Origin of the sequence: Streptomyces sp. NPDC056222 (assembly GCF_042264065.1) — a bacterium.
In the GTDB taxonomy this organism is placed as follows: domain Bacteria; phylum Actinomycetota; class Actinomycetes; order Streptomycetales; family Streptomycetaceae; genus Streptomyces.
The window spans coordinates 1-57,113 of sequence record NZ_JBHJTL010000036.1 but is presented as its reverse complement, the minus strand read 5'-3'; the positions used below and the strand labels follow the sequence as shown (position 1 = coordinate 57,113).

47 protein-coding genes and 2 pseudogenes are annotated in these 57,113 nt (G+C 70.3%); 27 read left to right on the top strand and 22 right to left on the bottom strand.

Features of this window, described 5'->3' with window-relative positions; all coding sequences use genetic code 11:
- The first annotated feature begins 370 nt into the window (after positions 1-370).
- Positions 371-2,602, top strand: coding sequence for a SpoIIE family protein phosphatase (locus ACFC0D_RS18925; protein WP_376436899.1), 2,232 nt, complete (start codon positions 371-373; stop codon positions 2,600-2,602).
- A gap of 621 nt (positions 2,603-3,223) precedes the next feature.
- On the opposite strand, the gene ACFC0D_RS18920 is transcribed toward ACFC0D_RS18925, so the two are convergent.
- The 3 genes and pseudogenes from ACFC0D_RS18920 to ACFC0D_RS18910 all read right to left on the bottom strand — a co-directional run.
- Complete coding sequence (locus ACFC0D_RS18920; RefSeq protein ID WP_376436944.1) at positions 3,224-5,086, bottom strand: RICIN domain-containing protein; 1,863 nt, start codon at positions 5,084-5,086, stop codon at positions 3,224-3,226.
- A 396-nt stretch (positions 5,087-5,482) separates the two neighbouring features.
- The gene (locus ACFC0D_RS18915; protein ID WP_376436896.1) at positions 5,483-5,842 is read right to left on the bottom strand and encodes a hypothetical protein; all 360 of its coding nucleotides are present in this window, start codon (positions 5,840-5,842) and stop codon (positions 5,483-5,485) included.
- A gap of 60 nt (positions 5,843-5,902) precedes the next feature.
- Positions 5,903-6,091: pseudogene (locus ACFC0D_RS18910) on the bottom strand (CorA family divalent cation transporter); the annotation flags it as partial.
- Positions 6,092-6,402: 311 nt separating this feature from the next.
- Here ACFC0D_RS18910 and ACFC0D_RS18905 point away from each other — a divergent pair.
- The 6 genes and pseudogenes from ACFC0D_RS18905 to ACFC0D_RS18880 all read left to right on the top strand — a co-directional run bounded on the left by ACFC0D_RS18905 (position 6,403) and on the right by ACFC0D_RS18880 (position 14,685).
- Entirely contained in the window at positions 6,403-6,741 is a 339-nt protein-coding gene (locus ACFC0D_RS18905; protein WP_376436893.1) for a hypothetical protein, read from the top strand.
- Positions 6,742-6,949: 208 nt separating this feature from the next.
- Positions 6,950-7,402: pseudogene (locus ACFC0D_RS18900) on the top strand (transposase); the annotation flags it as partial.
- 214 nt (positions 7,403-7,616) lie between these two features.
- Positions 7,617-8,225: a hypothetical protein gene (locus ACFC0D_RS18895; RefSeq protein ID WP_376436890.1), complete on the top strand. Its 609-nt coding sequence runs from the start codon at positions 7,617-7,619 to the stop codon at positions 8,223-8,225.
- Positions 8,219-9,634, top strand: coding sequence for a hypothetical protein (locus ACFC0D_RS18890; protein WP_376436888.1), 1,416 nt, complete (start codon positions 8,219-8,221; stop codon positions 9,632-9,634). The genes ACFC0D_RS18895 and ACFC0D_RS18890 overlap by 7 nt, the downstream gene beginning before the upstream one ends.
- A gap of 351 nt (positions 9,635-9,985) precedes the next feature.
- Positions 9,986-13,990 (top strand): CHAT domain-containing protein, encoded by a 4,005-nt coding sequence (locus tag ACFC0D_RS18885; protein WP_376436885.1) that lies wholly within the window; start codon positions 9,986-9,988, stop codon positions 13,988-13,990.
- The gene (locus tag ACFC0D_RS18880; RefSeq protein ID WP_376436882.1) at positions 13,987-14,685 is read left to right on the top strand and encodes a hypothetical protein; all 699 of its coding nucleotides are present in this window, start codon (positions 13,987-13,989) and stop codon (positions 14,683-14,685) included. The genes ACFC0D_RS18885 and ACFC0D_RS18880 overlap by 4 nt, the downstream gene beginning before the upstream one ends.
- A gap of 68 nt (positions 14,686-14,753) precedes the next feature.
- Here the strand turns inward: ACFC0D_RS18880 and ACFC0D_RS18875 are convergent, their stop codons facing one another.
- The 3 genes from ACFC0D_RS18875 to ACFC0D_RS18865 all read right to left on the bottom strand — a co-directional run bounded on the left by ACFC0D_RS18875 (position 14,754) and on the right by ACFC0D_RS18865 (position 17,496).
- Positions 14,754-15,422, bottom strand: coding sequence for a nucleotidyl transferase AbiEii/AbiGii toxin family protein (locus tag ACFC0D_RS18875; protein WP_376436879.1), 669 nt, complete (start codon positions 15,420-15,422; stop codon positions 14,754-14,756).
- Positions 15,423-15,427: 5 nt separating this feature from the next.
- Entirely contained in the window at positions 15,428-15,820 is a 393-nt protein-coding gene (locus ACFC0D_RS18870; protein WP_376436877.1) for a hypothetical protein, read from the bottom strand.
- Positions 15,821-16,371: 551 nt separating this feature from the next.
- Positions 16,372-17,496, bottom strand: a complete 1,125-nt coding sequence (locus tag ACFC0D_RS18865; RefSeq protein ID WP_376436941.1) for a magnesium and cobalt transport protein CorA — start codon at positions 17,494-17,496, stop codon at positions 16,372-16,374.
- A gap of 146 nt (positions 17,497-17,642) precedes the next feature.
- Here ACFC0D_RS18865 and ACFC0D_RS18860 point away from each other — a divergent pair, with 146 nt between their 5' ends.
- Positions 17,643-18,833: a winged helix DNA-binding domain-containing protein gene (locus ACFC0D_RS18860; RefSeq protein ID WP_376436874.1), complete on the top strand. Its 1,191-nt coding sequence runs from the start codon at positions 17,643-17,645 to the stop codon at positions 18,831-18,833.
- A 47-nt stretch (positions 18,834-18,880) separates the two neighbouring features.
- Here the strand turns inward: ACFC0D_RS18860 and ACFC0D_RS18855 are convergent, their stop codons facing one another.
- Positions 18,881-19,720 carry a response regulator transcription factor gene (locus ACFC0D_RS18855; protein ID WP_376436871.1) on the bottom strand — a complete coding sequence of 280 codons (840 nt, stop codon included), beginning with the start codon at positions 19,718-19,720 and terminating at the stop codon, positions 18,881-18,883.
- 91 nt (positions 19,721-19,811) lie between these two features.
- On the opposite strand from ACFC0D_RS18855, the gene ACFC0D_RS18850 reads away from it, so the two are divergent.
- On the top strand, positions 19,812-21,488 hold the full coding sequence (locus ACFC0D_RS18850) for an AMP-binding protein (RefSeq protein WP_376436868.1): 1,677 nt from the start codon (positions 19,812-19,814) through the stop codon (positions 21,486-21,488).
- Entirely contained in the window at positions 21,485-23,068 is a 1,584-nt protein-coding gene (locus tag ACFC0D_RS18845; protein ID WP_376436865.1) for an AMP-binding protein, read from the top strand. Before ACFC0D_RS18850 ends, ACFC0D_RS18845 begins: the two co-directional genes overlap by 4 nt.
- 27 nt (positions 23,069-23,095) lie before the next feature.
- Here ACFC0D_RS18845 and ACFC0D_RS18840 read toward each other — a convergent pair whose 3' ends face one another.
- The 3 genes from ACFC0D_RS18840 to ACFC0D_RS18830 all read right to left on the bottom strand — a co-directional run bounded on the left by ACFC0D_RS18840 (position 23,096) and on the right by ACFC0D_RS18830 (position 25,325).
- Positions 23,096-23,647 (bottom strand): GNAT family N-acetyltransferase, encoded by a 552-nt coding sequence (locus ACFC0D_RS18840; protein ID WP_376436862.1) that lies wholly within the window; start codon positions 23,645-23,647, stop codon positions 23,096-23,098.
- 19 nt (positions 23,648-23,666) lie between these two features.
- The gene (locus tag ACFC0D_RS18835; protein WP_376436859.1) at positions 23,667-24,488 is read right to left on the bottom strand and encodes a TIGR04222 domain-containing membrane protein; all 822 of its coding nucleotides are present in this window, start codon (positions 24,486-24,488) and stop codon (positions 23,667-23,669) included.
- A gap of 114 nt (positions 24,489-24,602) precedes the next feature.
- Complete coding sequence (locus tag ACFC0D_RS18830) at positions 24,603-25,325, bottom strand: hypothetical protein (RefSeq protein WP_376436939.1); 723 nt, start codon at positions 25,323-25,325, stop codon at positions 24,603-24,605.
- 679 nt (positions 25,326-26,004) lie between these two features.
- On the opposite strand from ACFC0D_RS18830, the gene gcl reads away from it, so the two are divergent.
- Complete coding sequence (gene gcl, locus ACFC0D_RS18825; RefSeq protein WP_376436936.1) at positions 26,005-27,783, top strand: glyoxylate carboligase; 1,779 nt, start codon at positions 26,005-26,007, stop codon at positions 27,781-27,783.
- On the opposite strand, the gene ACFC0D_RS18820 is transcribed toward gcl, so the two are convergent.
- Positions 27,784-28,818: a transcriptional regulator gene (locus tag ACFC0D_RS18820; RefSeq protein WP_376436856.1), complete on the bottom strand. Its 1,035-nt coding sequence runs from the start codon at positions 28,816-28,818 to the stop codon at positions 27,784-27,786.
- Positions 28,819-28,878: 60 nt separating this feature from the next.
- Here ACFC0D_RS18820 and ACFC0D_RS18815 point away from each other — a divergent pair, with 60 nt between their 5' ends.
- A complete protein-coding gene (locus ACFC0D_RS18815) occupies positions 28,879-30,081 on the top strand; it encodes an MFS transporter (protein WP_376436854.1) in 1,203 nt (400 codons plus the stop codon).
- On the opposite strand, the gene ACFC0D_RS18810 is transcribed toward ACFC0D_RS18815, so the two are convergent.
- The 4 genes from ACFC0D_RS18810 to ACFC0D_RS18795 form a co-directional block, all read right to left on the bottom strand.
- A complete protein-coding gene (locus ACFC0D_RS18810) occupies positions 30,017-30,682 on the bottom strand; it encodes a DUF1524 domain-containing protein (RefSeq protein WP_376436852.1) in 666 nt (221 codons plus the stop codon). The genes ACFC0D_RS18815 and ACFC0D_RS18810 overlap by 65 nt on opposite strands.
- 500 nt (positions 30,683-31,182) lie before the next feature.
- Positions 31,183-32,640 (bottom strand): catalase, encoded by a 1,458-nt coding sequence (locus ACFC0D_RS18805; RefSeq protein ID WP_376436849.1) that lies wholly within the window; start codon positions 32,638-32,640, stop codon positions 31,183-31,185.
- Positions 32,641-32,824: 184 nt separating this feature from the next.
- On the bottom strand, positions 32,825-33,715 hold the full coding sequence (locus tag ACFC0D_RS18800; RefSeq protein WP_376436847.1) for a 2-hydroxy-3-oxopropionate reductase: 891 nt from the start codon (positions 33,713-33,715) through the stop codon (positions 32,825-32,827).
- Positions 33,716-33,799: 84 nt separating this feature from the next.
- Positions 33,800-34,633 (bottom strand): TIM barrel protein, encoded by an 834-nt coding sequence (locus ACFC0D_RS18795; RefSeq protein ID WP_376436844.1) that lies wholly within the window; start codon positions 34,631-34,633, stop codon positions 33,800-33,802.
- Between the two features lie 141 nt (positions 34,634-34,774).
- Here ACFC0D_RS18795 and ACFC0D_RS18790 point away from each other — a divergent pair, with 141 nt between their 5' ends.
- From ACFC0D_RS18790 to ACFC0D_RS18750, 9 genes are all read left to right on the top strand, one after another.
- Positions 34,775-35,023 (top strand): thiamine-binding protein, encoded by a 249-nt coding sequence (locus ACFC0D_RS18790; RefSeq protein ID WP_362359105.1) that lies wholly within the window; start codon positions 34,775-34,777, stop codon positions 35,021-35,023.
- Between the two features lie 44 nt (positions 35,024-35,067).
- Positions 35,068-35,406: a helix-turn-helix domain-containing protein gene (locus ACFC0D_RS18785; RefSeq protein ID WP_362359103.1), complete on the top strand. Its 339-nt coding sequence runs from the start codon at positions 35,068-35,070 to the stop codon at positions 35,404-35,406.
- 156 nt (positions 35,407-35,562) lie between these two features.
- Complete coding sequence (uraD, locus tag ACFC0D_RS18780) at positions 35,563-36,090, top strand: 2-oxo-4-hydroxy-4-carboxy-5-ureidoimidazoline decarboxylase (RefSeq protein WP_376436841.1); 528 nt, start codon at positions 35,563-35,565, stop codon at positions 36,088-36,090.
- On the top strand, positions 36,087-36,476 hold the full coding sequence (uraH, locus tag ACFC0D_RS18775; RefSeq protein ID WP_355106814.1) for a hydroxyisourate hydrolase: 390 nt from the start codon (positions 36,087-36,089) through the stop codon (positions 36,474-36,476). Before uraD ends, uraH begins: the two co-directional genes overlap by 4 nt.
- Positions 36,477-36,481: 5 nt before the next feature.
- Positions 36,482-37,405: a factor-independent urate hydroxylase gene (gene pucL, locus ACFC0D_RS18770; protein ID WP_376436837.1), complete on the top strand. Its 924-nt coding sequence runs from the start codon at positions 36,482-36,484 to the stop codon at positions 37,403-37,405.
- A 70-nt stretch (positions 37,406-37,475) separates the two neighbouring features.
- Positions 37,476-38,894 (top strand): nucleobase:cation symporter-2 family protein, encoded by a 1,419-nt coding sequence (locus ACFC0D_RS18765; protein ID WP_376436834.1) that lies wholly within the window; start codon positions 37,476-37,478, stop codon positions 38,892-38,894.
- Positions 38,895-38,942: 48 nt separating this feature from the next.
- Positions 38,943-40,331, top strand: a complete 1,389-nt coding sequence (locus tag ACFC0D_RS18760; protein ID WP_376436831.1) for an 8-oxoguanine deaminase — start codon at positions 38,943-38,945, stop codon at positions 40,329-40,331.
- Between the two features lie 301 nt (positions 40,332-40,632).
- Positions 40,633-42,081, top strand: a complete 1,449-nt coding sequence (locus tag ACFC0D_RS18755) for a nucleobase:cation symporter-2 family protein (protein ID WP_376436828.1) — start codon at positions 40,633-40,635, stop codon at positions 42,079-42,081.
- A gap of 56 nt (positions 42,082-42,137) precedes the next feature.
- A complete protein-coding gene (locus tag ACFC0D_RS18750) occupies positions 42,138-42,887 on the top strand; it encodes an aspartate/glutamate racemase family protein (RefSeq protein WP_376436825.1) in 750 nt (249 codons plus the stop codon).
- Between the two features lie 240 nt (positions 42,888-43,127).
- On the opposite strand, the gene ACFC0D_RS18745 is transcribed toward ACFC0D_RS18750, so the two are convergent.
- Positions 43,128-43,724 (bottom strand): TIGR03086 family metal-binding protein, encoded by a 597-nt coding sequence (locus ACFC0D_RS18745; protein ID WP_376436823.1) that lies wholly within the window; start codon positions 43,722-43,724, stop codon positions 43,128-43,130.
- Positions 43,725-43,754: 30 nt separating this feature from the next.
- Positions 43,755-44,333: a hypothetical protein gene (locus tag ACFC0D_RS18740; RefSeq protein WP_376436820.1), complete on the bottom strand. Its 579-nt coding sequence runs from the start codon at positions 44,331-44,333 to the stop codon at positions 43,755-43,757.
- 143 nt (positions 44,334-44,476) lie between these two features.
- Between ACFC0D_RS18740 and ACFC0D_RS18735 the strand changes: the two genes are divergently transcribed.
- The gene (locus ACFC0D_RS18735; protein ID WP_376436817.1) at positions 44,477-45,427 is read left to right on the top strand and encodes a fibronectin type III domain-containing protein; all 951 of its coding nucleotides are present in this window, start codon (positions 44,477-44,479) and stop codon (positions 45,425-45,427) included.
- A 54-nt stretch (positions 45,428-45,481) separates the two neighbouring features.
- Positions 45,482-47,350 (top strand): hypothetical protein, encoded by a 1,869-nt coding sequence (locus ACFC0D_RS18730; protein ID WP_376436814.1) that lies wholly within the window; start codon positions 45,482-45,484, stop codon positions 47,348-47,350.
- A gap of 31 nt (positions 47,351-47,381) precedes the next feature.
- Here the strand turns inward: ACFC0D_RS18730 and ACFC0D_RS18725 are convergent, their stop codons facing one another.
- The 3 genes from ACFC0D_RS18725 to ACFC0D_RS18715 all read right to left on the bottom strand — a co-directional run bounded on the left by ACFC0D_RS18725 (position 47,382) and on the right by ACFC0D_RS18715 (position 51,269).
- Complete coding sequence (locus ACFC0D_RS18725) at positions 47,382-48,548, bottom strand: GDSL-type esterase/lipase family protein (protein WP_376436811.1); 1,167 nt, start codon at positions 48,546-48,548, stop codon at positions 47,382-47,384.
- Positions 48,549-48,797: 249 nt separating this feature from the next.
- Positions 48,798-50,429 carry a malate synthase A gene (aceB, locus tag ACFC0D_RS18720; RefSeq protein WP_376436809.1) on the bottom strand — a complete coding sequence of 544 codons (1,632 nt, stop codon included), beginning with the start codon at positions 50,427-50,429 and terminating at the stop codon, positions 48,798-48,800.
- 225 nt (positions 50,430-50,654) lie between these two features.
- Positions 50,655-51,269 carry an NTP transferase domain-containing protein gene (locus ACFC0D_RS18715; RefSeq protein WP_376436806.1) on the bottom strand — a complete coding sequence of 205 codons (615 nt, stop codon included), beginning with the start codon at positions 51,267-51,269 and terminating at the stop codon, positions 50,655-50,657.
- 188 nt (positions 51,270-51,457) lie between these two features.
- Between ACFC0D_RS18715 and ACFC0D_RS18710 the strand changes: the two genes are divergently transcribed.
- Positions 51,458-51,781 (top strand): DUF5955 family protein, encoded by a 324-nt coding sequence (locus ACFC0D_RS18710; RefSeq protein ID WP_376436803.1) that lies wholly within the window; start codon positions 51,458-51,460, stop codon positions 51,779-51,781.
- A gap of 67 nt (positions 51,782-51,848) precedes the next feature.
- A complete protein-coding gene (locus ACFC0D_RS18705; protein WP_376436800.1) occupies positions 51,849-53,216 on the top strand; it encodes a pyridoxal phosphate-dependent decarboxylase family protein in 1,368 nt (455 codons plus the stop codon).
- 66 nt (positions 53,217-53,282) lie between these two features.
- Here ACFC0D_RS18705 and ACFC0D_RS18700 read toward each other — a convergent pair whose 3' ends face one another.
- Together ACFC0D_RS18700 and ACFC0D_RS18695 are read right to left on the bottom strand one after the other, a co-directional pair.
- The gene (locus ACFC0D_RS18700) at positions 53,283-53,909 is read right to left on the bottom strand and encodes a response regulator (RefSeq protein ID WP_376436798.1); all 627 of its coding nucleotides are present in this window, start codon (positions 53,907-53,909) and stop codon (positions 53,283-53,285) included.
- Positions 53,906-55,072, bottom strand: a complete 1,167-nt coding sequence (locus tag ACFC0D_RS18695; protein WP_376436795.1) for a sensor histidine kinase — start codon at positions 55,070-55,072, stop codon at positions 53,906-53,908. The genes ACFC0D_RS18700 and ACFC0D_RS18695 overlap by 4 nt, the downstream gene beginning before the upstream one ends.
- 112 nt (positions 55,073-55,184) lie before the next feature.
- Here ACFC0D_RS18695 and ACFC0D_RS18690 point away from each other — a divergent pair, with 112 nt between their 5' ends.
- The gene (locus tag ACFC0D_RS18690) at positions 55,185-56,270 is read left to right on the top strand and encodes an ABC transporter permease (protein ID WP_376436792.1); all 1,086 of its coding nucleotides are present in this window, start codon (positions 55,185-55,187) and stop codon (positions 56,268-56,270) included.
- Positions 56,267-56,950 carry an ABC transporter ATP-binding protein gene (locus tag ACFC0D_RS18685; protein WP_376436789.1) on the top strand — a complete coding sequence of 228 codons (684 nt, stop codon included), beginning with the start codon at positions 56,267-56,269 and terminating at the stop codon, positions 56,948-56,950. The genes ACFC0D_RS18690 and ACFC0D_RS18685 overlap by 4 nt, the downstream gene beginning before the upstream one ends.
- Positions 56,951-57,113 lie beyond the last annotated feature (163 nt).

Below are 57,113 nucleotides of genomic sequence, written 5' to 3'. Positions count from 1 at the left end.
AGGGCGGTCCTGGCGTGCGAGGCACAAGGCCGAACGCGCCGTCGCCGAAACGGACTCCTGGATCGTCATCGACCGGTTCACGGTGACCGCGCTGGAGCGATGCGCGCGGGGACAACGCCTCGACCGCCCGCACGTGTCGCCGACACGGGATGCCCTGGTGACAGCGTCGGCTGCCAGGTGCCCGTGCGGGCGGCGCATGCCCCTGACGCGCGTCGTTGTGCGGTCCGCGCGCGGGAATGGGGCACGGTGAGGGCATGAGCATCATGGTCGCGGAGCGGGAGCTCGACCCCGCGGGCTTTCCCGGCTCGCCCGCGAGCAGGGGAAGACAGGGTCGGCACTTCGGCTGCGACATGGGAGGGTGACGATTTCAGTGCCTGATGACCCTCTCTTCACCTTGAACGTCCACGGCCAGGTCGTGGAGTGGAGCAAGGGAGCGGAACACCTCTTCCGCCGTCCGGTGACGGACGCCCTGGGGCGGGGCGTGTTCGACCTCCTCGGCTCCGAAGGCTCCGGACGGCCGTGGACGATCGCACCGGTCACGGAACGAGACCCCGAACGGGCGTGGGAGGTCCGGGCCGAGGACGACGACCTGTCGGGCCTGAGTGAGGCGATCCTGGACGCCGTGTTCACGCAGGCGGACATCGGCCTGCACATCCTGGACCCGCAGCTGCGGGTCCTGCGGATCAACCCGGTGGCCATGGGCGTGCGCGGCATCCCGCAGGAGAGCGTCCTCGGCCTTCCGGCGACGGAGGCGTACGCGCCGTTGGGGGTTCACCTGGACGAGTCCCTGCTGCGTGAGGTGCTCGTCACGGGGAGGCCGGTCCGCGACGTCCTGCTGAGCGGCAGGCCGTTCGCGGACCCCGAACAGGAGCACATCGTCTCGATGGCGGTCCACCGCCTGAGCGACCGGGCGGGCCGGGTTCTGGGGCTGGTGGCGACCACGGTCGACGTGACCGACCGGGAGCGCGCACAGGCCCGACTACGCCTCCTGCACAAGGCCCGGGAACGCATCGGGAGCAGTCTCGACGTGGAGCGCACAGCCGGCGAACTGGTCGACGTCGTCGTACCGGACTTCGCGGACAGCGCCGTGGTGGCGCTCACCGACGGCGTTCTGCAGGGCAGGGCGCCCGAGCTGCTGTCCCGTGACGGTGAGACGCTGCTGCGCTGCGCCGCGGCGGGCAGCTCGCACCGCGACTGCCCCGTCCCACCGGCGGGTTCGGTGCTGCTGCCCGGGCTGTTCGGCCCGCAGCTTCCCACCTCCGCCGTCATCCTGCCGCCCTCCGTGTCGCATCGCCCCGGCCCGGGAGGCACCGTCGCCACCCCGCGACTGGTCGCGCCGCTGTCGGCGCGGGGCCAGATCTTCGGGGTGGTCGCCTTCGAGCGGCGACCCGGCGGCAGAGCCTTCACCGCAGGCGACGTGGATCTGGCGGAGGGCATCACCACGCGCACCGCCGGCCATCTGGAGAACGCGCTGCGCTTCACCCGCGAACACGTCGTCATGACAGCTCTGCAGAGCTGGCCCCTCAGTCAGGAGCGTCAGACGCAGCGGGCCGCCGAGATCGCCCAACGGCACCGCTCCGCCGGCAGCGGCGCCGGCTCCTGGTTCGACACGCTGCTGCTCCCCGGCGCCCGCGTGGCGCTGGTGGTGGGGCAGGTCCAGAACCCCGGGCTGAGCACCGTCGCCACGATGAGCCGACTGCGTACCGCGGTCCACAGCCTCACCACCCTGGATCTCGACCCGCACGAACTGCTCGCACGCCTGCATTCCACGGTTCTGCGACTCGCCCGGGAACAGAGCGACGCGGAGAGGCTTCACGAGCCGACGGTCCACTGCACCTTCGCGGTCCACGACCCCGTCAGCGGACGATTCGACGTCGCCCGGGCCGGCCGGTCGCTCCTCGTGGTCGTCCGTCCGGACGGCACCGTGGACGCCGACCCCGTGGCCGAGGGACCTCTTCTCGGGGGAGAAGGCCCCCCGTTCGCCAGCGCCGGCCATGTCCTGCCGGAGGGGAGCACGATCTGCCTCGCTTCCCCCGCGCTGTCGGAGGAGGAGGGGCCCACACTCGACCGGCTGGCGGCCGCGCTCGGCCACCCGGGGCGCGGCCCGCAGGAGATGGCGGACGACGTGGAGCGGCTGCTGGCGCCCGACCGCGTGCTGCTCGTCGCCCGCACGAGGCGGCTGCCCGAGCGGGACGTGTGGGAGTGCGACGTAGCGCCCGAGTTCCAGGCCGTCGGCCGCACCAGAAGGCAGGCGGAAGCACACATGCGCGCATGGGGGCTCGCGGTCGATCCGTTCACCGCCGAACTCGTCGTGAGCGAACTGGTCACCAACGCCGTCCGCTACGCGGCCGCCCCGATCACCCTCCGCCTCATCCGGGGAGAGTCGACACTGATCTGCGAAGTCGACGACGCCGCGCTCACGGCACCTCACCTGCGCCACGCCAAGGCGGTGGACGAGGGCAGTCGCGGACTCCACATCTGTGCGACGCTCTCGGAGAGCTGGGGCGTGCGCTACGGAGAGGAAGGCAAGACGGTCTGGGCGGAACTCCGCGCACCATCCGCCGAAACGACGGCATCCTCGTCGCCGGACGGGACGGTGTGAGCTGCGGGTGACACCAGCCTCGCGCTTGCACGAGATGGACTGCCCGATGGTTGATCAAGAACGCGGAAGATGCCCCTGACCTGCAACGGTAGGACTTGTTGAGGGGCCTGTCGGCTGCGAAGAAAGAAGCACTTCCCAGGTGAGGAAGCGATCGGTCCTACCCTCGTGTCCGCTCGACGGCGAAGGTCGTGGGCGGGCTGCTCCCGCAACGGCTCCTCCTCCACCGTGATCAGGGCATGCCCTCAGCCCGTATATTCCGTGGCCGCGGAGCGGCCGCCACTTTCGACCCGGACGGCCACGTACGTGTACGCCGATGACGAGGGCCGTGTGTTGGCTACCGGCGCCGGGGCGGTAGCCCCCGCATTCGCTTGACCTGCGACTCCCGCCGGCCTCTGCGGGCCGCCCGCGACGCCACGGTGACCGAATTCGCCGTGCGGCTGGTCCTCCTCGCACTCGGTGTCGCGGTCGGGCTCTACTACGGCGTGGGCCTGGTCTTCGGGCTGCTTGGTTCTGCAGCCGCGGTCACGGTCCGCGCGGCCGCTGCGTCGGCCCCGGGGCGAGAGGCGGGCGGGGCCCGGCGGTGTGCGCCGGGCCCCGCTGTGTGGCGTTGTGGAGGTTCGGTCAGCTGGTCAGGGAGAACTTCTGGGCGTTGGAGGTGTCGCAGGGCTGCTGGGCCAAGCGGGCGCCGTTGGCGGTGGAGCCGCTGTTGATCGCGAGGCACTTGCCGCTGTGGCGGGCGACGAAGCGGTACTGGCCGTTGGTGCCTACGGGCTCGGGGCGCCACTGCTGGTTGGTGCCGGCGAGGTAGGTCCACAGGTGGACCTTGGTGCCGTCGGCCGTTGCGCCGGGGCCGCCGTCGACGTCCCAGACGCGGTTGTTGAACTGGTTGACGACCTGGTAGTAGCCGTCGCTGGTAGGACGGAGCTGCCACTTCTGGATGATGTCGGTGCCGCAGGCCCACTGCTGCAGGGCGGTGCCGTCACCGGTGCCCCAGTCGGCGGCGTCCAGGCAGGCGTTGCTGCCGGCGTTGACGACGCGGTACCAGGCGGCGGGGTCGATGGGGCCGTTCGGGTCGGGGTTGGTGGTGCCGCCGGTCCAGGTGACGGTCGCGATGGCGCCGGCCGGGAGGGTGTAGGCGAGGGTCTTGCCGCCTTCGGTCAGCGAGAACTGCTGGGAGCTGGTGGCGGTGTTGACGACGAAGGCGGCGAAGGAGCTGTCGGGGTTCTGGAAGGTGACGTTCTGCACGCCGCCGGCGCCCTGGCTGGTGGAGCCGACGCGGGTGGCTCCGGGCTTGATGAACTTGGTGACGTGGCCCAGCACGTAGTACTCGGCGCCGCGGGTGACGTTGCCGTTGGCGATCTCGACGACGCCGTTGCACTTGGTGGTGCAGTGGCCCTGGTGGGGGCCGCCGTTCTGGTCGAGGGCGATGTTCCAGTTGACGACGGTCTCGCCGCCGTTGCGCATGTTCTGCACGACGAGGTTCTCGGAGTGCCACTGCAGGGTGTCGGCGAAGGTGTTGGCGGTGTCCGTGCCGGAGCACTCGGTGAAGAAGACGCGCTTGCCGGCGTTGACGACCTGCTGCTGCGCGGAGGGGGCTCCGCCGTAGCAGTGGAACGCCGCGCCGATGACGCGCTGGATGCCCTGGGTGGAGTTGAAGACGTCGACCGGGTAGTTCGGGTGATCCCAGTTGTGGTCGTACGCCAGGATGTTGGTGGGGAGCCCGTTGGCGGTCAGGGTCTGGTCGAGGACCTTCAGGAACGCGGCCTGCTCGGACGATGTCATCGACATCGACGGGTAGGTGGTGGGGAACTCGGGCTCGTTCTGGACGGTGAGGTCGCTGAGGTTGATGCCCTGCTGCCCGTACGCCTTGATCGCCTTGACCAGGTAGTCGGCGTACGCCTGGTAGTGGTCGGTCTTGAGGCTGCCGCCGTTGAGCGAGTTGCCGGTCTTCATCCACGCCGGGGGCGACCAGGGCGTGCCCATGAACCGGATCGCGGGGTTGTGGGCGGTCGCCTGCTTGATGACCGGGATGATCTGCTGCTGGTCGCGGGCGATGGAGAAGGAGCCCGCGGTGTCCTCGTAGGTGTAGAAGCCGCCGGAGTTGAAGTCGGTGGAGCCGATCGGCTGGCGCAGGTAGTTCAGCCCGATGCCCTCGGTGGTGGAGAACAGCGACTTCATCAGGTCGGCGCGCTTGTCGGCGGGCAGGCTCTGGATGAGGTGGGCGGAGGCTTCGGTGATCGAGGCGCCGGCGCCGGTGAACTTCTGGCCCTTGCTGTTGGTGTCGACGCGGATGTCGATGGGCTGCACGGAGCTGTTGAAGGGGACGGTCTCGGCTGCCAGTTTCCTGGACCCGTCGGCGGTGGTGACCCAGACCTGGGCGGTGGGGTCGGCGGCCTGAGCGGTGCCGGTGCCGGCGGCGGCGAGGCAGGAGACGGCGAGTATCAGGGCTGCGCCTGCGGCGCGGGCTCTGGTGGTCGTTCGGATGGACACGGTGCGGCTCTCCTTCGGTGGGGGTGACCTGGTACGAGGTGTGGTGCACCGGCCTGCCCCGATGGCTCATCGGGGCCCTGACGGGGAAGGCCGGGTCTCGCAGGGGTGGTGCACCCGGTCCGCCGGGGCGGGCACGTCGGTGCCCGCAGGGCGGACCGGAGATCGAAGGGGTGGTGCACCCGGTCCGCCGCAGCGGGCACATCCCTGCGCGCTGAGGCAGACCGGTGATCGAAGGCTTCAAGCACCCGCGTAGTCCGTCGCGGCCGGGTGAAGGTTGCGGCGATGGATGGCCCGGTGGGGCTCGCTGGCGTTGCCGGCAGGACGCGCCGCCTGTTGTGCGACGCGGTCCTCGGCGGGTGCGGGGCCGGGGTCTGGTGAGACCGGAGGCGGCTACTTCAGGCCGGTGGTGGCGATGCCGGCGATGAAGTGGCGCTGGAAGAGGAGGAAGACGACCAGGACGGGGATCAGGACGACGGCGGCGCCGGCGAGGAGGACTCCGTAGCGGGTGAAGTCCTGGCCGCTGCTGACGAGGGCGAGGCCGACGGGCAGCGTGTATTGGTCTTCGTTCTGGGCGACGACCAGGGGCCACAGGAAGTTGTTCCAGGACCCGAGGAATTGCAGTTCAGCCGGGGTTCGGAAGAGGGGGCTCCCAGAGCCGGGGGCCCGCCCCGACGAGCAGAACCCCTGACCGGAGCCGTGGAACCCGGCGCCCACCCGACGCGACAGCCGGGCCACCAACCTGTCGATCACCGCCCGACAAACCGAAACGGGCCGCCGGAAGATCCGACGACCCGTCACGAAAGATCGAGGTTAGAGCCAGTCGCGCTTCTTGAAGATCACGTACAGGCTCGTGCACACCACCGCCATCAGCACCATCGCGAACGGATACCCGCCCGCCCAGTGCAGCTCCGGCATGTTGTCGAAGTTCATGCCGTAGATCGTGCCGACCAGGGTGGGGGCGAAGAGGATGGCGGCCCGCGAGGAGATTTTCTTGAAGTTGTCCACCTGCTGGCGCTGACCTGCATCGATGCGACTGTGCCCGCCCTGACCTGCGCGGACAAGTCTTTCAGCGTCTTTCGGGATCGTGCTGCGTTACGCGGTCGATTCTCCTGCCGGTCGGGACGACATAAGTTCCCGCGTGGCTTTCGATAAGCACTATTGATCGGAATTTCTCCGAAATCGCTGGGCGGGTCAATGTGCTCATGGTTGACTGCTGAGCGGAAACTCGACGAACCGAGGAAAGGGAACAGTAAATGTTTTCCAGGAGATGGATTGCCCGAGCAGTGGCAATATGTGCGCCAGTGGCCTTCATGGCTGGCCTCTCCAATCCTGCGCACGCAACTGGTGATGACAAGGTCAACCTCGTCATCGACGGTCGCACCGTCGGAAGCATCGCCTACAAGGACAATGGCGACAAGTTCACTCTTTGCGACACCTATGCCGACGGCTACGGCGTCCAGGCTCGTATCCACATGTACTATTACGCCTTCAATGACTGGGTTAAGGAAAGGGAGTGGAACAAGGGCGGCGCAGGTACCTGCACGACCATCAGTTATGACGTGCGGAACAACCAGCGGTACTGGGTCACAGTCACGCGGAATGGCAACTCTAAAATCGCGAGCTTCCAAGTCTATGGTTCGGGTGAATAGCCGCTGACGGCATCTCGCCAAAGGGGCCCCCATTCAATGATTGAATGGGGGCTGTCGGCGTACGGTCTCGACAGTCCTCCACTCCTCAGCGCATCCCAGCGATCTTCACCAGGGTCGGAAGACACCGGTACGTGCGTGCACCGGATAGTAGGCAACCTCCGCCGGGTCGGCGATGGATGCTTCGTTCGACTGGTGCTCGTGCCGCCATAGGCGGGAAGCGGCCCCGACCTGGAAGAAGACCTGCGGCCACCACCCGCTGACGGGGTTCGTCGACCACGGCCCTGGAGGAAACGGCGAACCGGTCGCCGCCTTCTGCGCCCCGGCAACGCGGGCTCGAACACGGCCGCCGACCACGTCGCCGTCACCCGCCTCGCCCTGGCCCAACTGCCCAAGAAGTACGGGAGGGGCCGGCGGACTCTGATCCGCTGTGATCCCCGCGGGCGGAACCCATGAGCTCGTGGACTGGCTCGCCCAGCGCGGGCGGTGGCTGTCCTGCTCGGTCGGCATGGTGATCACCGAGGCCATCCACCAGTAGGTTCTCCAGGACCCGGCCTCGACCTGGACCGCGGCCGTCGAGCCGGACGGCGAGGTCCGTGACGGGGCCGGGGTCGCCGAACTCGCCGGGGACCTGCTCGACGGCTGGCCACAGGACATGCACGTCCGGCTCGACTTCTACAGCCAGTCCCGCCCCTTGAAGATGAAGTACAGGCTCGTGCACACGCCTGCCATCAGCAGAATTGCAGGGAGGTAGAGGCATGGTTCGAGTGCACCGCTCCGCTGCGCACAGTACGCAGGGGGCGCCCGTCGCAAGCCGGTGAGCGGCTGGCCGGTTTCAACCACTTGAAGCGGAAACTTGGCTGAGGCACCCTTTTCCGGTGCCAGGTGAAGAAGCGCACCTTGTAGGTGCAGAGGCTGTCCAGCGGGCGAAGAGATGGCTTGAGGGCACCATGCGCGTGGCCCAGTCGTACACCAATACGGACGGCGCTTGGGCGAAGAAGCTCACCCTCCACTGGCCGCACGGCAATGAGAAGCAGTTCTCCTACGACCTCGGCGGGGTCATGCGTGGCGGAGACTGGGATGGCCAGATGTTCTGCGCCGAGGTCAAGTGGCGCCGGAACTCGAGTGATCAAGGTACGGAGTACAAGAGCTTTCTGGCCAAGTGCTATGTCGCGCTCAGCAAGGACTACATGCTCGGCGATCACTACATGTGGATCAGCTGGGCGCCGTTCCGTGCACGCGATTGGGATGTGCTCACGGCACCGGACACGATCCGGGAAGCCGTTCTCGCCGAGGCGGCTCGTGCTTTAGGCACGGAAGATCTAGACGAGGCCAGGGAACTGATCAAGGACGAGATCGTCGATGAGCTGTCGGCGCGGCTCTGGATCGTGGTCATGTCGGAGAAGCAGGAGAAGCTCGTTCCGATTGACGACTGGCGTGGAGTCGTCGCCCGTTTCTATAACAGCGAGGGGAAGACGTCATGGTGACACCGGTCGCACCCGAGATCGATCGCGCGCTCGACCACCCTGACCCCCGTGAGGCCGTCGAACGGGTCAAGGATGTGGTGCAGCGCCGGCTGCTTACAGTGCATCCCTCAGCCGAGATTGTCCGAACCCCCTTTTTCAACCACACCTACGTTCCCGACCTGTTGATGACGTGGAAGAACGGCCGCGGTGCGGCTGAACGGCGCGTCTATCTCCGCACTTCATCCGATCCGATTCTCCTCGCCAACGACGTGTTGCTGCTCGAACGAGAGCAACAACCGCTCGTCGTGCCGCTGGGACAGGTCGGGCAAGGTCCTTCGTGGACCCGACTGGACGACATCGCGGGGGAGCGACAGACGCTCGTTCTGGACCCCTTCGGACTCGGGGCCCTGCCTCCCCTCTCGATGACCCGCTCGCCGGTCGCACTGGCTTCCGAAGCGATCGTCGAAGGCGGCCGCGGGATTCTGAGACAGGACCAAGTGGAACAGTTCCTCGCCTCGGTGGACCTGGGAGTCGGTGCGGCCCGCGAGGGCCGGGAGGCCCCGACGCGTGCCGCCCTCACCACGCTCAGCCGTCGCACGACCCCGGGCGTGGCGCGTCGGCTTGCCACTTTCATGGCCGCGATGTGGCAAGGCAGTGGTCGATCGATGACGGACTTCCCCGGCAACGTGCCGCTGCGCTCGTCCCTTGACGCCACCTCTTTGAACCTGCTGTTGTCCTCGGAGGCGATCGAGGACGAAGACTTCTGGCGGCGTATCCAGCCGCTCGTGGACATCAAGCCGCTGCTCGACAGCGGCATCACGGACACCGAGAACCTGCAACACCTCATGCGTAGCGCTGTCGGTGTCTGGAAGGCCCATGTCTGCATGGTCGTCGAAGGGCGCGGCGCGGGCGGCAGTTGGCGTTGGGTGGTGGACCGAGGGCGACTAGCCCTGCAGGGGCCGGATTTCGTCGCGCACATCGCAGGCAGCCGCAAGGACCTGGAATTCCCCGAGGAACGTGAAGTTCCGTTGTTGGCGGAGGTACGTGAGCGGGCGAACAGACACGGCATCACGCTCACGTCGATTCGCATGATGACGCCGAACCGGAGTATCGGATACGACTCGCCTGGCGAAGATGTCACCAACGATCCACAGCTGGACGGCATCAGTGCGGCGCTGGGGCAGGAGGAGGGCGTCGTCGAGGCTCTGGCCGTGACACCCGGGGGGTACGCCTTGAGGTGTAACTTTTCCACGCAGACTGCCGGCCCGCCCGGCGCTCGGGCATTGCTCGTCTACGCCGATCTCTTGGGAACGGCGCTCCGTCTTCTGCGGCCTTTCGGCGAGGAGGACGCGGTCGTGCTGCGCGCCCTGCTGGGCGGAGGCCCAGTGCCGCCGACGCAGTGGTCGCAGCCGATCCTGCCAGAGGCGTGAGCAGAGGACAGCTGGGAGACCGGTTTCTGACGGCCGGTGGTCTGCGTTCCGGATTACGCCCTTGCATCGCCGATGAGCTCTCCGTCTGCATTGCGAGCGACGCCGGGCTCCTGGACTGATCCACGAGAGCGTGAGTGCGTCGCAACGGAGCATGTCACCCGGGCGAGGCCCGCTTCCGCAGGTGTGCACCTTTGTCGGAGGAGTGGGAGTGAGCGATAGCAGATTGCACGCCGCGAACAGCGCTGTTGGCCTACCCTCAACACTTGGGAGGTCACGGGATTGCAGGCGACACTTCTCAGAGAGCTGAGCGACAGAATCCTGGCGTTCCGCAACGGGGAGGCTCCGGGGGCTGTGCTCGACGAGGCGGGGATGACGTGCGCCTCGGAACTCATGGCGATGGTCAGCGAAAAGCTGGACGAGCTCCGAGAGGTGGACAGCGAGATCTTGCACACGGTCGCCGCGTACTACTGGGCACGATCCGTTGCTCAGAGCGAAGCCGTGCTGTCGGCCGCAGACCTCAGGACGGCGATGCTTGTCTTCGGCATGCTGTATCTGGTCGATCACCGTCGTGTGCCTCGGGAATTATGGTCCCGGCTCACGGAGGAGACTGGCCACGACCCGTGGCAAGACCCCGTGGACCACGCGAGCGACCTCGTGCTGGATGTCGAGGAGGGCGGTGATCCGGCGCTGCTCGACGAGGCGATCGCCCTGTTGCGGGGCTCCGCCCCTAGTCCGTACCGCGACACCACGCTCGGTCTCGCGCTCTGCCGGAGCGCTCTGGTCTCCGGTCGCCTGGACGATGCGGACTCGGGGATCCGGTTGCTCACTCACGTAGCTGCCCTGCCGGAGGACTCACAGGCCCGTCGGTCGCGTCGACAACTCACTCTTGCCGAGGCGTACACCCGCCGCTTCGTCGTCTCGGCCGACCTCGCCGACCTCGCCGCGGCGGAATGCGCGGCACGCTCAGTGTTCGCCGAAGCCCCGGAGGGATCGTCCGAGCAGGCGGATTCAGCGGGGACCATCGGTCTTTGTCTGGCCCGCATGGCCGAGGCGACTCTGTTCCCGGACGGCATCGCCGGGCTTCAGGAGGCCGTCTCATGGCTGCGGCTGGGAGTGGATCTCCGGACGGCCGCGGGACGGGAGCCCGACCATGCGAATCTACGCAAGGCGATGGGACTGCTTCTCGAACGCACGGCTCGGGATTTCGCTGAAGAGCCTGGGCAGGAAGGGGAGGAGGAGCGAGAGGAGGCACTCCCGGAAGTCGGGGTGTCGTCTGCCTCGTTGGACAGTACGGGCCAGGCGCGGTACCTCGCCGAACTCGGCTCGAAGACCATCTCCCGGATCGTGTCGGAGGCCGAAGCCATCCGTCAGGTCATCGACCCGGCCTTCGTGCTCTCGGAGGATGCGGTCGCCTCCGTCGTGGCAGGTGCCTTGCGCCTCGTCGAATCCGGAACGCCGCAGGACGCGGTACCTGTGCTCACTCTCGTGCTGGAGGCCGCATCCGTCCGTTGGGGGAGGGGGGTCGGGGGCGCCTGGTGGTGGGCGGCCGACGCCTATGTCGAGGCCGCGCGGCTAAGTCTGGTCGAGCGCCCCGACGGACAGTTGTTCCGACGTGCGCATGATGCCGTGCGAGCCCAGATCGACGCATTGCGCGGAGTCGCCGGGGCAGCGGGCACCGACGAACTCGCCCAAACTCTCTTCGCCGCCGGACTGCTGCATCTCAGCCCGTACCTCGGCGAAGCGGCAGGGTGGGACTTCACCAGCGCACTGAGCATCCGGGAGGAACGCCAAAGGCGACATCAATCTCTCCACCCGGACGATCCCGCCCACACCGCAGTCCCGGACATGCCTCCGCCGCCTGACGCGGCTGCGGCCGCTGTCGCGTACCTCCGCGAATCCGCCGACTTGTCGACGGGACACGAGCGGGGGCGGGTGCTGAAGGCTCTGACCGAGGCGCTCTCCTTCCTTGCCGGGATGCGGAGCGAGTCGTACGACCGCGAGATCCTCATCGCCGCCCGGGAGGCGTTCGACGTCATCGATCCGCGTCGCGACCCGTTGGCCCACCTCTACCTCTTACGGATTCTGTACCGGTTCGGCGAACTGACCCTGCCTGACGACCTTGCCGCGATGCTGCCCGTGCCTCTCGCCGTGATCAGGCAACGGCAAGGGCTCCATGAGGCCTCTTGCGTCTTCGCGGAGGCGCTCACCCTTGCGACGGAAGCTCATCGCCTCGATCTTCAGGCCCGTCTGCTGAGGGCGGCCGACCGTGAGCTGTCGTATCTGTCCATGGACTCCCACCGCCGGCTGCGCTGGTTGAGCGAGGTGCACTGCCTTGCCGATGACCGTCTGATCTGTGCACCAGAGCAGACGCAGGTGGGCCAGCTCGCCGACCACGTGCGCTCCTCCGCGGAGGCGGAGGGCTGGCCCGCCGAGCAGCGAGCGGCGACGCTTCTTCACCTTGCGGCACACGCGGATCCGGAACAGCAGGGTGACGTCGGACGTGACCTCATCAACGAGGCGCGACAGGTGTCACCCTCCCTCTTTCGACGCCATGTCGATGCGATCACCTACCTTGATGCCGCACTCGCTCACGACATGGGAGTGCACGCTCAGAAACAAGAGCAGCTGGGCACCGCCGCGGCTCTCTTCGCCTCCGCAGCCTTCGGCTTCGCGCTGTGTCGACAGACTGACCTCGCTCTCGCAGCCCTCGACGCGGGCTTGGGATGCGCCTCCACCTCCGAGGGACCCGAAGCCGAACGATCCGCGATCGCGCTGATCCCGGCGTCCGTGTTCCTGCGTCAGGTTCCGGACGAGGCCGTGGACTGGAAGCTGCACAACCTCTACCAGTCGCTGGCCTTCAGTGCGAGCGGCCCTACCATCAACCTTTCGGTGATGGCCGGCATTCATCAAGCTGCCAAGGGGATGGACTTCACACTCTCGGTGGGGCGCCCGGGTGCCCTTGAGTTCTCCGCCCGCCTGGACGGAGTCCTGGCCCGTGCACGCATTGCCGAGGCAGGTCTTCCCGGACCGCTGCCCGACTTCGACCTACCCGGTGGAGCCGAGACCGCCATGCTCTATCACCTGGGTTCAGGTGAGGCCGAACCGGACCACGACGCCGAGACCGAAGTGCGTAACCTGCAGCGCGCCGCCGATCGCTGGATCAGTGGGGAACTCCGCTTGGTGCGGGGCTCGACGTGGTTCCCGCTTCTTCAGGTCGACGAGATCCAGAAGCTTCTTCCTCCGGACACCGTGCTGCTCTCGTTCTTCCTGGGGCAGGTCGCCCACTCGGACTCAGCGAACCCCGTCATGGCCCTGCATGGGATGGCGGTGACGAACGAGGAGCTGTTCCACCGGACCATGGCCTTCCCGATGTACGAAGGTGCCCTGGTCCGAGTGTTCAAAGCCGGTCACACGCTCACCGTCTCGCCTGCCGCAATCGAGATTGCGCAGCTGCGCCAGGAAATCACCGCCGACCCCCTGCACCGTGAGGTGTCGCGCACCGCCGCCCAGTTGCTGACCAACGACTCCCGCTCCTATCTCGCCGGCTTTACTGATGCTCTGCCTTCATGGCTCACCCAGGGCAAGTCGCATCTCTGCGTCTGGCCCAACGGGCCCTTGCATTACCTTCCCTTTCACTTGCTGTCCGCAGATGCCCGCCTCCTCGCCGACGACTGGACCGTGACCCAGGTATCCAGCCTTGCCTTCCTCGGTCGCCCCGCATCGTCCCCCTCCCCTCAGCGGGGGCTTGCCGCCTTCGCATTCGACAGTGGAGGGACGAACACACTGGAGGCCCACACCGCACGGATTGCTGCCGCGATGGGCGGCACAACCCCGGTGCTGGGGGCTGATGCCACTCCTCGCCGCTTCCTGGAGGCACTGCCCGAAGCCCGCTACATCCATGTGGCGGCACATGGTTCACACAACGAGTGGGCACCCTGGCACCAATGCCTGTTCCTGTCACCGGACCCGGAACGGGGTGACGACGGCCGGGTCTTCGCCCATGACATCCTCAGGGTCGATCTGCGTGGCGTCGAACTCGTCACGATGAGTGCATGCGAGTCAGCCCTCGGCAGATTCGACATCAACGACAATTTGCACGGCCTGCCTGCCGCCTTCCTTCAAGCCGGCGCTGCCGCCATCGTCGGCTGCCTGTGGCCTGTGTCCCCTGACGTGGCCACCACGTTCTTCGGAACCCTGTACGAACAGCTCGCTCTCTCCGGGGACCGGCGTACCGCGTTCCGGACAGCCCAGTCCACGACGCGTTCCTGCTACCCGGCCTTTCGGGACTGGGGCGCGTTCTGCTTCATCGGGGACTGGCGCAGCGCCACCCATCACCCACAGGAAGCCACCGAATGACCTCTCTCGACCGGCTGACGGCAAAGGCAGCGACCTCCTACGACCTCACGCTCGTTCCAACCCTCCTCCTGCAGACACCGACCCCTCAGCCCCCGCTGACAGGGCGGATCTCGCTGGGTGCACCGGTCGTGCGCCCGCTGACCGGCATGCAGGCTGCCGAAGGGGATGGCGATTGGGGGGATTTCCTGGAGTCGCAGTCCGCCCAGTACGACTACCTGCTCCTTAGTCTCGTCTGCTCTTTCCGCCCTTCGCCGGAGGGAGCTCCGTTTACGAACGCGGGCATCGGCGTCCGGTTGGAGGCCCCGGGCCAGCCAGCCGAACGACAGCCCATCGCGTGGTCCATCTCTCCGAAAAAGCGGGCCGTCCCCGTCGTGCCCTCCGGTTCGCTGACGCTGACCGCCAATCTCATGCTCGTCGACGCAGGTGTGGAGTTCACGCCGTACCAGGGCGGACGCGAGGAGCTGTTCGTGGTCGGCATGGGTGAACGCGACAGCGATCCCGAGTGGAGGTTTGCCGCCACCCCGGACACGCACCTGGTCGGCGACGAATCGCTCGCCCTGATCATCCGGACCCCAGTCGGTGTGCCGACGCAGGCCCACATCACGGTGGCCGCGACCGTCAAAAAGCGCCGTCTCGGCCTGATCCCGTACCGAGCTGAGCTCCCCCCTGCCCTGCGGACCGTCGACCTTCAGTGACGAAACGAGCCTCCTCAAGGAGGGTCTTCCAGGGGCGGCCCTCGGCAGGAGCGGAATCCGCGGTGCGATCAGTCGATGTCCGGGACATCGGCCTCTTCGAGGAGTCGGGCCGCGAGGTCGTCGGCCCACTCCACGGCCCAGGTACGGAGAGCGGTGATGCTCGCATCGTCGAGGCCGTAGGCGGCGAAGGCTTCGTCATCGGTCCACTCAGCGCCGGTGAGGTTTGCCTGGAGGTCCTCGCCCTCGAAGCGGCCGCGGGCGTGGCGGCGGCCGAACTCCTCGAGCTCGGAGTTCGTCCAGCGGCGGGAGGCAGCGAACACGTCGATCAGGTCGCGGGGCGCTCCTCGGTCGGCAAGGGCTCGGACCTTGGTCCCGATCACGTCCTCCTCCGCGAGGACAGGCCCATAAGGGCTCTGGGCGACGGGCCGCCAGAAGATCTCCTTGAGGATGTCGACTTCACAGTCCTGCCCGGTGACTGGGTCGGTCACGGTGAAGCGAGCGGACAGAGGGGCAGTCTCCAGCGCCTGCACTTTCCAGCCCCTGGCCTTGAGGCCGCTACAGAGCGAGGCCGCGATGTCGGCCATGGGCGCCGGGTTCTCGGTGGCGACATCGAGGTCCTGGCTGGGACGGTTCACGAGGCGGTGCGCCCTCACGGCATACCCGCCGGTGAGGACCAAGGGATACGGCGAGCCGAGGGCGATCACATCCGCCAGTAGCCGGGTGTGCAGCTCCGGCATGTCTGTCACGCGGCTGCCCGGGTGCTGGAGGCGAGCTGGGGGAAGGCGTCCTCCCACACGGTGCGCACCGTGCGACCGACGAGGGTGCGCAGCACGGGCCATTGCTGGAAGAGTAGATCCTGATTGAGGTAGCGGGGCAGGTCGTCATGCAGGCCCTCGTGCAGGACGGTGCGGTACAGGCCCATGCGCTGGCGAGCTTTTCCCAGGTCGTACGAGGTCATCCCGGACCAGGCCAGGTGCAGCGGCAGCTCTACGACGCCGTGCGTCGGCCCGCGCAGCTCGTCCAGCGACTCCGGTAGACGGCGCCGGAACTTCTCCCGGTACAGCGCGAGGTCCGCGGCGTCCGCAACAGAGAGGTCTCTCGGCGCGGGTGCGGGGTGCTGCGGGCTGGAGGACATGCCTCCATTATGGCGGCCGCAGAAGCGGTGCGGGCCATGATGTGCGAGCCCGCGCCGGAGTGAGCAGGGACGGCTCCCGCCAGTGAGCCGGCTGCTTGCCGCAGCCCGTTCTTGCCCTGAGCAGGCGACACGGGCTGTCGCCCGCTTGCGCATGAGACCTGGTGCACGAAGAGGCTGGGCTGACCAGAACACGACTCGTCACCACAGTCAGGGGGCCGTACAGAGAGGGCGGACGTGTGGCTCCGCTCAGAACCCGGTGTCACTGTCTGTGATCTGTTAGGGGGCGGCAAGGGCGACCGGCGAGATGTTGAGTAGCAAGCAGGATAGGGACGAAGCCGCAGACGCAGGAGCTGTGTCGTCAGCCTATTCTCCCCGGATTCTCCCCAGCGCCTGCTGGAGGGTAAAAGTCCTGGTCAGGGCGTTGCTGGAGGCAGGTAGACGAGATCACCCGCATCACTTCTCCCCAGGGACTCCCCAGAGCCCAGATGGGGCGGTTGTGTGGGAGGTGCAGAAGCAAACCATGCACGCTGCTTGAACAGAGTCGGCCGACTCTAGAGCCAATCCCGTCGCTTGAAAATCACGTACAAACTGACGCAAACCATCCCCATCAAACCGACCGCGAAGGGGTATCCGAGGCTCCAACCCAACTCAGGCATGGACTCGAAGTTCATGCCGTAGATAGTTCCAACGAGTGTGGGTGCAAAGAGAATGGCCGCCCAGGCGGAGATCTTCTTGATCTCCTCGTTCTGTTCGAAGCCCGCCTCCGCCAGTGCCCGCATCTCCGCGTTCTGCTGCTGTGTCACCAGGGTCGCGTTCACCGTCAGGATCTCCGTCAGGGCCTGGCGGAAGCCGTCCACGCGTTCGCTGGTGTGGGTGACGTGGTCCGCCACGTCACGGAGGTAGCGCTGGAGTTCCTCGTCCGTGCCGTATTTGGCGAAGCCTGCCATCAGGCCGTGCAACATGCCCACCAACGGGCGGGTGGCGCGTTGGAACTCGACCATTTCCCGGGAGAGTTCGTAGATGCGGCGGGAGACCGACGGGTCGCCGCCGAAGACCTCGGTCTCGATCTCGTCGATGTCGTTCTGGACCCCCGCGACCACCGGGGCGTAGCCGTCGACCACCGCGTCGAGGATCGCGTACAGGACCGCCTCCGGGCCCAGTGCCAGGAGGTCGGGGTTCTCCTCCATCCGGTGGCGGACCGCCGAGAGGTCCGGAGCCGCGCCGTGCCGGACCGTGATCACGAAGTCCTGGCCCACGAAGATGTGGAGCTCGCCGAAGTCCACCTCCTCCTGGGCGTCCAGGTAGCGGGCAGCGCGCAGCACGACGAAGAGAGTGTCGCCGTAACGTTCCAGCTTCGGGCGCTGGTGCGCCTCGAGCGCGTCCTCCACGGCCAGCTCGTGCAGGTCGAACTCGCCCGCCAGCGAGTGGAGTTCGGACTCGGTCGGGCGGTGCAGGCCGATCCACGCCATGCCGTCCGGATACTCGCGCAGCCGGCGGAACGTCTCGGCCAGCGTGGCGGGAGAGGCGACCCGGCGGCCGTCCCGGTAGAGGCTCGCCTGCACCACGCTCGGCCGGTCGGCCGGTACGGTCTCGGGCCCGGTCGGCTCCGGCTCCGGCGGCGCGGTCGGCGGTTCCGGCTGGCGGCGCCAGGCTGCGCGAGGGCGGCGCTCCGACATCGTGGGGTCCCTCTCCGTGTTCATGATCGGGTCCAGGGTCTCCGGGCAGGATATACGCGGCGTATTGCCACAGCGCGTCGGCGATCGGAGCATGGGTGTGCCATTGCGGACCACAGCTGTCCGCAAGTCTGGGTAGCGTGCTGTCCATGGCCTTCAAGACGACGAACCCGGTCCTCTCCACCCGCGCCCTGGGGCGCGCCACGCTGGCCCGTCAGCTCCTGCTGGCCCCTGCCGCGATGTCCGCCGAGGACGCCGTCTCGCATCTCCTCGGACTCCAGGCGCAGAACACCAAGCCGCCGTACTACGCGCTCGCCGCCCGTCTCGACGGCTTCCGGCCCGAGCACCTCTCCGCGGTCATGGAGTCCCGCCGGGTCGCCCGCATCGTCACCATGCGCTCCACCATCCACACCCACACCGCAGCGGACGTGTTCACCCTGCGGCCCCTGGTCCAGCCCGCCCGCTCCCGTGAGATCGGCATCTTCCGCAAGGGCCTCGTCGGCGTCGACCTCGACCGGCTCGCCGCCCTGGCCCGCGAACTCGTCGAGGAGCGGCCCCGTACCCCGAAGGAGATCCGCGAAGCCCTCCTCGTGGAGTGGCCGGACGCGGACCCCCAGTCCCTCGGTGTCGCCGCACGCTGCCTGCTGCCCCTCGTCCAGGTCACCCCTCGCGGTCTGTGGCGCCGGAGCGGGCAGGTCTGTCTGACCACCGCCGAGACCTGGTTCGGCCGGCGCGCCGCGGCCGCCCCCGGCGAAGCCGTCTCCGCCGACGCCGCCCGGCCCGCCCCCGCCGATCCTGGTCCCGCGGCCGCCCCCGCCGCGGCCGTCCTCGACGACACCGTCCTGCGCTACCTCGCCGCCTTCGGCCCCGCCTCCGTCAAGGACATGCAGATCTGGTGCGGCCTCACCCGCCTCCGCGAGGCCTTCGAGCGCCTGCGGCCCGGGCTCGTCACCTTCCAGGACGAGCACGGCGTCGAACTCTTCGACCTGCCCGACGCCCCGCGCCCCGACGAGGACACCCCGGCCCCGCCGCGCTTCCTCCCCGAGTTCGACAACCTGCTCCTGTCGCACGCCGACCGCAGCCGCGTCGTCGCCGCCGAGGCCCGCAACCGCACCTGGAAGGGCAACCAGGCGTACTGCGTCTTCCTCCTCGACGGGCAACTCGCCGGACTGTGGCGACTGGAGGAGACCAAGGAGCGCACCACGATGACCGTCCAGCCCTTCGGCCGTACGACCAAGGCCCAGCGCGCCGAGCTGGAGGAGGAGGCCCGGCGGATGCTCGGGGTGATGGCTCAGCCGGGCGTTCCGTACGAGGTGGGCTTCGGGATCGTCGACGAGTAGGCCGCCGGCCGCCCGAGCGGCGAGCAGCTCCGTCGCCGTGCCGACCCCTACGGCAGCACCCCCGCCCTCCTCGCCGCCACCACCGCCTCCAGGCGCGTGTGCGCGCCAAGCTTCCGCATCGCCGAGCGCAGGTACCCCTTCACCGTCTCCGGCCGCAGCCCCAGCCGTGCCGCCGCGCCCGCGTTCGTCGCACCCTGCGCCACCGCCGCCAGCACGTCCAGCTCGCGCGGTGTCAGCGTCACACCGGGCTCCCCGCCCGGCGCCGTGGACGCCGTCTCCAGGCGGCCGCACACCGCGAGCAGCCGCTCCCTGAGCTCCGGGTCCTCGATCCGGGGCGCCAGTTCCCGCAGCTCCCCGTGCGCCTGCCGGACCTCCTCCCAGGAGGGTCCCGAGACCGGTCCCGAGGCCGCTCCGGACGGAGCGGCCGACAGCAGCTCCCGCACCTCGTCCCGTACAGCCAGCGCCTGCTCCAGGTCCCGGGCCGCCGCCACCGCCGCGTCGGCGACGCGCTCGCCCAACGGCAGCGAGTCCCGCAGGGCCCCGTAGAGCACGCCCCGCACCTTGCGCCGTACGACGACGGGCACCGCGATCACCGAACGCAGGCCCTCCGCCGACACGGGAACGTCGTACTCGTGCGTGATGTGCCGCGCCGACGCGTAGTCGACCACCGCGCACGGCCGCGCCAGCGCCAGGCACTTCCCGCCCAGACCGCTGCCCGCGGAGATCGCGAGTCCGTGCAGGGCGGGCGTGACGGCTCCGTTCAGCTCCGAGATCCGCAACGGCCTGCCCGCGTGCAGCAGCCCGCCGAAGACCACCTGGAGTCCGGTGGCACGGCGCAGCCGCGCCAGAGCTCCGCGCATCTCGACCGCTTCCGTCCGCTCGGGCACGCGACCACTCCTTCACCCCCGAACGGGGGTAGTGAGACCTGGGTCACTGATTACACGATGTCCGTGACCGGTCCCGCAACGAGGAGGACACATGACGGCTACCACCGCGACGGAGAGGTTCCGCGCCGCCCGCGACTTCCTGCTCCAGCACCGCGAGGACTACGGGACGGCGTACGAGGGCTTCGCCTGGCCCCGTCCGGACCGGTTCAACTGGGCCCTGGAGTGGTTCGACGTCATCGCGGCCGGCAACGACAGGACCGCCCTGCACATCGTCGAGGAGGACGGCACCGAGACGAAGGTCGGCTTCGCCGAGATGTCCGCCCGCTCCGACCGGGCCGCCAACTGGCTGCGCGACAAGGGCGTTCGGGCCGGCGACCGGATCATCGTCATGCTCGGCAACCAGACCGAGCTGTGGGAGACCGCGCTCGCCGCGATGAAGCTGCGCGCCGTCGTCATCCCGGCCACTCCGCTGCTCGGCCCCGCCGACCTGCGGGACCGCGTCGAGCGCGGCCGGGCCCGGCATGTGATCGTGCGCGCCGAGGACACCGCCAAGTTCGAGGACGTGCCGGGGGAGTACACCCGGATCGTCGTCGGGGGCGAGCGCGCGGGCTGGCACTCGTACGAAGAGGCGGACGACGCCTCCGACACCTTCGAGCCGGACGGCGTCACCCTCGCCGACGACCCGCTGATGCTGTACTTCACCTCCGGTACGACCGCCCGGCCCAAGCTGGTCGAGCACACCCACACCTCGTACCCCATCGGCCATCTGGCCACCATGTACTGGATCGGCCTCGAGCCCGGCGACGTGCATCTGAACATCTCCTCGCCGGGCTGGGCCAAGCACGCCTGGTCCAACCTCTTCGCCCCGTGGAACGCCGAGGCGACCGTCTTCATCCACAACTACACCCGCTTCGACCCGGCCCGTCTCATGCAGGAGATGGAGCGCAACGGTGTCACCAGCTTCTGTGCTCCGCCGACCGTCTGGCGGATGCTGATCCAGGCCGATCTGACCCAGCTGAAGAACCCGCCGCGTGAGGTCGTCGCGGCCGGCGAGCCGCTCAACCCCGAGGTCATCGAGTCCGTGCGCCGGGCCTGGAGCGTCACCATCCGGGACGGCTTCGGCCAGACCGAGACCGCCGTCCAGGTCTCGAACAGCCCCGGCCAGCGCCTCAAGGAGGGCTCGATGGGGCGGCCGAGCCCCGGCTTCCGGGTGACGCTGGTGGATCCCGTGAGCGGGGAGGCGGACGTCGAGGAGGGCGAGATCTGCCTCGACCTGTCCACCGATCCGGTGGGCCTGATGACCGGCTACCACGGAGACCCGGAGCGTACGGCCGAGGCGATGGCGGGCGGCTACTACCGCACCGGCGACATCGGCTCCCGCGACGCCGAGGGCTACATCACCTACATCGGGCGCGCCGACGACGTCTTCAAGGCGTCCGACTACAAGATCTCGCCGTTCGAGCTGGAGAGCGCGCTCCTGGAGCACGAGGCGGTGGCCGAGGCGGCGGTCGTCCCGGCCCCGGACCCGCTGCGGCTCGCGGTCCCGAAGGCGTACGTCGTCCTCGCGGACGGCTGGGAGCCGGGCGAGGAGACGGCGAAGGCGCTCTTCGCGCACTCGCGCGCGGTGCTCGCCCCGTACAAGCGGGTACGGCGCATCGAGTTCGCCGAGCTGCCGAAGACGGTCTCGGGGAAGATCCGCCGGATCGAGCTGCGCGAGCGCACGGCGAAGGGCGAAGGCATCGAGTACGCCGAGGGGGACCTGGGATGAGTCTGTCGTACACGCACGGCGCGAGCCCCACCGAGCTGCTCGGGGACACGATCGGGGCCAATCTGGACCGGGCCGTCGCGGCCTGGCCGGAGCGGGAGGCACTCGTCGACGTGCCCACCGGTCGCCGCTGGACCTACGCCCGATTCGGCGCGGACGTCGAGAAGCTGGCGGACGCGTTGCTCGGCAGCGGGGTCGTCAAGGGCGACCGGGTGGGGATCTGGGCGGTGAACTGTGCCGAGTGGGTGCTCGTCCAGTACGCGACCGCCCGCATCGGCGCCGTCATGGTGAACATCAACCCGGCCTACCGTGCCCACGAGTTGGAGTACGTGCTCAAGCAGGCGGGCATCTCCCTGCTCTTCGCCACGCTCGCGCACAAGACGAGCGACTACCGGGCGATGGTCGAGCAAGTCCGCGGCAACTGCCCGGAGTTGCGGGAGGTCGTCTTCATCGGCGACCCGAGCTGGGACGAGCTGATCTCCCGCACGGCGGGCGAACTGCGCCCGGCGGAGCTGTCCTGCGACGAGCCGGTCAACATCCAGTACACCTCGGGGACGACGGGCTTCCCCAAGGGCGCGACCCTCTCGCACCACAACATCCTCAACAACGGCTACTTCGTGGGCGAGATGATCGCCTACACCGAGCAGGACCGGATCTGTATCCCGGTTCCCTTCTACCACTGTTTCGGCATGGTGATGGGAAACCTGGCGGCGACCTCGCACGGCGCCTGCATGGTGATCCCCGCGCCGTCCTTCGACCCCACGGCCACCCTCCGCGCGGTCCAGGAGGAGCGGTGCACGTCGCTGTACGGCGTACCGACGATGTTCATCGCCGAGCTCAACCTCCCCGACTTCGCCTCGTACGACCTCTCCACGCTGCGCACCGGGATCATGGCGGGCTCGCCGTGCCCGGTGGAGGTGATGAAGCGGGTGGTCGCCGAGATGAACATGGCCGAGGTGTCGATCTGTTACGGCATGACCGAGACCTCGCCCGTCTCCACCCAGACCCGGCGCGACGACGACCTGGAACGCCGTACCGGAACGGTCGGGCGGGTGATGCCGCACGTGGAGGTGAAGATCGTCGATCCGGGCACCGGTCTCACGGTGGAGCGCGGGACCGCCGGAGAGCTCTGCACCCGCGGCTACAGCGTGATGCTCGGCTACTGGAACGAGCCCGACAAGACGGCCGAGGCCGTCGACGCCGGCCGCTGGATGCACACCGGTGACCTGGCGGTGATGCGCGAGGACGGCTACGTCCAGATCGTCGGCCGCATCAAGGACATGATCATCCGCGGCGGGGAGAACGTGTACCCGCGCGAGATCGAGGAGTTCCTCTACGGGTACGAGAAGATCGCCGACGTGCAGGTCGTCGGTGTCCCAGACGCCCGCTACGGCGAGGAGATCCTGGCCTGCGTGATCCCGCGCGACCCCGCCGACCCCCCGACCCTGGACGACATCACGGCGTACTGCCGCGACCGTCTGGCGCACTACAAGATCCCGCGCCGGGTGGAGATCCTCGGAGAGTTCCCGATGACGGTGAGCGGCAAGGTACGGAAGGTGGAGCTGAGGCAGCGCTACGGGTGAGGAGCGCCGGCTCCCCGGCCGACGGCGCTACGGGGACGGCGCCACGGGGCGGGGCGCGGGCGTCCCTGCCAGTTCGCGCCGCATGCAGACCCGGGGCCAGGTCGCCAGACCGTGGGCGGCCTCGGCCCGCTGGATGGCGCGCAGCCCGTCGGTGAGGTCCGGGTCGGACTCGGCGAGGGGACGGAAGCCGAGGCGCGTGTAGTACGGCGCGTTCCACGGGACCTCGGTGAAGGTCGTCAGGGTCAGCGCGGTCAGCCCCTGCTCGGCCGCGCCGGCGGCCAGATGCTCGATGAGCAGGCGGCCGATGCCCTGGCGGGCGGCGGCCGGGTGCACCGACACCTGCTCGATGTGGGCGGCCCCGTCGACGGTGTCCGCCAGCAGGTACGCCATGGGGCGGTCGGTCTCGTCGACGGCCACCCAGGCCCGGCCGGCCCGTCGGTAGCCGTCCAGGACGTCCAGCGGCAGGGGCTCGTCGTCGGCGATGACCGCCATGCCGAGGGAACGGAAAGGTTCGCCCGCGGCCCGCTCGATGTCCTGGAGCAGCGGGAGTTCGGCCGGTGCGGCCGCTCGGATGCGCATGGTCCAGTATGGCGCGAGCTCAGTCCGAGCCGCCGCCCCCTCCGCCGCCTCCTTCGCCCGCGCCCCAGGAACCCTCGCCGCCACCGAACCAGCCACGCCCGGTGGCGTAGCCGTCCGTACCGCCGCCCTGGCCCAGCAGTCCGCCGTCGCGCGAGAAGCGCGGCAGGAAGAGGGCGAGTGCCGGGTCGCCGTAGAGGGCGACGTACAGCAGGACCAGATTGCCGTCCGTCACCTCGCGACGATGCGCGGGCAGCGGGTGCCGCTCCCGCAGCCCGGCCAGCAGCCGTCGGGCGGCGCGGGTCGTGGGCGGAAGGAACAGCAGGGCGAGCGCGGCGACGGTCGGTACGGCGCCGAGGGCGAGCGCCAGGGCGAGCTCCGCGCCGGACGGGCGCGTGATCAGCAGGCCCGTCACCACCGTCGCCATCGCGCAGACCAGCAGCCCCCGGGCGACGAGCAGCCGGCCGTACGGGCGGAGGAGCCCCGCCCGGCCCAGCTCGGCGCGCAGGGCGTCGACGGCCCGCCGCGCCCTGGGCTGGGCGGCCAGCACCCGTATGCCCAAGGCCCGCCGCAGCGAACTGTGCACTCCCAGCTGGACCGGATCGCGGGTCCGGCCGGGTCCGCCGTTGGCCCGAATCGTGCCCTTCCGGCCGGCCGCCACGGCGCCGCGCTGGTGCAGCGCGACGAGCGCCACGACCACGGCCGCCCGCCGCCCGCCACGGAGCAACGCCAGTGCCTGCGGGGCGAGTTCGGCCCGCTCCGGGCTGCGGGTTCGCAACAGCGCGAGCGCCGCGAGCAGTTGTGCGCAGGACGCACCGATGAACCACCAGGTATCCGCCCCCATGACGCCCCACCCCCCGAGGGTGTTGTGCCCGTGAGAGCGTGATCATCACGCGCGAATGGCTGAAATCTGAGGTTCTTTTGAGGTCTATCCGATCGCCGGTCCGCCGCTGAGGCCTCAGGCGCCGGTGGTGATCAGTTCGTCCGCCGGGGTGTTCACCGGCTGAGGCGTTCCCGTGAGGTCGAGGACGAAGAGCGGGATGCCGAGCTCGTCGGCGCGGGAGCGGGCGTCGGGGGTGTAGCCGGCGAGGGAGAAGAAGACGCTCACGGACGAGCTGCTGAGCCCGTTCAGCCAGAGGCATTCGACCGCCCGCAGCGCGGCGGGGCGGGTGCTCGGGTCGACCTGGGCGACGAGCCCGGGTGCTCGGAGGTCGACCCCGGACGCGGTCCGCTCCTCGGGCTGGACGACGTTGCGGAACCCGAGCCAGCGCAGATACCCGGCGGACGCGGCCACCGCGTCCCGGGCCGTACGGATGGTCACGGGCCGGAACGAGGGCCTCGGCGCGGCGGGGTGCGGGGCCGTCGGCGGCAGCGGGATGTGCGCGGGGTAACGCTCGGTGAACGCCCGATTCCGTCCGGTTCCGAGGCCGTGGCTCGCGACGTCGTGGAGGTCGCCCGCGGAGTCGTCGGGGAGGTCGCCCTCCGGGTCGTGGAGGTCGCTCTGCGGGGCGTCGCCGGTCCATATGCCCGAGGCCGGCGCCGCCTCGTCCGTCCCGGCGGTCGGGGCCGGCCCCGGGGCCGCGCCCGGCTCGACGCCGTCCGTCCCCTCGCCGGCGTGTGCGTCCGGAGGGTCGCCGGCCCCTGATTCGGCGCGGTGACCGGTGTCCGTACCGCCTGGCAGGGCCCCGGGGCCGGGGCGGCCGTCGGTACCGAGTGTGCCGGGCGTCGCGTCGGTGGCCGTGTTCGCGCGTCCGTCCTTCGGGTCCGGGCTCGGTGGCCCCGGGGTGGCCCGTCCGGGTCCGGGCTGCCGCGGAAGTGCCCGTGCCGGGGCCGGCACGCCCGGCAGCGGACCGCCGTCGCCGAAACCCGGCTCGCGGACCGGGACGCGGAGGACCGTGCCGCAGGTGCAGCCCAGCTCCGGGTGGGGCCATTCGTCCTCACGCCCGCAGGCGACGCAGCGCACCGTGACCCATTCGTCCGTCCAGTTGCGGTGCGTGACCGGCTCACCCGTCGCTCCGGGGATCACCGGTGGCACCACCGGTGTCCCGCAGGCGCATGGGAAGACGGGCGCCGCGTACGGCTGCGTACGGAGGCATTCCGGGCAGCGCACCGGTACCGACTCACCCACACCGAACCCCACGCCGAACCCCCTGTCTTCCCGTCCCCATCGTCCACCAATCCGCCACGGGAGGGGAGGGAGTTCGGCCAACGTCCGAGCCCGGTCCCTTGACGGCCCCGGACCCCCCGACCTACATTGCTTCCACATAGTAGAACAATACTTCCGCAATACGGAAACGGCCATCGAGACGGTGGGTGACCCGTTTCCGCCTGGCCGAAGCAGGAGCCCTCCCATGCCTCGTATGACCGCCGCCGCAGCGGCCGTTGAGATCCTCAAGCGCGAAGGCGTCACCAACGCGTTCGGCGTGCCCGGCGCGGCGATCAACCCCTTCTACCGCGAGCTCAAGAACGTGGGCGGCGTCAGCCACACGCTCGCTCGCCACGTCGAGGGCGCGTCCCACATGGCCGAGGGCTACACCCGTGCCAAGGCCGGCAACATCGGTGTCTGCATCGGTACCTCCGGCCCCGCCGGCACCGACATGATCACCGGCCTGTACTCCGCGATCGCGGACTCGATCCCGATCCTGTGCATCACCGGCCAGGCCCCGGTCTCCAAGCTCCACAAGGAGGACTTCCAGGCGGTCGACATCGCCTCGATCGCCAAGCCGGTCACCAAGGCCGCCACGACGGTCCTCGAGGCCGCCCAGGTCCCCGGCGTCTTCCAGCAGGCCTTCCACCTGATGCGCTCCGGCCGGCCCGGCCCGGTCCTCATCGACCTGCCGATCGACGTCCAGCTGACCGAGATCGAGTTCGACCCGGAGACGTACGAGCCGCTGCCGGTCTACAAGCCGCAGGCCACCCGCGCCCAGGCCGAGAAGGCCCTGAGCTTCCTGCTGGAGTCCGAGCGCCCGCTGATCGTCGCCGGTGGCGGCATCATCAACGCCGACGCCTCCGACCTGCTGGTCGAGTTCGCCGAGCTGACCGGCGTCCCGGTCATCTCCACCCTCATGGGCTGGGGCACCATCGCGGACGACCACGAGCTGAGCGCCGGCATGGTCGGCGTCCAGACCGCGCACCGCTACGGCAACGCGACCTTCCTCGAGTCGGACTTCGTCCTCGGCGTCGGCAACCGCTGGGCCAACCGCCACACCGGTTACAACATGGAGGCCTACACCAAGGGCCGGAAGTTCGTCCACGTCGACATCGAGCCCACCCAGATCGGCAAGATCTTCGCCCCGGACTACGGCATCGCCTCCGACGCCAAGGTCGCGCTGGAGCTCTTCATCGAGATCGCCAAGGAGTGGAAGGCCGCGGGCAAGCTCCCGGACTTCTCCGCCTGGGCCGCCTCCGCGCAGGACCGCAAGGCCACCCTGCAGCGTCGTACGCACTTCGAGAACGTCCCGATCAAGCCGCAGCGCGTGTACGAGGAGATGAACAAGGCCTTCGGCCCGGAGACGCGCTACGTCACCACCATCGGCCTCTCCCAGATCGCCGCCGCGCAGTTCCTGCACGTCTACAAGCCGCGCCACTGGATCAACTGCGGCCAGGCCGGCCCGCTCGGCTGGACCATCCCGGCTGCCATCGGTGCCGCCACCGCGGACCCGGAGACCCCGATCGTCGCGCTGTCCGGCGACTACGACTTCCAGTTCATGATCGAGGAGCTGGCGGTCGCCGCCCAGCACAAGGTCCCCTACGTCCACGTCCTGGTGAACAACGCCTACCTGGGCCTGATCCGCCAGGCGCAGGGCAACCTGGGCATCAACTTCGAGGTCAACCTCGAGTTCGAGAACATCAACACCCCGGAGATCGGCGTCTACGGCGTCGACCACGTCAAGGTCGCCGAGGGTCTGGGCGTCAAGGCGATCCGCGTCACCGACCCGGAGAAGCTGGGCGAGGCGTTCGAGGAGGCCAAGAAGCTGGCCGTCGAGCACCAGGTCCCGGTCGTCGTCGAGGCCATCCTGGAGCGCATCACCAACATCGCGATGAGCAAGACGGTCGACATGAGCGATGTCACCGAGTTCGAGGAGATCGCGACCGAGCCCGGTCACGCTCCGACGGCGATCAAGGCCCTGAAGGTCTGATCAGTCGCCGGAGGTGACGGCCCCCGCTCCGAGAGCACCGGAGCGGGGGCCGCTCCACGTCCGTACTCCCTGCGCCCGCACCAGCGTCGCCCCCGCCTCCGTCCAGTCGTAGAGGACGGACCTCCCCGCCCTCCTCCGCCGTACGAGACGGGCGTCGAGCAGCACCTTCAGATGCCGCCCCACCGAGCCGAGCCCCTGTCCCGTCAGCGCCACCAACTGGCTGGTGGACGTGGGGGATTCGAGCCGTACGAGCACCCCGGCACGCGCACTCCCGAGCAGCGCGCCGAGCGCCTCGGGGACGGCCGGGCCCTCCGCGCCGGCCAGGGCCCCCGCGCAGGGGTAGACGATCGCGAAGCGCTCCGTACCCTCCCACGACACCCAGCCCCGGCTCGGTGTCACCGGCACGAGGAAGAGCCGCCCGCCGGAGACCGACCTCGGTGGGAAGTCACGGGTGTTGACCTGCAGCCGCCCCTCACCCAGCCAGCGCGTCCGCCCCGGGGACAGCTCGTCGAGCGCCGCCGCCCACCCGCCCGCGGTCAGCCGCGCCGTACGCGCCATCACATCGGCCTCCAGGACACGCCGTCGGCGCGGCCAGGTCGGCAGGACCGTCTCCCGCCACACCCAGGCGAGCAACTCCGACATCCGGAACGGCAGATCGGTCGCCGAAGCCAGCGGCTCGGGGACCGGACCGCCCAGCGAGACCGCCAGATCCGCCACCGCAGCCGCGGGCGGCGTCTCCCGGATCCGGGCCAACTCCTCCTCGAAGGACGGCTCGCCCTCGCCCAGCGGGGTCGGGGTCACGAAATCCGCGTTCCACGCGGTCCCGAGCGCGGCCCGCACCAGCAGAGCGTCGAGCGGCTCGGCCGCGAGCCGCGCCCGGTAGGCGGGCAGACGGTCCGTCAGCCATGCGCTCTCGCCCGGGTGAGCCGGCTTCGGCAGGTCCAGCGCCTGCAGCGCGGCGATGGTCTCGGCCAGCGGGGACACCAGGAACCGGCTGCCCGCGAGCGCGTCGGCGTCGATCTGCCACCAGCCCATGGTTTCGCCTCCCCACGAAACAGTACCGGCGTCCCGTCGCGCTCTCGGAGACTCCGGCCCATGCGTAGCTATCAGGAGCTGTTCCGTACACCGGAGTTCACCCCGCTCTTCCTCACGGCGTCCGTCCAGGTCGCGGCCCAGACGGTGGCCGGTCTGGGGCTCGCCACGCTCGTCTTCCGGTCGACGGGCTCACCCTTCCTCTCCGCCCTCGCCCTCTTCGGTCCCGCGCTCGCCCAGGTCCTCGGCGCGGCGACGCTCCTCTCGGCCGCCGACCGGCTGCCGCCGCGCGCCGCCCTGGCGGGCATCGCGCTGGTCTTCGGCCTCGGTACGGCCGCCCAGGCCGTTCCCGGGCTGCCGACGGGTGCGGTGTTCGCGCTGCTCCTCGTGCAGGGCCTCGTCGGCTCCGTGGGCGGCGGCGTCCGTTACGGACTTCTGGGCGAGATCCTTTCCCGCGAGGGCTATCTGCTCGGCCGCTCGACGATGAACATGGCCGTCGGCCTCTGCCAGATCGCCGGATTCGCGACCGGCGGGCTGCTGGTGGCGACGCTCTCGCCGCGCGGGACACTGCTGATCGGCGCCGCCCTCCACGTCGTCGCGGCGCTCCTCGCCCGTCTCGGCCTCTCCCGCCGCGCGCCACGGGCCGCCGGCCGGGCCTCCGCCGGCGAGACCTGGCGTACCAACGCGCTCCTGTGGTCCTCGCGACCGCGCCGGCTCGTGTATCTCGCCCTCTGGGTCCCCAACGGGCTGATCGTCGGCTGTGAATCGCTCTTCGTCGCGTACGCCCCCGCCGGCGCCGGGCTGCTCTTCGCCTGCGCCGCGCTCGGGATGCTGGCCGGGGACACCGTCGTCGGACGATTCCTGCCGAAGAAGCGGCGGGCCCGGCTGGGCCCGCCGCTGCAGATGCTGCTGGCAGCCCCGTACCTGCTCTTCGCGCTCGATCCGGGGCTGCCCCTCGCCCTGGTGGCGGTGACGGTGTCCGCCGTGGGCTACAGCGCGAGCCTGCTGTTCCAGGAACGGCTGCTCGCGCTGGTGCCGGACGGGCTCAGCGGTCACGCGCTGGGGCTGCACTCCTCGGGAATGCTGACGTTCCAGGGGCTGAGCGCGGCGCTGGCCGGCGCCATCGCCCAGGTCACCTCGCCCGAGGTGGCGATGGTGGTGCTCGCCGCCGCCTCGCTGGCGGTCAGCGGGGTGCTGGTGCTCACCGAGGGGCCTTCGAGCGGACCACGACCGTCTCCTCACAGGGCCCGTCGGCGAACAGCTTGAGCGTCTCCAGCTCGTCCTTGTCCGCGTTCAGCCCCCAGCGCAGCTTGGTGCCGAGCCATTCGGCGACGTAGCGGCAGTACTGGGTGGAGGAGGACGGGACCCAGCCGGCGGGGTCGCGGCCGGCCTTGTCCTTCTGACTCCGGGCGGTGACGGCGGCGAGGGTGCCGGGGGAGCCGAGGTCGTTGGCGTACTTCTCGCGCCGGGCCGCGGTCCAGCCGGAGGCGCCGGACTCCCAGGCCTCGTTGAGGGAGACGACGTGGTCGACGCGGAGGGCGGCGGGGTCCGTGACGGTCTGACCGTCGTAGTACGAGGTCCACCTGCCGCCCGTGAGGGTGCAGCCGGGGCCGGTCCTCGGGGCGTCGACGGCCTCCTCCAGAAGGACCTCGGCGCGGGTGTCGCAGCCGTCGGCGGGGTCGAGTCCCTTGTTCCAGTGGGGGAAGGCGGACACCTTGTAGCCGGCGGGGTTCTCGGCCGCCTCGGTGAGGTCGGCGAGCGCGTCGGGAAAGAGGACGACGTTCGCGGACAGCGCCGGGGAGGGCACGGCGAGGGGGGACAGGATCAGCGCGAGCGGGGCCAGGCTCCGCACCAGGTTCTTGATCATGTACGAGTGGATAGCGGTGGGGGAGGGGCGCACAGGGGGAGAACCACGGTGCGCTCGCCCGTGCGGGTGTGGATCTTCACCGCAGAAACGATGCGTGGTGACCCGCGAGGGTGGACGGCACGCGACGGAGCGCGGACGCCGCGGGTGGACGGCACGCGAAAGAGCGCGGAACCAGGGACCGTAAACCTGGTTCCGCGCTCTCGTTGTGCCCGCCCGACGGTGCGAGGCTGGCGCGACAGGACGTTCGCGCCGCCGGGCGGAGTCTTGGGGGGAGGTGGGGCGTTGGGACCGCGGCGGCGACGACGAGCTGCCCGGGGATCCCTTCCTTCAGGTCAAGAAGGGGCCCGGTTCGCCCTTACCACCGCACTGGCTCGCACACCGCCGCGGTCCTCACGCTGTCCGTTCCGCCGGCCACCCCTCATCCGGGCCGTCGGTTCGGACGGCGTACGGCAGCTGACCTCCCGTCAAGTGCCGTACGCGGTCTGGAAACCGTGTCGAGATCAGTCCTCGCGCAGGGCGCGGACCGCCTCCTCCACGCGCTTGCCGTAGTCCGCGTCGGCGGCGGCGAAGTGCGCGATGTTCTTCTCGACGACGTCCTCGCGGGAGACCTGGGAGAGGCCGCCGGCGATGTTGGCGATCAGCCGCTTCTTCTCGTCCTCCGACATCAGGCGGTAGAGCTCACCGGCCTGGAAGAAGTGGTCGTCCTTGGCGTGCTCGGGCGCCGCGTGGGTGCCGGTCCAGCCGTGGATCGCCAGCGGGGCGGAGAGCGCCTCGTCGGTCTGCGAGGGACCGGCGTACGAGTTGGGCTCGTAGTTCTTGTCGTGGCGCGAGCCCTGACGGGTGGCCATGAAGCCGTCGCGGCCGTAGTTCTCGGCCACGGTCGCCTTCGGGGCGTTCACCGGCAGCTGGGTGTGGTTGACACCGAGGCGGTAGCGGTGGGCGTCCGCGTAGGCGAAGAGGCGGCCCTGGAGCATCTTGTCCGGCGAGGGACCGATGCCCGGGACGAAGTTGTTCGGGGAGAACGCGGCCTGCTCGACCTCGGCGAAGACGTTGTCCGGGTTGCGGTCGAGGACCAGACGGCCCACGCGCTGCAGCGGGTAGTCGCTGTGCGGCCACACCTTGGTGAGGTCGAACGGGTTGAAGCGGTAGTCCGCGGCCTCGGCGGCCGGCATGACCTGGACGTACAGGGTCCACGAGGGGTTCACACCGCGCTCGATGGCCTGCAGCAGGTCGGTCTGGTGCGAGTTCGCGTCCTGGCCGACGACCTCGGCGGCCTGCTCGGCGGAGAGGGAGCGGATGCCCTGGTTCGTCTTGAAGTGGTACTTGACGAAGAAGGCCTCGCCCGCCTCGTTGGTCCACTGGTAGGTGTGCGAACCGTAGCCGTTCATGTGACGGTACGAGGCCGGGATGCCGCGGTCACCCATGAGCCAGGTGATCTGGTGCGTCGCCTCGGGGGCGTGCGCCCAGAAGTCCCAGACGTTGTCCGGCTCCTGCTTGCCCGTGAAGGGGTCGCGCTTCTGGGAGTGGATGAAGTCGGGGAACTTGATCGGGTCCTTGATGAAGAACACCGGGGTGTTGTTGCCGACGAGGTCGTAGTTGCCCTCTTCGGTGTAGAACTTCAGCGCGAAGCCGCGTGGGTCACGGACGGCGTCCGCGCCACCGAGCGAGTCGGCCACGGTGGAGAAGCGGATGAACGTCTCGGTCCGCTTGCCGACCTCGGAGAGGAAGGAGGCCTTGGTGAAGCCGGTGACGTCGTCGGTCACCTCGAAGTAGCCGTACGCGCCGGAGCCGCGGGCGTGCACCACACGCTCCGGGATCCGCTCACGGTTGAAGCGCGCGAGCTTCTCCAGCAGGTGCTGGTCCTGGAGGAGGATGGGGCCACCGACGCCGGCGGTGGCGGAGTTCTGGTTGTCGGCGACGGGGGCGCCGGACTCGGTCGTAAGCACGCGCTTCGACATCGTGACCTTCCGTACGGGAGCTGCACTGCTGGGTGCTCTGGAGCGTAAATACGCCCGGAACGAGACGTCAACAGTTTGTTGAAAATGAAGTGTGGTGTTCCGGACGGCGACGGCGCCTGGGCGCGACAGGACAGTTGTCAGCGCCGCCGCCGTCCGGAAATCAGGGCCCCGTGAGGGGGATGGGTCAGACCTGCTGGCCGGAGAGGCGCTCGACGGCGCGCAGCAGGGCCGAGTGGTCCAGGCCGCCGTCGCCCTGCGCACGCAGGGAGGCGACCAGCTGGGCGACGACGGCACCGACCGGGAGGGCCGCGCCGACGTTGCGGGCGGCGTCGGTGACGATGCCCATGTCCTTGTGGTGCAGGTCGATCCGGAAGCCGGGCTTGAAGTCCCGGTTCAGGAAGTTGTCCTTCTTGCGGGTCAGGACCGTGGAGCCGGCCAGACCGCCGTTGAGGACGTCCAGGGCGGCCTGGAGGTTCACGCCGGACTTCTCGAGGAAGACCACGGCCTCGGCGCACGCCTGGATGTTGACGGCGACGATGAGCTGGTTGGCGGCCTTCACGGTCTGGCCGGAGCCGTGCGGACCGCACAGGACGATGGTCTTGCCGAGGGCCTCGAGGACCGGCAGGGCCTCGTCGAAGTCGGCCTGCTCGCCACCCACCATGATCGACAGGACGGCCTCGATGGCGCCGGCCTCGCCGCCGGACACCGGGGCGTCGATGACGCGGATGCCCTTCTCGGCGGCGTTCTTGGCGAGGTCGATCGAGGTCTGCGGGGTGATCGACGACATGTCGATGATCAGCGCGCCCTGCTTGGCGTTCTCCAGGATGCCCTCGGGGCCGTAGGAGATGGCCTCGACCTGCGGGGAGGCGGGCACCATCGTGACGACCACGTCGGCGTCCTCGACGGCCTCGGCGATCGACCCGGCGACCGTGCCGCCGGCCGCGGCGAGGCGGTCCAGCTTGTCCTGCTCCAGGGTGAAGCCGGTGACGGAGTAACCGGCCTTGATCAGGTTCTCGGACATGGGCGAACCCATGATGCCGAGGCCGATCCACGCGATCTTGGGGAGGTTGCTCATTGGGGGTACCTCTCGGGGTTGTGCGATGTCAGGGGGAGCTGACGCCCGGCTCGGGCGGACGGGGGTGTCGGCCCCCGTCCGGTGTCAGCGGGCGGCGCGGGCCTCGGCGGGGAGCCACTCGAAGGACGCGGCGGCGTCGGCGGCCTTGTACTCCAGGCCGACCCAGCCGTCGTAACCGGCCTTCTTGAGCTCGTCGAGGAGCTGCTCCAACGGCAGGTCGCCCGTGCCCGGCGCGCCACGGCCCGGGTTGTCGGCGATCTGGACGTGGCCGGTCTTGTCGGCGTACTGCGCGATGACCTGGCTGACGTCCTCGCCGTTCATCGACAGGTGGTAGATGTCGAGGAGGAACTTGGCGTTGTCGAGCCCGGTGGCCGCGTTGACCTTGTCGACGACCTCGATCGCGGAGGGGGCGCTCACCAGCGGGTAGAGCGGCGACTCCGGCTTGTTCAGGGTCTCGACCAGCAGGATCGCGCCGATCCGGTCGGCCGCGCGGGCCGCCAGGACCAGGTTCTCCAGGGCGAGGGTGTCCTGGATCTGCGGGTCGACGCCTTCCACGCGGTTGCCGTAGAGCGCGTTGAGCGCCTTGCAGCCCACCGAGGCGGCGAAGTCGGCCGCCACCTCGATGTTGGCGCGGAAGCGGTCCGACTCCTCACCGGGTACGGAGAGGGCGCCGCGGTCGGGGCCGGGCAGCCGGCCGGCGTAGAAGTTCAGGCCCACCAGCTGGGTGCCGGCGTCGTCCAGAGCCTTCTTGAGCGCGTCGAGCTCGCTCTGGTCGGGGGTGGCGGTGTCGATCCAGGGCCACCACAGCTCGACCGCGGTGAAGCCCGCCGCGGCGGCGGCCGCGGGGCGCTCCAGGAGCGGGAGTTCCGTGAAGAGGATCGACAGGTTCACATCGAAGCGCTGGTCCGTGTATCCCATGAGGGGCGGCGCTCCTTCCGTATTGCGGAAGTAAGTTTCTGTCTGACGGAATGTTGCAAGCGGGGCGCCCCACTTGTCAAGAGGGTCCGGCAGCTCAGGGCTGCCGTCGGCCGACTCCCGGCCAGTAGCGTGGGGGGCATGGTGCGTTTGAAAGTGGAGTTCACGACCGAGCCGTTCGACCTCGACGAGGCGCCGGCCCACGCGGTCGTGGCTCGTGAGGTCATCCAGGCGGCCCGGCTGGACGCGGTGGATGTCGGTCCCTTCGGAAACACTGCGGAAGGGGGCGCCGACGAGGTGCTGACGGCCGTGGACGCGCTGCTGCGCAAGTCCCTGGCGGCCGGCGCGACCCGCGTCTCCCTCCAGGTCAATGTGATCGGGGAGGAGTCGTGATCGAACACCCGCTGATCGCCGCGGTGAAGCCGCTGGTCGATGCCATGGGCGCGGAGATACTGGGCCCCGAGCAGGCCGAGCGCGACGATGTGGTGCTCGCCTGGGAGGGGGAGGACGTCCTCGCCGTGCGTCTGCCGCAGCTCTCGGAGTCGCTGGATCACATTCTCGCCGCGATGGAGCGCAGGCACGGGATGCCACTGGCCGAGCTGGACCGCAAGACCAAGCAGGAGGCGGTCCGGATGCTCGAGGCGCGCGGTGCCTTCTCGGTGCGGCACGGGGTGGAGACGGTGGCCGGGGCACTCGGTGTCAGCCGGTTCACCGTGTACAACTACCTGAACCGGGAGACCGCCCTGAGCAGGGAAAAGGCCCCCAAGGAGGGCTAGTTGATCATGATTGGCCACAAGCCGTCGTCCAGATGTCGGGACGACGGCTTTTGTGTGGCCGAGTTTTCAACAAAGTGTTGACGTGGTGTTGCGGGAGGGCGTTAGCTATCCGCAGCCCGTCCGACGCACAGCGAAAAACAGCCACGGAGGCTTCCCGTGACTTCAGGTACGACACCGGGCCTGGCCCGGTTCAACACCTCGGCGGACAGCGACGCTGTCGCCGCACTCCACGAGGTGTGCTCCAGCTCGGCGTGGGGGAGCAAGCTGCTCGCCCGGCGCCCGTACTCCACCGCCGAAGCCCTCTTCCTCGCCAGCGACGCCGCCATGGCCGAGCTGACCGTCGAGGATCTGGCCGAGGCGATGGCGGGCCACCCGCCGATCGGTCGTCCGAAGGCAGGGGACCCGACCTCCTCCCGCGAGCAGAGCGGGATGGCCGGCGCCTCCGAGGAGCTCAAGGCCGAGATGCTCGAACTCAACCTGGCCTACCAGGACAAGTTCGGTCATGTCTTTCTGATCTGCGCGACCGGCAAGACCGGTGAGCAGATGCGCGACGCGGTCCGTGAGCGGATCGAGAACTCGCCCGAGAAGGAGCGGGAGATCGTCCGCACCGAACTGGGCAAGATCAACCGCATCAGGCTGACCCGTCTCGTAGAGCGCGCAGAGAACGAGGAAGAGAACGCATGAGCACCGACACCACCGCTTCGGTGTCCACCCACATCCTGGACACCAGCATCGGCCGCCCCGCCGAGGGCGTGGCCATCACGCTCGCGGCCCGCAGTGGCTTCGACGCGCAGTGGGTCACGCTCGGTGGCTCCGCCACCGACGCGGACGGGCGCTGCAAGGACCTGCCGGCCCTGCCGGAGGGCACCACCCACGTACGTCTCGACTTCGAGACCGAGGCGTACTTCTCCAAGAAGCAAGCCGAGGCGCAGCAGGACGCCCCCCGCGTAAGGGACAGCGGTGCGTTCTTCCCGGAGGTGGCGATCACGTTCGCCGTCAAGCCGGGCGAGCATTACCACGTACCGCTGCTGCTCAACCCGTTCGGCTACTCCGTTTACCGAGGGAGCTAGCAGACATGCCCACGATTCTCGGCCAGAACCAGTACGGCAAAGCAGAGAACCGCGTCGTCAAGATCACGCGGGACGGCGCCACCCACCACATCAAGGACCTGAACGTCTCCGTCGCCCTCTCCGGCGACCTCGACGACGTCCACCTCACCGGCTCCAACGCCCACTGCCTGCCGACCGACACGACCAAGAACACCGTGTACGCCTTCGCCAAGGAGTACGGGATCGAGTCGGCCGAGCAGTTCGGCATCCACCTGGCGCGTCACTTCGTGACCAGCCAGGAGCCGATCAAGCGGGCGCGCATCCGGATCGAGGAGTACTCGTGGGAGCGGATCGCCAGCTCCGACGCCAACTCCAAGTTCATCGGCTCGGACGAGGTGAACCACTCCTTCGCCCGCAAGGGCCAGGAGACCCGCGTCTCCCAGATCACGTACGACGGTGAGAAGTGGGAGGTCATCTCCGGCCTCAAGGACCTCATCGTCATGAACTCCACCAACTCGGAGTTCTGGGGCTACATCAAGGACAAGTACACGACGCTCCAGGAGGCGTACGACCGCATCCTGGCCACGCAGGTGTCCGGTCGCTGGCGGTTCAACTGGACCGACGACGACCAGCGGATGCCCAACTGGGAGAAGTCCTACGCGCAGACCAGGCGCCACATGCTCGAGGCCTTCTCGGAGACGTACTCGTACTCGCTGCAGCAGACGCTGTACCAGATGGCCACCCGGATCATCAACCACCGTTCGGAGATCGACGAGGTCCGCTTCTCGCTCCCGAACAAGCACCACTTCCTGGTGGACCTTGAGCCCTTCGGGCTCAAGAACGACAACGAGGTCTACTTCGCCGCCGACCGCCCCTACGGCCTCATCGAGGCCACGGTGCTGCGGGACGGAGCCACGGCGCAGATCCCGGTCGACATGACCAACCTCTAAGCGGCACCTCGTGGCCGCCCCCGCCCGCCCGCAGTCGGGCGGGGGCCGCCACCACCGGAGGGACCTACCCATGGCACAGCCCGCATCGGGGCCGGCATCCGCAGAAGGCCCGTGTTCCACACCGCCGGACACCTCCTCGGCCACGTCGACCGAGGTCCACCCGGTGGACGAGAAGCTCCCCGCCTCGCGGCTCGTCCCCGCCGCGCTCCAGCACATCGCCGCCATGTACGCGGGAGTCGTCACGCCCCCGCTGATCATCGGCCAGGCGGTCGGCCTGGACGCCGCGGGAATGACCCGGCTCATCGCCGCGAGCCTCCTCATCGCCGGCTGCGCCACCATCCTCCAGACCCTCGGGGCCGGCCGCTTCGCCGGAAACCGGCTCCCGTTCGTCAACGCCGCCTCGTCCGCGGGCATCGCCCCGATGCTCGCCATCGCCGAGACCAGCGCCCCCGGCCACCAACTCCCCGCCATCTACGGCGCGGTGATGGTAGCCGGAGTGTTCTGCCTCGCCGTCGGCCCCTTCTTCGGCCGGCTGCTCCGCTTCTTCCCGCCGCTCGTCACCGGCGTCGTGATCACCCTGATCGGCGTCACCCTGATGCCCGTACCGGTGAGCTGGGCCCAGGGCGGGAACAAGGAAGCCGCTGACTTCGGTGCCATGAAGTACCTGGCACTAGCCGCCTTCACACTCGTGGTGATCCTGCTCTTCCAGCGCTTCGCCAAGGGCTTCCTCAAGCAGATCGCCCTGCTCCTCGGTCTGTTCATCGGAACACTCGCCGCGATCCCCTTCGGGATGGCCGACTTCACCGCCCTGCGCGAGGCGCCCGTCGCCGCCCTGCCCGGACCCTTCGCCTTCGGCGCACCGGAGTTCCAGCCCGCCGCGATCCTCTCCCTGTGCATCGTGATGCTGGTGCTCATGACCGAGTCGAGCGCCGGGATGCTCGCCCTCGGCGAGATCTGCGAGCGCAGGAGCGACGGTCGTACGATCACCCGTGGTCTGCGGACCGACGGCATCGCCACCCTGATCGGACCCGTCTTCGGCGGCTTCCCCACCTCCGCCTTCGCCCAGAACGTCGGAGTGGTCTCGCTGACCCGGGTCCGCTCCCGCTACGTCGTCGCCGTCGCGGGGTGCGCCCTGCTCGTCCTCGGCGCCTTCCCGGTCCTCGGCGCGGTCGTGTCGATGGTCCCCATGCCGGTCCTCGGGGGTGCCGGCATCGTCCTCTTCGGCTCGATCGCCGTCTCCGGAATCCGTACCCTCTCGGAAGCCGGACTCGACGACAGCTCCAACATCATCCTGGTGGCCGTCGCGCTCGGAGCGGGCATCATCCCGCTCGCCGCGCCCACCTTCTACGCCGACTTCCCGGCCTGGGCGCAGACCGTGCTCGGCTCGGGCATCAGCGCGGGAGCGCTCGTAGCGGTCTCGCTCAATCTTTTCTTCCACCATCTCGGCACCCGGAGCCGTCACACGGCCCCGGCACTCAAATCCTCCTAGGGTCCTGCCGTGCCCACACCACCCCCGAGGAATGAAGGAAGCACCGCCATGGCAGCACCTTCGACTGTCGAACGCATCGTCGTCGAGAACTGTGCGATCGCGACCGTAGACGCCAACGACACCGAGTACGCCACCGGCTACCTCGTCGTCGCCGGCAACAGGATCGAGTCCATCGGAGCCGGCAAGGCGCCCGAGGGCCTGGAGAACGTGGTCCGCCGGATCGACGCCACCGGTCATCTCGTGACGCCCGGTCTGATCAACACCCACCACCACTTCTACCAGTGGATCACGCGGGGCCTGGCCACCGACCACAACCTCTTCAACTGGCTGGTCGCCCTCTACCCGACCTGGGCCCGCATCGACGAGGCCATGGTCCGCGTCGCCGCCCAGGGTTCGCTGGCCATGATGGCCCGCGGTGGTGTCACCACCGCGATGGACCACCACTACGTCTACCCGAAGGGCTCCGGCGACCTGTCCGGTGCCATCATCGGGGCCGCCCAGGACATGGGTGTCCGCTTCACCCTCGCCCGTGGTTCGATGGACCGCAGCGAGAAGGACGGCGGCCTGCCGCCGGACTTCGCCGTCGAGACCACCGAGGGCGCCCTCGCGGCGACCGAGGAGACGGTGAAGAAGTACCACGACGCCTCCTTCGACGCGATGACCCAGGTCGCCGTGGCCCCCTGCTCCCCGTTCTCCATCTCCACCGAGCTGCTCCGGGAAGGCGCCGCGCTCGGCCGCCGTCTCGGTGTGCGGATGCACACCCACGGCTCGGAGACCGTGGAGGAGGAGAAGTTCTGCCACGAGCTCTTCGGCATGGGTCCGACGGACTACTTCGAGTCGACCGGCTTCCTCGGCGAGGACGTGTGGATGGCCCACTGCGTCCACATGAACGACTCCGACATCGAGGCCTTCGCCCGTACGAAGACCGGTGTCGCCCACTGCCCGTCCTCCAACGCGCGGCTGGCCGCGGGCATCGCCCGCGTCCCGGACATGCTGCGGGCCGGCGTCCCGGTCGGCCTCGGTGTCGACGGCACCGCCTCCAACGAGTCGGGCGAGCTCCACACCGAGCTGCGCAACGCGCTCCTCATCAACCGTCTCGGCGCCCACCGCGAGTCCGCGCTCAACGCCCGCCAGGCGCTGCGCCTCGGTACGTACGGTGGCGCCCAGGTCCTCGGCCGCGCCGACAACATCGGTTCTCTGGAGGCCGGCAAGCTCGCCGACTTCGTGCTCTGGAAGATCGACGGCATCGGCCACTCGTCGATCGCCGACCCGGTCACCGCGATCGTGTTCGGCGCCGCTGCCCCGGTGACGGCCTCGTTCGTCAACGGCAAGCAGATCGTCGAGAACAACCGCCTGCTGTTCGCGGACGAAGAGGCGATCGCCCGCGACGCGCGCGCGGAGGCCCAGCGCCTGGCCCGTATCACGGCCCAGGGCTGATCCTCCCCAAGGAGTCCGACCGAGGGGGACGGCCCTCGGTCGGTCGCCACGGACCCGAGCGGGGCCCGTGGCCGGCCGGACGGGGGGTGCCCGTACGTAAAGAGGTACGGCACCCCCCGGACGGTCGACGTGTGCCAGCCCTCCAGGCCTCCCCGGGCACACGACGCATTGACGAAGGATGAAGAAGTACCCCCCACTTCCTCATGAGCCGCACCCGTGAGGCGCACGACCTGCACCGCTTTGCACCACCTCCATGACACCCACGTCCCCGCCGACGTGTTACCCGACCGGAGGAACCTCCGTGGCCACCAAGCCCAGGTTTCGCAATGATGCGCAAGACGCAGGCGCCGACACCGAAGACCAGAAGCACCCGGTCGACGAGACTCTGCCGCCCCTGAAAATGTTCACCAGCGGTCTCCAGCACGTGGCCGCCATGTACGCGGGGGTCGTGGCCCCGCCCCTGATCGTCGGCGCGGCCGTCGGACTCTCCGGCACCGAACTGACCTTCCTCACCGGAGCCAGCCTCTTCACCGCGGGACTCGCCACCTTCCTCCAGACACTAGGCGTCTGGAAGATCGGCGCCCGGCTGCCGTTCGTCAACGGCGTCACCTTCGCCGGCGTCGCCCCCATGCTGGCGATCGTCGACACCACCGACGACAAGGCCGACGCCCTGCCGATCATCTTCGGCGCGATCATCGTCGCGGGCCTCCTCGGCTTCATAGCCGCCCCGTACTTCTCCAAGCTCGTCCGCTTCTTCCCGCCCGTGGTCACCGGCACCGTGATCACCCTCATCGGCATCTCGCTCCTTCCGGTCGCCTTCGGCTGGGCCCAAGGGCCCAATCCGACGGCCGAGGACTACGGTTCGACGACCTACCTCACCCTCGCGGCGATCACGCTCGTCGTCGTACTCGTCCTGCGGCGCTTCACACGGGGCTTCCTGAAGCAGATCGCCGTCCTTGTCGGTCTGGTCATCGGCACCCTCATCGCGATCCCGTTCGGCGTCACGGACTTCAGCCCGGTGGCCGAGGCGTCCGTGATCGGCTTCCCGTCGCCGTTCCACTTCGGCGCCCCGCAGTTCGCGCTCGCCGCGATCATCTCCATGTGCGTGGTCATGCTGGTCTCGATGACCGAGTCGACCGCCGACATGCTCGCGCTCGGCGAGATCGTCGACCGTCCGGCCGACGAGAAGACCATCGCGGCCGGACTGCGCGCCGACACCCTCGGCTCGGCCATCAGCCCGTTCTTCAACGGCTTCATGTGCAGCGCCTTCGCCCAGAACATCGGTCTTGTCGCCATGACGAAGATCCGCAGCCGCTTCGTCGTCGCCTGCGGTGGTGGCTTCCTGGTCCTGATGGGCCTCTCGCCGATCGCGGCCTCGCTGATCTCGGTCGTTCCGCGGCCGGTGCTCGGCGGCGCGGGCGTGGTCCTCTTCGGCTCCGTCGCGGCGAGCGGCATCCAGACCCTGGTCAAGGCCGGCCTGGAGAAGGACAACAACGTGCTGATCGTGGCGGTCTCGCTGGCCGTCGGCATCATCCCGATCACGGCGCCGGAGTTCTACCACGCCTTCCCGGAGACCGCGAAGATCATCCTGGACTCGGGCATCTCGACCGGCTGTGTCGCGGCGGTCCTGCTGAACCTGGTCTTCAACCACCTCGGCAAGCGCGGCGACGAGGACACGGTCACCGCGCCCATGGAACCGGGCGAGGAGATCTCCGAGGCCCGGACGTCCAAGGCGGCGCACGTCCACTGAACACGCCCCGTCCGTCCATCGAGCCGGTCCCCGCGGATGCCGCGGGGGCCGGTGTCGTGCGTGGAACGGCAGACCGCGGCGTCCATGCGGAGCCCGCCGCTTCCGCCGACCCCGACGCGGCGCCGACCATCGTCCTCATCAACCCCAACACGTCGACGGACACGACCGCGATGATGACCGCGATCGCCCGGCGGACGCTGGGACCTTCGGTCCGTGGGGTGACCGTGGCGCGCGGCCCGCGGATGCTCACCGACCCGGATGCCCTGCGCGCCGCCGCCCCGGAGGTGGTCGCCGCCGGCCGCCGAGCCCTGGTCTCCGGCACCTGCCGGGCGCTGCTGGTGGCCGCTTTCGGCGACCCGGGGCTCGCGGAACTGCGGGCGCTCACCCTGGCCTCGTCGCGCGGACCGGTGCCGGTCGTCGGCATCGGGGAGGCGGCCGTGCTCGAGGCCGCCGCATCCGGGCGGCAGTTCGGCATCGCGACGACCACACCGTGGCTGGCGGGGTCCATCGTCGAACGGGTGGCCGCCCTCGGCCTCTCCGACCGCTTCACCGGCCTCCGTCTGACCGAGGGAGACCCGCAGGCCCTGTCCGCCGACCCGGATGCGCTCCGCGAGAGCCTGGCGCGGGCGGTCCAGGAGTGTGTCGTACGGGACGGTGCCCGGGCCGTCGTCATCGGTGGCGGCCCACTGGGCGAGGCGGCCGAGTCCTTGCGCGCCCGGTTCGAGACACCGGTGATCGCCCCGATCCCGGCGGCCTGCCGCAGGCTCGCGCGGCTTCTGACGCCCACCCCCGGCACCTCACGGTGATCGTCCTCTCTACCCTCTCTCCCATGACGACCGACTGGACGGCCGAAGCCCGACGCGTGCACCGGGGGCACCGCTTCGACGAGTTGAGCGGTCGGACCTGGGAGCAGTACGGCGACCCCGCCCCGCCGCCGCTGTCCGCGCCGGAGGTCCGCGAAGCGGAGGAGGAGCTGGGGATCACCTTCCCCACCGAGTACCGGGACCACCTTCTCCGGCACAGTGCCGGCGGCGGCCGCCTGCGGATCAGGACGCCGGCGGACGCCAGTCCGGGTGTCGGCCGCTCAGGCCCACCACACGGTCGAGCAGGGGAGCGCCGTCCGGGACCGGGACGATCGGGCCGAAGAAGCCCTCCTCGGCCGGAGCGTCCTCCTCCGGAGTCAGCAGGGCCTCGGACACGGCCAGTTCCTCCTCGCTCACCTCGTACACCTGGCCCGTCGAGCGCGCCAGGTCCCAGCCGTGGATCAGCAGCTCGTTCAGCGCGACCATGCCCATGACGGCCGCGGGCATGTCGATGCCGCCCGCCTGGGTGTCCCCCTCCCAGGCGCCCGGCTCGCGCCAGGCCGCCGCCAGTTCGTTCAGGGCCTTCGGCAGGGCCGCACGCCAGTCGTCCTCCAGGACCGGCCGGACCGAGCCGGGCGGTGTGCCGGTCGTCGCCCCGAAGTCCTTGCGGGCCGCGTCGCGGAAGGCCACGCTCAGGCTCGCGACATGGGCGAGCACCTCCCGCACCGCGTACTCGGGACAGGGTGTCGGGTCCCCGAGCCGCTCGTCGCCGATGCCCTCGGCGAGTCGTGCCACCCGCTCGGCGGCCGTTCCCAGATCGATGTGCTCCGTCTTCTCCATGCAAACTGAGACCGTCGAGGACGCCAGAACTCATCGGTCCGTGCCGATCCGGCGCCCGCACTCCTTCGCCAGCACGGGATAGGCCGCCGCGATCGCCTCGTACAGCCGTCGGCTCAGCAGTCGTTCGGCCTCCGCCCGGCCCGTCGACCCGTACAGCCCGTCGAGCAGCGTCTCGTACCGCGACAGCGCGTGCCGCAGATAGCTCACCTGCCACCGCACCAGCGCCCCCGCCGCCACCCCTCCGGGACTCCGGGCGCCGAGCAGATGGCGATGTCGCACGGCCCGCCGCTCCAGCTCGGCGGCGGGGAGACGCGGCACCTCGATCGGCTCCGCCCGGATCGCGGCGAGCACCGCCTGCCGACGGGCCTCGGCCCCCGCCTCGGCGGCCGAGGAGCGCCGCCCCGAGGAGGCGGCGCACCGGGTGAATTCCGGTGTCCGCTCCACCGCCTCCACCCGCGCCTGGCGATACAGCCGCACCGGCGCGATCGACCACCGCCGCGGATCCCGCCCCTGCACGTCGGGCGCCCCCAGCAGGTCGCGCACCATCGCGTCGGTCCAGCCGCGCGCCCGCAGTCCGGCGAGCGTCACATACGTCATACGGTCCGTCATGCTTCCCCCTGAATTCGGTCACGGAGAGTGACGAACCAGTGAAACGCACCCCACTGACAGTCGCACCGACGGCCGCCCTCTTGCCGACCTGCCGGACACCTGCCATACAGGTCTGGACCATTCCGACGGACGGAGGCATTCCTGTGCAACGCCCGCTCGCCGCCAGTGTGTTGACCGTCGCCGCCCTCGCCATCGCGGCCTGCTCCGGCGGCCCGGAGAAGGACACCCGCAGCCCCACCACCCCCACCGGAGTCACCGCGTCCGCCGGCAGCGCGAGCACCGTCCACGTCATGTGGAGCGCGGCCACCGACGACCGCGGGATCACCGGCTACGAGGTCTACCAGCAGGGCCGCAAGGTGAAGGACCTCCCCGCCAGGACCCTCATGGTCGACATCGTGAACCTCACCCCCGCCACCCCGTACACCTTCACCGTCCGCGCCCGCGACGCCGCCGGAAACCGCTCCGCGCCCAGCGCGCCCGTCCCCGCCACCACCCTCGCGGCGACCGCCCAGGACCGCACACCCCCGACGGCCCCGCGAGCCCTGCGCGCCACCCCCACCGGAAGCCACGCGGCCACCCTGACCTGGACCCCGGCCCGCGACGACACCAGGATCACCGCGTACGACGTCTACCAGGCCGACGCCCGCGTCCACACCGTCCCCGGCACGGCGACCACCGCCCGCATCACCGGCCTGCGGCCCGGCACGGTCTACTCGTTCACCGTCCGCGCCCGCGACGCCGCGGAGAACTCCTCCCCGGACAGCAACCCGGCGGACCTCACCACCACCCCGGCCCCCGGCGCCGCCCCCAACACCGCCCCGACGAACCTGAAGGCGACCGCCACCAAGGGTGAGATCACCCTCACCTGGACCCCGCCGGGCACCGGCGCCCCGGTCAAGGAGCACCAGCTCTATCTCAATGAATCCTTCGCCACGACGATCGTCTGGGGCGCCGAGCCCCCACCCGGCCCCGCCACCTACACCTTCACGGTCCCCACCACCCCCGGCACCCGCTACAGCGTCAAACTCCGCGCCCGCCTCCCCGACGGGACCTGGGGTGACTTCTCCGCCCAGCGGACCGTTGTCGTCCCATGACGGCGCCGCCACGGGCGTCGGCGTCCGGCGCGCGCCGGAACTACCCTGGGAAAGGTGGCAGGGACCGTGCTCTCCAACACCGGGCTCGACGCGTTCCTCGACGGAACCCCGGAGCTCCGCGACCCTTCGTCCGCACGCGCCGCCGACGCCGTGCTCGGGTTGTTGTCGCTGCGCGGGGCCGACCGGCGGAGCGGGCTGCCCGAGCCGACCGTGCACCTCGTGCGGCATCTTCTCGTCGAGGACGTACCGGCCTTCGTGTACGCGACGCCCGAGGAACTGGCGGCCTACCCCGCCGTGCTGGTGGCGCTCACCGAGCGCGTCCGGGAGGCCGGGCGGCTCAACGCCAAGCGGCAGGCGCGGATCGTGGCCGCCATCGAGGAGATCGTGCCCGACTTCGAGCGGGCGATGCGGGATCCCGGCAATCTGACCTGGCAGCGCTGGTACGCCTCGCTGCTGCGGGCCGACGGCGCCGACCCCGGTGACGCCGCTGCCGTGCGTGCCTGGCTCGCCGCCCACGACGGGGTGACCCCGCCGGACGGGCTGCGCAGGGCCGATCTGATGAACCGCAGCGAGCTCGCCGACATGGTGCTCGCCGAGGCGCTCACCAGCGCGTACGTACGAGAGGCGGAGGCACCCTCGCCCGCCGGGCCGCTGCTCTCCGACGGGGACGTCTCGCACGGGGTCGGGGAGGTCGCGGGCCGACTGGTGGACCGCTGGACCGCCGCGGGGCTCGCCGGGGCGCTCGCGGGGCCGTACGCCCATCTCGCGCCCGGCCCGGACGCCTTCCCGCACCTCGTCCTCGCCGACACCCTCCTCGACGAGCACCTGAACTACTACGAGGACTCCGCCGTTCCGCTGCCGCCGCCGCCCGTCGAGGCGCACGACCCCCAGCGGTCCGTCGAGGCCGGTGCAGATCTGCTCGCCGCCGCCGTCGAGGAGATGAAGAGCGAGACCGGCGGCCTGTACGACGGAGAGGCCGCCCATCTGCTGTACGCGCTCTACCAGCGGGGCTCCTGCGCCGAATCGGTCGCCCGCAGGGCCGCCGAGTTCGAGGACTGGCCGGTCGACCCCCGCTTGGAGGACGCGCCCGTACTCGTACCGGCGAAGGCCCATGACGCCTATGTCGTCCCACCCGTCGACGAGCTGTCCCGGCTCGTGGGGATCCCCGTCACCGACGACGACCGCGCTCGCCTCGAACCGTCCGCGCGGGCCATGGCCGACACCGTCGACCGGCTGGCCGGGACCGGGATGGTCTTCCGTACCGGCGACGCCTTCGGCCTCACCCCGTGGGGCGTCGAGGTCCTGCACTACCTGATGCGGGTCCGCGGCGTCGCGGCACCCGACGCCGCGGAGACCACAGCCTGGGACGCCCCGACCGTGATCGCCGCCGCGGAGGGCTGGGCCGCCTCCCCCGCCACGCGCGTCCTGACCGACTGGCTCCACGCCCGCGGGGACACCGACGACGCCTGGTCCCAGCTGCTCGCCGCCCTCGGCACCGTCAACGCCGGGACCTACGAGGCCGCCGACACCCGCGCGGTGTTCGGCTTCCTCGACCCGGCCGCCGCGCCCGTCGAAGCGCTGCGTGGAGCGCTCGACGACCCGGTGATGGGTGCGTACGCGTACGGCGTCCTGCGGGCCAGGGGCGAGCCGGCGGACGAGACCCGAGTGCCGCTGTCCGCCCGCGCCGTGCTGATCCTGGACCGGCTCTCCCGCCGCACGGGCGGGCGGGCGGTCCTCGACTCCGCCGCCGAGGGCTGGCCGGGCGGTGTCGACGCGTTGGTGAAGGAGATGGCGGCGGCCGACCCGTACCGGGCGGAGCGGACGCTCGGCGCGCTCGGCTTCAAGGTGCCCGGACTGTCCGAGGCGAGGACGGGGAAGCCGCGGGCACGGCGCCGGAACCGGGGGAGGCGCCGCGCCCGCTGAGCGACCCCGTGGGGGTCGAGGCTGACGGCCGTCAGGAGACGGCCGTCAGGTACATCCCGGAGGCCCCGGCGCCCGCCGTGTTGCGGCAGGAGAAGTTCCCGCTCGGCTGCGCGTGGATCAGCGCGAGACAGCGGCCGAGCGCCGACTGGCCGTAGTGGTTGGGGTGCACGTTCTCCTGGATCGGGCCCTGCGTCTCGTTCTGGTCGATCCAGCGCACCCATTCGCTGGTCGTGGCCGAGGCCGGCACCGTGGCGCTGACCTGCTTGCTGGCCTTCGCGCACACCTCGCGGCCCTGCAGCATGTCCCGCAGATCCATGAACTGCACGCCCTTGGCCGCGGCGACACCCTTGAGGCGGTTGGCGACCTGCGGGACGAGCGAGTCCCGGGCCCAGTCGGAGTCCAGGTTCCAGAACGGGCAGCCGCCCGTGTTGGTACGGCTCCAGCCGCTCTCGCCGTAGCGGTTGTCCGCGGCGCGCGGGATGGGGGAGGGGTACGACTGGAGCACGATCCGGTAGGAGGAGGCGGCGTACCCGGCGCCGGACATCACCGCCCGGATCTCGTCCACGGACTTGCCGACGCCCGCCATCGCGGCATCGATCTTCGCGTCGACCTCGTCCTGCTGGTCGTCGTGGCAGTACGAGTACCAGACGATGTAGTCGGTCGCGCAGCTCCGGATGATGTCGGCGAAGCCCAGGTCGTTGCCGCCGATGGACAGCACGATCGTCTTCACGTCGTGGGAGGCCGCGACAGCGGCGAGCTGGTCGGCCTGCGGGGCCTCACCCTTGTACGCCCGGCCGCCGGTCGACGACCGGAAGACGTTCTCGGTCGTGGCTCCGGAACAGGCGATGTTGATCAGCGCGGAGGCGATCCCGGTGGCGCTCTTCACCTCGGACGCGTCGGAGCGGTGGCAGCCGTTGGCGGCGGTGGTGCCGTACACCCGGGAGGGGTCGTACGTGCTTCCCGTCCAAGCCCGGTCGGTCCCGTTGCGGCTGCCGCTGGTGGTGAGGCTGTTGCCCTGCCAGCGCCCGGCTTCTCCGGAGATGTAGCTGTCGCCCATCGAGACGACGGCGGTGGGGCCGGAACCGGAACTCGCGGCGGCGGGGGAGGTGCCACCGGCGGCCACCAGGCCGGTGACGGCCAGCGAGGCGGCGAGAACCGCGCGCAGGGCGCGGTGGGGAGAGCGGCGGGGGGTGGGCATGGCTGTGCTCCTGCGTCCTTGCAGTGGAGTGAGGGACAGCCGCCGGCCGGTGGCAAGGCGGAATCTGGCATGCCGTGGCTTGTTACCGCTAGGTAGCTGCGCGTCTCGGTTGCGTCACATGCCCTGTGAAACGCACTGGAGCGAAAATGGCTCCGCCCCCGGTGCTGTGCGTTCACCGGGGGCGGAGCCTGTTCGTGATGTGACCGAAGGTGCTGCTCGGCTGCTGTGCGGGTCAGCCGGCCAGACCGGTCAGCCGGTCAGCTGGTCGTACGCCGGGAGCGTCAGGAAGTCGGCGTAGTCGGCGTCGAGGGAGACATGCAGCAGCAGGTCGTGCGCCTGCTGCCACTTGCCGGCCGCGAAGGCCTCCTCGCCGATCTCCTCGCGGATCGCGGCCAGTTCCTCCGCCGCGACCTTGCGGGCCAGCTCGGGAGTGGCCTTCACGGTCTTTCCGTCGTGCTCGAACTCCACACCGGCGTTGATCCACTGCCAGATCTGCGAGCGCGAGATCTCGGCCGTGGCGGCGTCCTCCATCAGGTTGAAGATGGCGACCGCGCCGAGGCCGCGGAGCCACGCCTCGATGTAGCGGGTGCCGACCTGGACGGCGTTGCGCAGGCCGTCGTACGTCGGCTTCGCGTCGAGGGAGTCGATCGCGATCAGTTCGCCGGGCGCCACCGAGACGTCCTCGCGCAGCCGGTCCTTCTGGTTCGGCCTGTCGCCGAGCACCGCGTCGAAGGAGGCCATGGCGATCGGGACCAGGTCCGGGTGGGCGACCCAGGAGCCGTCGAAGCCGTCGCCGGCCTCGCGGTCCTTGTCCGCCTTGACCTTCTCGAAGGCGACCTTGTTGACCTCGGCGTCCTTGCGGGACGGGATGAAGGCCGCCATGCCGCCGATCGCGTGCGCCCCGCGCTTGTGGCAGGTGCGGACGAGCAGTTCGGTGTACGCGCGCATGAACGGGGCCGTCATCGTGACCGCGTTGCGGTCCGGGAGCACGAACTTGGCGCCGCCGTCACGGAAGTTCTTGACGATGGAGAAGAGGTAGTCCCAGCGGCCCGCGTTGAGGCCCGCCGCGTGGTCGCGGAGCTCGTAGAGGATCTCCTCCATCTCGTACGCGGCCGTGATCGTCTCGATCAGCACGGTGGCGCGGACGGTGCCCTGCGGGATGCCGACGTAGTCCTGGGCGTAGACGAAGATGTCGTTCCAGAGGCGGGCCTCCAGGTGCGACTCCGTCTTCGGGAGGTAGAAGTACGGGCCCTTGCCGAGCTCGATGAGGCGCTTGGCGTTGTGGAAGAAGTACAGGCCGAAGTCGACGAGCGCACCGGGGACCGGCCGGCCCTCGAACGTCAGGTGGCGCTCCTCGAGGTGCCAGCCGCGCGGCCGCATGACGACCGTGGCCAGCTCGTCGGCCGCCTTGAGGGCGTACGACTTGCCCGACCTCGGGTCGGTGAAGTCGATGTTCCGGGTGTACGCGTCGATCAGGTTGACCTGGCCGAGGACCACGTTCTCCCAGGTGGGGGCCGAGGCGTCCTCGAAGTCGGCGAGCCAGACCCTGGCGCCCGAGTTCAGGGCGTTGATCGTCATCTTGCGGTCGGTCGGGCCGGTGATCTCGACACGGCGGTCGTTCAGGGCCGCCGGGGCCGGCGCGACGCGCCAGGAGTCGTCCGCGCGGATGGCGGCGGTCTCCGGGAGGAAGTCGAGGGTCGAGGTACGGGCGATCTCGGCGCGGCGCTCCGCCCGGCGGGCGAGGAGCTCGTCCCGGCGTGGCGTGAACCGCCGGTGCAGCTCCGCCACGAAGGCGAGGGCCGCGTCGGTCAGCACCTCCTCCTGCCTCGGCAGGGGCTCGGCTTCGACGACGGCCAGGGGGGACGGCGCTGGTGCGGACATGAACTGTCACTTCCTTCAGCGGGCTTCACGGGCGGTGCCTTGCGGCCGCCGGGCGTCGCGGTTCGGCACGGAGTGCCGCGTGCGCCGAGATACGACCGCGAGCGCCGTCAGAGGATCAGGCGCTTCTGAACAGTGGATACTAGTTTCCTCATGGTGGAAGTTCAATCGTTTGTTGATGTCGAGATTCTCTGGATCGACAGAAGGTGGCGCTCAGTGCCACGTTCTTCACTCCAGGTGCGCCAGATCCGCCTCCGTATCGATGTCGTAGGGCTCGGCCACATCCGAGCAGTCCACGAGCGTGATCGCATCCCGGTGGGCCTTCAGATAGTCACGTGCCCCCTGGTCGCCGACCGCACCCGCCGCGATGCCCGCCCAGCGCGCCGCGCCGAACAGCACCGGATGGCCCCGCTTCCCCTCGTACGAGGCCGCCACGAGGGAATCGCGCGAGCGGTACGCCGACCGGACCCGCGCCACCGCCTCGGCGCCGATCCCCGGCTGGTCGACCAGGGAGACCAGTGCGGCGTCCACCGGCAGCGCGTCGGCGGCGAGCGAGGCCAGTCCGGACCGCAGCGACGACCCCATGCCCTCCGCCCACTCCGGGTTGTCGACCAGGACGCAGCCGGGGAGCTCGGCCCGCTCCCGTACGAGGCCGGCCGAGGCCCCCAGGACGACGTGGATCACCTCGCAGCCCCCCTCGCGCAGCACGCGTACCGCGTGCTCGACCAGGGGGCGGCCGCGATGGGTCAGGAGCGCCTTGGGGCGGCCACCGAGGCGCCGCCCGCCGCCCGCGGCCAGCAGCAGACCGGCGATCTGCGGGGAGGAACGAGGTGTCTGTGTCATGAGGACTGCATACCCCATGCGCCCCCGTGCGCCGGGCGTGCACACGGACGCCTGAATTACGTCCACGGAGTGGCGCACCCGGCGCGCGATGGCGTTAACTGGCTCGCGGCTCCGGGCGCCTGACCGTCGTTCGACGGGTCTGGTCGGTGTGTGGGGTTCGCCGCACAGTGTCGTGCGAGGGGGAGAACTTGTTGCGAAGCGTTGGGCAGAGGCGTGTGAGGACCGGCAGCGGCGAGGACCCGAGGGTGGCGGAGCTGCGTGCCGCCGTCTCCCGGCTCCGTCGCGAACTGGCCGGCCATCCGGTCGAGTTCACCGACCGGGGCATCGCCGAGGACGAACTCGCCGCGCTGGACGCGATGGCCGCCGGCGGAGTCCCCGAGGTACGGCGACTGCGCCGCTCCCTGCTGCTCATCGCCGGCTCGATCGGCTCCGTCAGCGCCCTGTCAAACGGCCTTACGGGTGTCCGTCAGGCCGTCGAGCTCTTCGGAGAGCCCCCGCGCGAGCTTCACTGACGTCGTCGCGTGCGACGGGCTCGGCCGCGGCTTGCGGGGCGGCGGCGACTGTCCCATAGTCCGAAGTATGGACGCGCGCGAGGCGGCGCTGCGTCAGGCGTACGACCATGCCGTCCGCTGGCTGGCCAGCCTGTCCGACCGCCCGGTCCCCGCCCGCGCCTCGGTCGACGAGATCGTGCGCGCGCTCGGTGCCGCACTGCCCGACGGTCCCGGCACACCCGCCGACGTCGTCGACCTGCTGGCCACGGCCTGTGAACCCGGGCTCACCGCGTTCCCCAGCGGCCGCTTCTACGGATTCGTGGTCGGCGGCGGAGAACCGGCCGCGCTGGCCACGGACTGGCTGGTCAGCGCCTGGGACCAGAACTCCGTGATGCGCACCGTCACCCCCGCGTACGCGGCGGCGGAGGAGATCGCCGGCGCCTGGTTGCTCGATCTGCTCCGTCTGCCGGACGACAGCGCCGTCGGCTTCACCACGGGCGCCACGATGGCGAACTTCACCTGCCTCGCCGCCGCGCGCGACGAGGTGGTCCGGCGCGGCGGCGGGGACGTCGCCCGTGAGGGACTCGCGGGCGGGCCGGCCGTACGGGTCGTCGCCGGCGAGCACCGCCACATGGCCATCGACCTGGCGCTGCGCTACCTGGGCCTCGGGAGGCCCGAGCTGGTGGCGGCGGACGATCAGGGACGCATCCGGCCCGAGGCCCTCCGGGAGACCCTGGCGGCCGGCGGGCGGAGCCCCACCCTTGTGATCCTGCAGGCCGGAGACATCCACTCCGGCGCCTTCGATCCCTTCGCCGAGACGATCCGGGCCGCTCGCGAGGTGGACGCATGGGTGCACGTCGACGGCGCCTTCGGGCTCTGGGCCGCCGTCTCGCCGCGGTACGCGCATCTGACGGCGGGCTGCGAGCTGGCCGACTCCTGGGCGACCGACGCCCACAAGACCCTGAACGTCCCGTACGACTGCGGCCTGGCGATCGTGCGCGATCCGTCCGCGCTGAGGGCGGCGATGGGACTGCGGGGCGACTACCTCATCCAGCACGCGCTCGGCGACCCCATCGACAAGGTCCCCGAGCTCTCCCGGCGCGGCAGGGCCTTCCCCGTATGGGCCGCCCTCAGGTCCCTCGGCCGATCAGGCGTGGCCGACCTCGTCGAGCGGCTGTGCCGGCACGCCTCCGCGTTCGCCACCGGCATCGCCGGGATCGACGGCGCCACCGTCCTCAACGACGTGGTGTTCACCCAGGTCTGCGCCGAGTTCGGCGACGACGCCCGTACGGAGCGGGTACTCACCCGGCTGCTCGACGACGGCACGACATGGATCAGCGGCTCCACCTGGCACGGCCGCCGGGTCATGCGCATCTCGGTCAGCAACTGGTCCACGACCGACGACGACGTGACGCGCGCGCTCGACGCGATACGGCGGGCCGCCGCGGGCGAGTGAGGCGGCGGGCACCCGGGACCCGCGCCCCGAAGGGCCCGCGTCCTGCGAGGCCCCGTCCCGGCGTGGCTACCGCCGGATCAGGCGGCGCGCCGTCGCCGCCGCCACGGCCGCCGTGCGGGAGTCCACGCCGAGCTTGGCGAAGATGTGCACCAGGTGGGACTTCACCGTCGCCTGGCTGAGGAACAGCGCCTTGCTGATCTGCTGGTTCGACAGGCCCTCGCCCACCAGCTGCAGCACCTCCAGCTCCCGCTTCGTCAGCGCCTCCGCCGGCGTCCGCATCCGGTCCATCAGCCGGTGCGCCACCGCCGGGGCCAACGCCGACTGGCCCGCCGCAGCCGTACGGACCGCCGCGGCCAGCTCCTCCGGCGGCGCGTCCTTCAGCAGATAGCCCGAGGCGCCCGCCTCGACCGCCGCCAGGATGTCCGCGTCCGTGTCGTACGTGGTCAGGACGAGGACCCTCGGGCCACCGGCCCGCGCGGTGATCGCCGCCGTGGCCTCCGAGCCGTGCATCCCGGCCCCGAACTGCAGGTCCATCAGCACCACGTCCACCCCGCCCGCCGCGGCCAGCTCCACGGCCCGTTCGGCGGTCGCCGCCTCGCCGACCACGGCGAAGTCCGGCTCCGTGTCCAGGACCGCGCGCAGCCCGGCCCGTACCACCGGGTGGTCGTCGGCCAGCAGAAGTCGGATCGTCATGTCGACACTCCAGCGGGAAGAGGGAGGGAGACGGCGACAGCCGTGCCCTGACCGGGCGCGGACTCCACCGTGAACGTGCCACCGAGCGACTCCGCCCGCGAACGCATGGCCGGCAGCCCGAATCCACCCTCCGGGGAGGCGGTGAGCAGAGCCGGGTCGAAACCCTTGCCGTCGTCGACCACGTCCAGCGTCACCGAGGCGTCCATGAACGACAGCGTGATCTCCGCGCGCGCCGCCGAGGCGTGCCGCACCGTGTTCGCGAGCGCCGACTGCGCGATGCGCAGCAACGCCACCTCGTACGGGGTCGGCAGCTCCGCCGGCGTCCCGCTCAGCGTGAAGCGCGCCCGCAACGGCACCTCGGGGCTCGGTTCGCAGAGCCGCTCCAGCGCGGCCGCCAGCGAACCGTGCTCCAGATCCGGCGGCGACAGCGCCCGTACGAACCGCCGCGCCTCCGCCAGGTTGTCCTGCGCCGCCCGCCGCGCCCGCTCGATGTGCCCGGCGGCCGGCGAGCCCTCCGGCAGGGTCCGCTCGGCCGCCCGCAGCAGCAGCTGGATCGAGGAGAGACCCTGTGCCAGCGTGTCGTGGATCTCGCGGGCGAGGCGTTCGCGCTCCGCGAGCGTGCCCGCGTGCCGCTCGGCCGCCGCCAGCTCCGCCCGGGTCTCGATCAGCTCCTCGACCATCCGCCGTCGCCGCTCGCTCTCCCGGTACAGCGCCTGGTAGCCGAGCACCGTCGCCACCGCCACGGCCGCGCCGAGCAGGGGCCCGATGAAGACACCGGGGTTGAGCGGCGCGCCGTGCCGTACGTACGACAGGATCGCCGCGAACGCCGTCAGTCCGACCGCCGGCAGCGACCAGCGGATCGGCAGCAGGTGCAGCTGGAGGAAGTACAGCGGAAAGGCCACCCACAGCCCGTCGGGGGTGGCCCACAGCAGCGCCAGCCAGGACGCGCACAGCGCCGCCAGCCACACCGCGGCGGCCCGCTGGGAGTCCCGTACGGACGGCAGGGCCGAGCCCGTCGCGTACACCGCGCCGGTCACCACCGCGAGGGCGACGCCGGCACCCGAGTCCGCCCGGACCGCCGCCAGCGCGAGCAGGCCCGCCATCAGCAGATGCAGGCAGAGGCGCAGCGCGCGCAGAACGGGGGTGAGGGAACGCGGGTCCATGATCTGTCCAGCGTAGGCGGGGGCAGACAATCCGGACTCAACCGAAAGTTTGATTGCGGAGCCATCCGTGGCGCGATGCCGCGGCCCACCGGCCGCCGGGAAGCTTGGTCCCATGTTCGTGGCATGGAGAGACCTGAGATTCGCCAAGGGGCGATTCACCCTGATGGGCACGGTGATCGTGCTCATCACACTTCTCGTCGGACTGCTGTCCGGGCTGACCTCCGGGCTGGCCCGCGAGAACATCTCGGCGATCACGGGGCTGCCCGCGGACCGGCTGTCCTTCGCCGCACCGCCCTCCGGTCAGTCGGTCTCCTTCACCAACTCGACGGTGACGGAGAGCGAGTGGCGGCAGTGGGCGAAGCGGCCCGGTGTCACGAGCGCACAGCCGCTCGGCATCCGCACGCTCAACGCCGCCGCCGGGGACCGTACGGCGGCCGTCTCCGCCTTCGGTACCGAGCCGACGGCCGGTCTCGCGCCGGAGAGCGGGAAGCTCGGACCCGGCCGGGTCGTCCTCTCCGAGTCCGCCGCCGAGGAGCTCGGTGTCGCGGAGGGCGGGGCCGTACGCCTCGGTCCGCTGGTGGCCACCGTCGCGGCCGTGTCGGGCGACGCCTCGTACAGCCACACGCCCGTGGCCTGGACCTCGCTCGACGACTGGCAGCAGCTCGGGCACAACGGCACCACGCCGGAGGAGCAGGCCACCGTCATCGCGCTGAGCGTCGCCGAGGGCGCGGACCTCGGGGCGGGCGACGCGGCACTGGGCACCGAGTCGCGGACCATCGACGAGGCCCTGACCGCCATAGGGTCCTACCAGGCCGAGAACGGCTCGCTGCAGATGATGCGCGGCTTCCTCTTCGTCATCTCGGCGCTCGTGATAGGGGCCTTCTTCACCGTCTGGACCATCCAGCGCAGCGGGGACGTGGCCGTGCTGAAGGCGCTCGGCGCCTCGACCCCGTACCTGCTGAGGGACGCGCTCGGGCAGGCGGTGCTGATGCTCACCGCGGGCACGCTGCTCGGCACCGGCCTCGCGGTCGGCGCCGGCGTGCTGATCAGCGGTGGGGACGTGCCGTTCGTCCTGGAACCGCTGACCGTGCTCGGGCCCGCCGCCGTGATGATCGTCCTCGGTGCCCTCGGCGCCGCCCTGTCCATCCGGCGGATCACCGCCGTCGACCCCCTGACCGCGCTCGGGAGCGCCCGATGACTCTGCTGCTCGACGACGTGACGCTGACGTACCCGGACGGCGAGGGGCGGCTCACCGCCCTCGATTCGGTCTCCCTGGAGGTGCCGGCGGGCCACCTGACCGCGGTCGTCGGCCCCTCCGGCTCCGGAAAGTCCAGCCTGCTGGCGGTCGCCGCGACGCTCGTCACCCCGGACCGGGGGCGGGTGGTGGTGGCCGGGACGGAGACGGGTTCGCTGGATGCGGCGGGGCGGGCGGCGCTGCGGCGCGAACGGGTGGGGATCGTCTTCCAGCAGCCGAATCTGCTGGGGTCGCTGACGGCGGTGGAGCAGTTGCAGGTGATGGCGCATCTGTCGGGAGCCAGGCCGAAGGCGGTACGGGAACGGGCCCTGGCCCTCCTGGACGCGGTCGGCCTCGCGGACCTGGCGGGGCGCCGCCCGCACCAGCTCTCGGGCGGTCAGCGTCAGCGCGTCAACATCGCGCGGGCGCTGATGAACGAACCGTCGGTGCTGCTGGTCGACGAGCCGACGAGTGCGTTGGATCATGAGCGGGGGGCGGAGGTCGTGGCCTTGCTCGCGACGCTGACGCGGGAGCGGTCCACGGCGACGGTCCTGGTGACGCACGACTACACGCATCTGTCGTGCGCGGACGGGACGGTGCGGGTCCAGGACGGCCGCGTCACGGAGCGGGCGGCGGCGGTTTGATCCTTGGGCCTGTGCCCCGCCGGGGCGGCGCGCACCAATCCCACTCCGTTGTGGGCACCTGTTCCGCTGGGGCTGGGGGGACCCCCAGCCCCCGCGGAACAGGTGCCCGTGCCGGGCCCCGGCTCCCGGTCCGTACGGGGCGCAAAGGGGCGGCGCCGTCGGG

Excerpts from the sequence above, each read along its gene's own strand:
- ACFC0D_RS18905 (WP_376436893.1), top strand. The coding sequence starts at position 6,403 with ATGGCTGGCCTCTCCAATCCTGCGCACGCAACTGGTGATGACAAGGTC.
- ACFC0D_RS18890 (WP_376436888.1), top strand. The coding sequence starts at position 8,219 with ATGGTGACACCGGTCGCACCCGAGATCGATCGCGCGCTCGACCACCCT.
- ACFC0D_RS18880 (WP_376436882.1), top strand. The coding sequence starts at position 13,987 with ATGACCTCTCTCGACCGGCTGACGGCAAAGGCAGCGACCTCCTACGAC.
- ACFC0D_RS18875 (WP_376436879.1), bottom strand. The coding sequence starts at position 15,422 with ATGCCGGAGCTGCACACCCGGCTACTGGCGGATGTGATCGCCCTCGGC.
- ACFC0D_RS18870 (WP_376436877.1), bottom strand. The coding sequence starts at position 15,820 with ATGTCCTCCAGCCCGCAGCACCCCGCACCCGCGCCGAGAGACCTCTCT.
- ACFC0D_RS18865 (WP_376436941.1), bottom strand. The coding sequence starts at position 17,496 with ATGTCGGAGCGCCGCCCTCGCGCAGCCTGGCGCCGCCAGCCGGAACCG.
- ACFC0D_RS18860 (WP_376436874.1), top strand. The coding sequence starts at position 17,643 with ATGGCCTTCAAGACGACGAACCCGGTCCTCTCCACCCGCGCCCTGGGG.
- ACFC0D_RS18850 (WP_376436868.1), top strand. The coding sequence starts at position 19,812 with ATGACGGCTACCACCGCGACGGAGAGGTTCCGCGCCGCCCGCGACTTC.
- ACFC0D_RS18845 (WP_376436865.1), top strand. The coding sequence starts at position 21,485 with ATGAGTCTGTCGTACACGCACGGCGCGAGCCCCACCGAGCTGCTCGGG.
- ACFC0D_RS18840 (WP_376436862.1), bottom strand. The coding sequence starts at position 23,647 with ATGCGCATCCGAGCGGCCGCACCGGCCGAACTCCCGCTGCTCCAGGAC.
- ACFC0D_RS18835 (WP_376436859.1), bottom strand. The coding sequence starts at position 24,488 with ATGGGGGCGGATACCTGGTGGTTCATCGGTGCGTCCTGCGCACAACTG.
- gcl (WP_376436936.1), top strand. The coding sequence starts at position 26,005 with ATGACCGCCGCCGCAGCGGCCGTTGAGATCCTCAAGCGCGAAGGCGTC.
- ACFC0D_RS18820 (WP_376436856.1), bottom strand. The coding sequence starts at position 28,818 with ATGGGCTGGTGGCAGATCGACGCCGACGCGCTCGCGGGCAGCCGGTTC.
- ACFC0D_RS18815 (WP_376436854.1), top strand. The coding sequence starts at position 28,879 with ATGCGTAGCTATCAGGAGCTGTTCCGTACACCGGAGTTCACCCCGCTC.
- ACFC0D_RS18810 (WP_376436852.1), bottom strand. The coding sequence starts at position 30,682 with ATGATCAAGAACCTGGTGCGGAGCCTGGCCCCGCTCGCGCTGATCCTG.
- ACFC0D_RS18805 (WP_376436849.1), bottom strand. The coding sequence starts at position 32,640 with ATGTCGAAGCGCGTGCTTACGACCGAGTCCGGCGCCCCCGTCGCCGAC.
- ACFC0D_RS18800 (WP_376436847.1), bottom strand. The coding sequence starts at position 33,715 with ATGAGCAACCTCCCCAAGATCGCGTGGATCGGCCTCGGCATCATGGGT.
- ACFC0D_RS18795 (WP_376436844.1), bottom strand. The coding sequence starts at position 34,633 with ATGGGATACACGGACCAGCGCTTCGATGTGAACCTGTCGATCCTCTTC.
- ACFC0D_RS18785 (WP_362359103.1), top strand. The coding sequence starts at position 35,068 with ATGGGCGCGGAGATACTGGGCCCCGAGCAGGCCGAGCGCGACGATGTG.
- uraH (WP_355106814.1), top strand. The coding sequence starts at position 36,087 with ATGAGCACCGACACCACCGCTTCGGTGTCCACCCACATCCTGGACACC.
- pucL (WP_376436837.1), top strand. The coding sequence starts at position 36,482 with ATGCCCACGATTCTCGGCCAGAACCAGTACGGCAAAGCAGAGAACCGC.
- ACFC0D_RS18765 (WP_376436834.1), top strand. The coding sequence starts at position 37,476 with ATGGCACAGCCCGCATCGGGGCCGGCATCCGCAGAAGGCCCGTGTTCC.
- ACFC0D_RS18760 (WP_376436831.1), top strand. The coding sequence starts at position 38,943 with ATGGCAGCACCTTCGACTGTCGAACGCATCGTCGTCGAGAACTGTGCG.
- ACFC0D_RS18745 (WP_376436823.1), bottom strand. The coding sequence starts at position 43,724 with ATGGAGAAGACGGAGCACATCGATCTGGGAACGGCCGCCGAGCGGGTG.
- ACFC0D_RS18740 (WP_376436820.1), bottom strand. The coding sequence starts at position 44,333 with ATGACGGACCGTATGACGTATGTGACGCTCGCCGGACTGCGGGCGCGC.
- ACFC0D_RS18725 (WP_376436811.1), bottom strand. The coding sequence starts at position 48,548 with ATGCCCACCCCCCGCCGCTCTCCCCACCGCGCCCTGCGCGCGGTTCTC.
- aceB (WP_376436809.1), bottom strand. The coding sequence starts at position 50,429 with ATGTCCGCACCAGCGCCGTCCCCCCTGGCCGTCGTCGAAGCCGAGCCC.
- ACFC0D_RS18715 (WP_376436806.1), bottom strand. The coding sequence starts at position 51,269 with ATGACACAGACACCTCGTTCCTCCCCGCAGATCGCCGGTCTGCTGCTG.
- ACFC0D_RS18705 (WP_376436800.1), top strand. The coding sequence starts at position 51,849 with ATGGACGCGCGCGAGGCGGCGCTGCGTCAGGCGTACGACCATGCCGTC.
- ACFC0D_RS18700 (WP_376436798.1), bottom strand. The coding sequence starts at position 53,909 with ATGACGATCCGACTTCTGCTGGCCGACGACCACCCGGTGGTACGGGCC.
- ACFC0D_RS18695 (WP_376436795.1), bottom strand. The coding sequence starts at position 55,072 with ATGGACCCGCGTTCCCTCACCCCCGTTCTGCGCGCGCTGCGCCTCTGC.
- ACFC0D_RS18690 (WP_376436792.1), top strand. The coding sequence starts at position 55,185 with ATGTTCGTGGCATGGAGAGACCTGAGATTCGCCAAGGGGCGATTCACC.
- ACFC0D_RS18685 (WP_376436789.1), top strand. The coding sequence starts at position 56,267 with ATGACTCTGCTGCTCGACGACGTGACGCTGACGTACCCGGACGGCGAG.